Origin of the sequence: Methanogenium organophilum (assembly GCF_026684035.1) — an archaeon.
GTDB lineage: Archaea > Halobacteriota > Methanomicrobia > Methanomicrobiales > Methanomicrobiaceae > Methanogenium > Methanogenium organophilum.
The window spans coordinates 2534279-2591949 of record NZ_CP113361.1; the positions used below are offsets into that span (position 1 = coordinate 2534279).

Annotated in this window: 55 protein-coding genes and 2 tRNA genes (2 of these 57 running past the window's edge); 13 read left to right on the forward strand and 44 right to left on the reverse strand. The window is 40.1% G+C overall.

Annotation, left to right across the window (positions count from 1 at the left end; translation table 11 throughout):
* Both OU421_RS12395 and OU421_RS12400 read left to right on the forward strand, forming a co-directional pair.
* Positions 1-526, forward strand: the 3' portion of a protein-coding gene (locus OU421_RS12395) for an SDR family oxidoreductase (RefSeq protein WP_268186414.1). Its footprint begins 431 nt before the window's first position; 526 of the gene's 957 nt are visible here — the last part of the coding sequence; the start codon falls outside the window, past its left edge; its stop codon occupies positions 524-526.
* A gap of 16 nt (positions 527-542) precedes the next feature.
* Positions 543-1676: a glycosyltransferase family 4 protein gene (locus OU421_RS12400; RefSeq protein WP_268186415.1), complete on the forward strand. Its 1134-nt coding sequence runs from the start codon at positions 543-545 to the stop codon at positions 1674-1676.
* Positions 1677-1998: 322 nt separating this feature from the next.
* Here the strand turns inward: OU421_RS12400 and OU421_RS12405 are convergent, their stop codons facing one another.
* From OU421_RS12405 to rffA, 16 genes are all read right to left on the reverse strand, one after another.
* Complete coding sequence (locus OU421_RS12405; RefSeq protein ID WP_268186416.1) at positions 1999-2490, reverse strand: acyltransferase; 492 nt, start codon at positions 2488-2490, stop codon at positions 1999-2001.
* Positions 2463-3641, reverse strand: a complete 1179-nt coding sequence (locus OU421_RS12410) for a hypothetical protein (RefSeq protein WP_268186417.1) — start codon at positions 3639-3641, stop codon at positions 2463-2465. Before OU421_RS12410 ends, OU421_RS12405 begins: the two co-directional genes overlap by 28 nt.
* A gap of 35 nt (positions 3642-3676) precedes the next feature.
* On the reverse strand, positions 3677-4729 hold the full coding sequence (locus tag OU421_RS12415) for a polysaccharide deacetylase family protein (protein ID WP_268186418.1): 1053 nt from the start codon (positions 4727-4729) through the stop codon (positions 3677-3679).
* Positions 4730-4740: 11 nt separating this feature from the next.
* Positions 4741-5859, reverse strand: a complete 1119-nt coding sequence (gene wecB, locus OU421_RS12420; RefSeq protein WP_268186419.1) for a non-hydrolyzing UDP-N-acetylglucosamine 2-epimerase — start codon at positions 5857-5859, stop codon at positions 4741-4743.
* Between the two features lie 995 nt (positions 5860-6854).
* On the reverse strand, positions 6855-7211 hold the full coding sequence (locus OU421_RS12425; RefSeq protein WP_268186420.1) for a hypothetical protein: 357 nt from the start codon (positions 7209-7211) through the stop codon (positions 6855-6857).
* On the reverse strand, positions 7208-7615 hold the full coding sequence (locus OU421_RS12430) for a DMT family transporter (protein WP_268186421.1): 408 nt from the start codon (positions 7613-7615) through the stop codon (positions 7208-7210). The genes OU421_RS12425 and OU421_RS12430 overlap by 4 nt, the downstream gene beginning before the upstream one ends.
* A 1-nt stretch (position 7616) precedes the next feature.
* Positions 7617-8552 (reverse strand): glycosyltransferase family 2 protein, encoded by a 936-nt coding sequence (locus OU421_RS12435; protein ID WP_268186422.1) that lies wholly within the window; start codon positions 8550-8552, stop codon positions 7617-7619.
* Between the two features lie 156 nt (positions 8553-8708).
* Positions 8709-9455, reverse strand: a complete 747-nt coding sequence (locus tag OU421_RS12440) for a hypothetical protein (protein ID WP_268186423.1) — start codon at positions 9453-9455, stop codon at positions 8709-8711.
* 95 nt (positions 9456-9550) lie between these two features.
* Positions 9551-10564: a transketolase family protein gene (locus OU421_RS12445; RefSeq protein WP_268186424.1), complete on the reverse strand. Its 1014-nt coding sequence runs from the start codon at positions 10562-10564 to the stop codon at positions 9551-9553.
* Entirely contained in the window at positions 10557-11423 is an 867-nt protein-coding gene (locus tag OU421_RS12450; RefSeq protein WP_268186425.1) for a transketolase, read from the reverse strand. Before OU421_RS12450 ends, OU421_RS12445 begins: the two co-directional genes overlap by 8 nt.
* A 522-nt stretch (positions 11424-11945) precedes the next feature.
* A complete protein-coding gene (locus OU421_RS12455; protein WP_268186426.1) occupies positions 11946-13238 on the reverse strand; it encodes an acyl-CoA reductase in 1293 nt (430 codons plus the stop codon).
* Positions 13235-14338, reverse strand: coding sequence for a LuxE/PaaK family acyltransferase (locus tag OU421_RS12460; protein WP_268186427.1), 1104 nt, complete (start codon positions 14336-14338; stop codon positions 13235-13237). The genes OU421_RS12455 and OU421_RS12460 overlap by 4 nt, the downstream gene beginning before the upstream one ends.
* A gap of 4 nt (positions 14339-14342) precedes the next feature.
* Entirely contained in the window at positions 14343-15812 is a 1470-nt protein-coding gene (locus OU421_RS12465; RefSeq protein ID WP_268186428.1) for an AMP-binding protein, read from the reverse strand.
* 1 nt (position 15813) lies between these two features.
* On the reverse strand, positions 15814-16056 hold the full coding sequence (locus OU421_RS12470; RefSeq protein WP_268186429.1) for an acyl carrier protein: 243 nt from the start codon (positions 16054-16056) through the stop codon (positions 15814-15816).
* Entirely contained in the window at positions 16053-16433 is a 381-nt protein-coding gene (acpS, locus tag OU421_RS12475) for a holo-ACP synthase (RefSeq protein ID WP_268186430.1), read from the reverse strand. Before acpS ends, OU421_RS12470 begins: the two co-directional genes overlap by 4 nt.
* A 12-nt stretch (positions 16434-16445) precedes the next feature.
* The gene (rffA, locus tag OU421_RS12480) at positions 16446-17714 is read right to left on the reverse strand and encodes a dTDP-4-amino-4,6-dideoxygalactose transaminase (protein WP_268186431.1); all 1269 of its coding nucleotides are present in this window, start codon (positions 17712-17714) and stop codon (positions 16446-16448) included.
* An 827-nt stretch (positions 17715-18541) separates the two neighbouring features.
* Between rffA and OU421_RS12485 the strand changes: the two genes are divergently transcribed.
* Complete coding sequence (locus tag OU421_RS12485) at positions 18542-19480, forward strand: polysaccharide deacetylase family protein (RefSeq protein WP_268186432.1); 939 nt, start codon at positions 18542-18544, stop codon at positions 19478-19480.
* 57 nt (positions 19481-19537) lie between these two features.
* Here the strand turns inward: OU421_RS12485 and OU421_RS12490 are convergent, their stop codons facing one another.
* Positions 19538-20275, reverse strand: a complete 738-nt coding sequence (locus OU421_RS12490) for a hypothetical protein (RefSeq protein ID WP_268186433.1) — start codon at positions 20273-20275, stop codon at positions 19538-19540.
* Between the two features lie 1104 nt (positions 20276-21379).
* Here OU421_RS12490 and OU421_RS12495 point away from each other — a divergent pair.
* Positions 21380-22912 carry a sulfatase-like hydrolase/transferase gene (locus OU421_RS12495; RefSeq protein WP_268186434.1) on the forward strand — a complete coding sequence of 511 codons (1533 nt, stop codon included), beginning with the start codon at positions 21380-21382 and terminating at the stop codon, positions 22910-22912.
* Between the two features lie 171 nt (positions 22913-23083).
* On the opposite strand, the gene OU421_RS12500 is transcribed toward OU421_RS12495, so the two are convergent.
* From OU421_RS12500 to OU421_RS12565, 14 genes are all read right to left on the reverse strand, one after another.
* A complete protein-coding gene (locus OU421_RS12500; RefSeq protein WP_268186435.1) occupies positions 23084-23302 on the reverse strand; it encodes a hypothetical protein in 219 nt (72 codons plus the stop codon).
* A 50-nt stretch (positions 23303-23352) separates the two neighbouring features.
* Positions 23353-24066, reverse strand: coding sequence for a hypothetical protein (locus OU421_RS12505; RefSeq protein ID WP_268186436.1), 714 nt, complete (start codon positions 24064-24066; stop codon positions 23353-23355).
* Positions 24066-25319, reverse strand: coding sequence for a sulfate adenylyltransferase subunit 1 (locus tag OU421_RS12510; protein WP_268186437.1), 1254 nt, complete (start codon positions 25317-25319; stop codon positions 24066-24068). The genes OU421_RS12505 and OU421_RS12510 overlap by 1 nt, the downstream gene beginning before the upstream one ends.
* A gap of 13 nt (positions 25320-25332) precedes the next feature.
* The gene (cysD, locus tag OU421_RS12515; RefSeq protein ID WP_268186438.1) at positions 25333-26136 is read right to left on the reverse strand and encodes a sulfate adenylyltransferase subunit CysD; all 804 of its coding nucleotides are present in this window, start codon (positions 26134-26136) and stop codon (positions 25333-25335) included.
* Positions 26137-26367: a hypothetical protein gene (locus tag OU421_RS12520; protein ID WP_268186439.1), complete on the reverse strand. Its 231-nt coding sequence runs from the start codon at positions 26365-26367 to the stop codon at positions 26137-26139. It abuts the gene before it with no gap.
* A 237-nt stretch (positions 26368-26604) separates the two neighbouring features.
* Positions 26605-27357, reverse strand: a complete 753-nt coding sequence (locus OU421_RS12525; protein ID WP_268186440.1) for a phosphate ABC transporter ATP-binding protein — start codon at positions 27355-27357, stop codon at positions 26605-26607.
* A gap of 8 nt (positions 27358-27365) precedes the next feature.
* Complete coding sequence (pstA, locus tag OU421_RS12530) at positions 27366-28214, reverse strand: phosphate ABC transporter permease PstA (RefSeq protein WP_268186441.1); 849 nt, start codon at positions 28212-28214, stop codon at positions 27366-27368.
* Positions 28211-29122: a phosphate ABC transporter permease subunit PstC gene (gene pstC, locus OU421_RS12535; RefSeq protein WP_268186442.1), complete on the reverse strand. Its 912-nt coding sequence runs from the start codon at positions 29120-29122 to the stop codon at positions 28211-28213. The genes pstA and pstC overlap by 4 nt, the downstream gene beginning before the upstream one ends.
* The gene (locus OU421_RS12540) at positions 29112-30143 is read right to left on the reverse strand and encodes a PstS family phosphate ABC transporter substrate-binding protein (protein WP_268186443.1); all 1032 of its coding nucleotides are present in this window, start codon (positions 30141-30143) and stop codon (positions 29112-29114) included. Before OU421_RS12540 ends, pstC begins: the two co-directional genes overlap by 11 nt.
* 430 nt (positions 30144-30573) lie before the next feature.
* Positions 30574-30819 carry an AbrB/MazE/SpoVT family DNA-binding domain-containing protein gene (locus OU421_RS12545; RefSeq protein ID WP_268186444.1) on the reverse strand — a complete coding sequence of 82 codons (246 nt, stop codon included), beginning with the start codon at positions 30817-30819 and terminating at the stop codon, positions 30574-30576.
* 566 nt (positions 30820-31385) lie between these two features.
* Positions 31386-32567: an inorganic phosphate transporter gene (locus OU421_RS12550; protein WP_268186446.1), complete on the reverse strand. Its 1182-nt coding sequence runs from the start codon at positions 32565-32567 to the stop codon at positions 31386-31388.
* A gap of 9 nt (positions 32568-32576) precedes the next feature.
* Positions 32577-33206, reverse strand: a complete 630-nt coding sequence (locus OU421_RS12555; protein WP_268186447.1) for a DUF47 domain-containing protein — start codon at positions 33204-33206, stop codon at positions 32577-32579.
* Between the two features lie 1101 nt (positions 33207-34307).
* Positions 34308-34379 (reverse strand) — tRNA-Ala (locus OU421_RS12560).
* 38 nt (positions 34380-34417) lie between these two features.
* The gene (locus tag OU421_RS12565) at positions 34418-35551 is read right to left on the reverse strand and encodes a nicotinate phosphoribosyltransferase (protein WP_268186448.1); all 1134 of its coding nucleotides are present in this window, start codon (positions 35549-35551) and stop codon (positions 34418-34420) included.
* 140 nt (positions 35552-35691) lie between these two features.
* Between OU421_RS12565 and OU421_RS12570 the strand changes: the two genes are divergently transcribed.
* Complete coding sequence (locus OU421_RS12570; protein WP_268186449.1) at positions 35692-36363, forward strand: MTAP family purine nucleoside phosphorylase; 672 nt, start codon at positions 35692-35694, stop codon at positions 36361-36363.
* A 4-nt stretch (positions 36364-36367) separates the two neighbouring features.
* Entirely contained in the window at positions 36368-37690 is a 1323-nt protein-coding gene (locus OU421_RS12575; protein WP_268186450.1) for an amidohydrolase, read from the forward strand.
* 143 nt (positions 37691-37833) lie between these two features.
* Here OU421_RS12575 and OU421_RS12580 read toward each other — a convergent pair whose 3' ends face one another.
* Positions 37834-38922: an adenine nucleotide alpha hydrolase family protein gene (locus tag OU421_RS12580; RefSeq protein WP_268186451.1), complete on the reverse strand. Its 1089-nt coding sequence runs from the start codon at positions 38920-38922 to the stop codon at positions 37834-37836.
* Positions 38923-39490: 568 nt separating this feature from the next.
* Positions 39491-41191: an AMP-binding protein gene (locus OU421_RS12585; RefSeq protein WP_268186452.1), complete on the reverse strand. Its 1701-nt coding sequence runs from the start codon at positions 41189-41191 to the stop codon at positions 39491-39493.
* 95 nt (positions 41192-41286) lie between these two features.
* Here OU421_RS12585 and OU421_RS12590 point away from each other — a divergent pair.
* Both OU421_RS12590 and OU421_RS12595 read left to right on the forward strand, forming a co-directional pair.
* Positions 41287-41454 (forward strand) — tRNA-Trp (locus OU421_RS12590).
* A gap of 58 nt (positions 41455-41512) precedes the next feature.
* Positions 41513-42703, forward strand: coding sequence for a bifunctional 5,6,7,8-tetrahydromethanopterin hydro-lyase/3-hexulose-6-phosphate synthase (locus OU421_RS12595; RefSeq protein ID WP_268186453.1), 1191 nt, complete (start codon positions 41513-41515; stop codon positions 42701-42703).
* Between the two features lie 64 nt (positions 42704-42767).
* Here OU421_RS12595 and OU421_RS12600 read toward each other — a convergent pair whose 3' ends face one another.
* Positions 42768-43220 carry a hypothetical protein gene (locus tag OU421_RS12600; protein ID WP_268186455.1) on the reverse strand — a complete coding sequence of 151 codons (453 nt, stop codon included), beginning with the start codon at positions 43218-43220 and terminating at the stop codon, positions 42768-42770.
* Positions 43221-43340: 120 nt separating this feature from the next.
* Between OU421_RS12600 and OU421_RS12605 the strand changes: the two genes are divergently transcribed.
* Positions 43341-44210, forward strand: a complete 870-nt coding sequence (locus OU421_RS12605) for an AbiJ-NTD4 domain-containing protein (protein ID WP_268186456.1) — start codon at positions 43341-43343, stop codon at positions 44208-44210.
* Between the two features lie 72 nt (positions 44211-44282).
* Here OU421_RS12605 and OU421_RS12610 read toward each other — a convergent pair whose 3' ends face one another.
* From OU421_RS12610 to OU421_RS12635, 6 genes are all read right to left on the reverse strand, one after another.
* Positions 44283-44477 (reverse strand): hypothetical protein, encoded by a 195-nt coding sequence (locus tag OU421_RS12610; RefSeq protein WP_268186457.1) that lies wholly within the window; start codon positions 44475-44477, stop codon positions 44283-44285.
* Positions 44478-44532: 55 nt separating this feature from the next.
* Positions 44533-45609, reverse strand: a complete 1077-nt coding sequence (locus tag OU421_RS12615; protein WP_268186458.1) for a rolling circle replication-associated protein — start codon at positions 45607-45609, stop codon at positions 44533-44535.
* On the reverse strand, positions 45606-45791 hold the full coding sequence (locus tag OU421_RS12620; RefSeq protein ID WP_268186460.1) for a hypothetical protein: 186 nt from the start codon (positions 45789-45791) through the stop codon (positions 45606-45608). The genes OU421_RS12615 and OU421_RS12620 overlap by 4 nt, the downstream gene beginning before the upstream one ends.
* A 254-nt stretch (positions 45792-46045) precedes the next feature.
* Positions 46046-47176, reverse strand: coding sequence for a tyrosine-type recombinase/integrase (locus OU421_RS12625; protein ID WP_268186461.1), 1131 nt, complete (start codon positions 47174-47176; stop codon positions 46046-46048).
* 130 nt (positions 47177-47306) lie between these two features.
* Positions 47307-47963 (reverse strand): metal-dependent hydrolase, encoded by a 657-nt coding sequence (locus OU421_RS12630; RefSeq protein WP_268186462.1) that lies wholly within the window; start codon positions 47961-47963, stop codon positions 47307-47309.
* Between the two features lie 50 nt (positions 47964-48013).
* The gene (locus OU421_RS12635; RefSeq protein ID WP_407659767.1) at positions 48014-48649 is read right to left on the reverse strand and encodes a response regulator receiver protein; all 636 of its coding nucleotides are present in this window, start codon (positions 48647-48649) and stop codon (positions 48014-48016) included.
* 136 nt (positions 48650-48785) lie between these two features.
* Between OU421_RS12635 and glyS the strand changes: the two genes are divergently transcribed.
* Together glyS and OU421_RS12645 are read left to right on the forward strand one after the other, a co-directional pair.
* On the forward strand, positions 48786-50513 hold the full coding sequence (glyS, locus tag OU421_RS12640) for a glycine--tRNA ligase (protein WP_268186463.1): 1728 nt from the start codon (positions 48786-48788) through the stop codon (positions 50511-50513).
* Entirely contained in the window at positions 50510-52765 is a 2256-nt protein-coding gene (locus tag OU421_RS12645) for a DEAD/DEAH box helicase (RefSeq protein ID WP_268186464.1), read from the forward strand. Before glyS ends, OU421_RS12645 begins: the two co-directional genes overlap by 4 nt.
* A 7-nt stretch (positions 52766-52772) precedes the next feature.
* Here OU421_RS12645 and OU421_RS12650 read toward each other — a convergent pair whose 3' ends face one another.
* The gene (locus tag OU421_RS12650; RefSeq protein ID WP_268186465.1) at positions 52773-53141 is read right to left on the reverse strand and encodes an autoantigen p27 domain-containing protein; all 369 of its coding nucleotides are present in this window, start codon (positions 53139-53141) and stop codon (positions 52773-52775) included.
* Between the two features lie 69 nt (positions 53142-53210).
* On the opposite strand from OU421_RS12650, the gene OU421_RS12655 reads away from it, so the two are divergent.
* The gene (locus OU421_RS12655; RefSeq protein ID WP_268186466.1) at positions 53211-53474 is read left to right on the forward strand and encodes a UPF0147 family protein; all 264 of its coding nucleotides are present in this window, start codon (positions 53211-53213) and stop codon (positions 53472-53474) included.
* A 70-nt stretch (positions 53475-53544) separates the two neighbouring features.
* Here OU421_RS12655 and OU421_RS12660 read toward each other — a convergent pair whose 3' ends face one another.
* The gene (locus OU421_RS12660; RefSeq protein WP_268186468.1) at positions 53545-53961 is read right to left on the reverse strand and encodes a secondary thiamine-phosphate synthase enzyme YjbQ; all 417 of its coding nucleotides are present in this window, start codon (positions 53959-53961) and stop codon (positions 53545-53547) included.
* A gap of 93 nt (positions 53962-54054) precedes the next feature.
* On the opposite strand from OU421_RS12660, the gene OU421_RS12665 reads away from it, so the two are divergent.
* Complete coding sequence (locus OU421_RS12665; protein WP_268186469.1) at positions 54055-54894, forward strand: PEGA domain-containing protein; 840 nt, start codon at positions 54055-54057, stop codon at positions 54892-54894.
* Position 54895: 1 nt separating this feature from the next.
* Here OU421_RS12665 and gyrA read toward each other — a convergent pair whose 3' ends face one another.
* Together gyrA and gyrB are read right to left on the reverse strand one after the other, a co-directional pair.
* Positions 54896-57391, reverse strand: a complete 2496-nt coding sequence (gyrA, locus tag OU421_RS12670; protein WP_268186470.1) for a DNA gyrase subunit A — start codon at positions 57389-57391, stop codon at positions 54896-54898.
* Positions 57381-57671 carry the 3' portion of a DNA topoisomerase (ATP-hydrolyzing) subunit B gene (gene gyrB / locus OU421_RS12675; RefSeq protein ID WP_268186471.1) on the reverse strand. 1626 nt of this gene lie beyond the right edge of the window, so 291 of the gene's 1917 nt are visible here — the last part of the coding sequence; its start codon lies beyond the right edge, outside the window; its stop codon occupies positions 57381-57383. Before gyrB ends, gyrA begins: the two co-directional genes overlap by 11 nt.

The window sequence follows — 57671 nt, forward strand, 5'->3', positions numbered from 1 at the left end:
TCAGCCAGTCTCTCCTTATGGCGTGTCAAAGCTTGCAGCCGAGCACTACTGCAGAGTCTTTAATGAAGTATATGACCTCTCGACCGTGTCCCTTCGGTACTTCACTGTCTATGGTCCGAGGATGCGCCCAGACCTTGCAATCTCGATATTCACCGACAGGATGCTGAAAAATGAACCGATTACTATCTTTGGCAATGGAGAACAGACACGGGACTTCACCTACATCGATGATATTGTAAAGGCAAATCTGAACCTGCTAAAGAAGAGTAACGCCGATGGTTGTGCAATGAATATCGGCGGAGGAAACCGAATTACCGTAAATGAACTGTTGACCTATTTACGGAAGATTACAGGAAGTATGTCTGAGGTGATTTATTCAGATCAGCAAAAGGGTGATGCAGAGCATACCCTTGCGGATACGGGATTCGCAAGGGAACATATTGGATACGTGCCAGAGATAGACATAGAAAATGGTCTGAAGAAATTTGTAGAGTGGTATACAAAATCTCTACAGCACCTGTCCTAATGGATTACATATTTTCATGAAGTTATTGGTCTGCACATCAGAATATTTTCCTCAGGGCGCCGGTATCGCCAATGTTGTTTACAATGTCGTTGAGCAACTCAAAGAAATGGGTGTTGAGTGTACAGTATGTTCGCCAACAGGGCCAGACATCAAACTTGGAAGCCTTACTTTAATACAAAAGACCGGTATAATCGGGCTGATAAGCTACTGGAACCAGGTTTCGCACCATTTTAAGAATAATGACTATGATGCTGTATGGCTCCAAAATCCATTTATTATCTCAGGAAATCCTTTTGCAAACTGCCTTGTAACGATGCATTCAACATATTATGGATCGAGTACCCGCGGAGTTGGGAATCTTCCGTTTCATCTGTATAAGTCATTTGTTGCCCATATCGAACGATTCTGTCTCACTCGCATGCATCCGGATACGTACTTTACCGGAGTTGCTCAAACAGTCTGTGAGGAAATGGAGAAAATTGGGATTTCCAGAGATCAGATCACCTATATCCCAAATGGGGCAAACACCTCACAATTTTTTCCCTCAACAGAAAAAGAAATGCTACGGAAAATGCTTGGAATACCCGAAGGTGAGATTGTCCTTCTAAGCGTAGGTCGTTTAACCGCAGCCAAACAACCTTTTACCCTTATCAAGGTCTTTTCAAACCTTGAGAGTACGCTGAAAAATGTAACTCTCTATATCGCAGGTACAGGCGAACTCTTTGAGGAAACAAAAAACCTTGCACAGAAAATGGGGGTGAAAAAAGTTATTTTCCTTGGGTATGTGGATCACGATTGTGATCTTTCAGACTACTATGCCTGCTCTGATTACTACATTATGACTTCAAATTACGAAGGGCTACCTCTTACACTGTTGGAGGCTATGGCATCCGGATTGCCGTGCATTGTATCTGATATCCCAAACTTAAGGATTGTAAAGGATGCAAATTGTGGGATTGCTGTTGAATTTAGAAGCGTAGATAAATCAACCAATAAAATTATTGATTATCTTAATTGTGAACACAAGGATCATTCAATTAATGCCAGAAAATGTATAGAAAATAATTTTGACTGGAAAATCATTGCAGAAGAATATCAGAAGATATTTTATAAAACAAACCCCGAAAATGATGCCGATAACCATAATTGAGCCAATATTCATATTTATATTCGCCCTCCGATGGCCTCAGGAACACGGAACAGAATCTTTTCACTGAATTATTCAATCTGATACTCAGGATTTCATATTTTTGGTTTACCCGTTCAATTCCATCACCTGGAGAAAGACATATTTTCAATTAGCTAAAATAGGATCTACTTTCAGTTTTCTCTTTATTTTGTCGATACAAACCGTGCTCAGAACATATATATTGTTGTCAGCTAGCAAAGTCAGTTTCATAAAATATCCTTTTTTTAATCTGTTTGATATTTCATTTAAACTGCCAAAAAACAGAATTTAAATATTATTCAATCTACACCCTGTATTTTACCACCTTTGCAGGATTCCCGACAGCAATTCCATAATCCGGGATATCCTTTACCACGATGCTCCCGGCACCGACAACTGCACCTGTTCCAATAGTAACCCCCTTAAGAATTGTGACATTAGCTCCGATCCACACATCATCACCAATAAAAACAGGTTTTTTGTAATGTGGTTGTTCCCGGATAAGAAGATCTCGTTTTAAGCCATGATCCCTGGCCCAGATAATTGTTTTTGGGCCAATCTGAACATCATTGCCTATTGTAATCTCTCCAAGAAAATGGCATCCGGCATTCATATAAAAATTATCACCAATTGTGATAATCGGATCTCCCAAAAGTCTACAATATGGTTCGACTATTGCTTTTCCGTTAAAATTAACAGAAGAAAAAGTACAATTCTTATGTATTAAAACGCCATTACGTCTTAAATTAACTCTTTTAATATAATTGATCAAATAATTTTTAACGCCCTTAGACATACTTCCACCACACTCATGAAAATCGCTTTGCAATCTATCAGAAATGGCTTGATATCATGCAGATCATAAATCGCAAAATATGTTTTTTTTGATTTGAAAATATTGTAAACAAAAATTTTTCTGTAGTATTTCCTTCTTATCAGATTAAGAATCTCATGTTTCAGATAAACAAAATGTATTTCAATATCCTTTATCTGTGTTTGTTTCTCTATAATTTGTCCGATTGCATCGAGATATTGTGCATATTGAACAGTAACATTTGATAAATTTCCTACCCTATTCCACATCGTTGAACGGAGATTAATTTCCATTAATTTGAATTTACCATCCCGAGAATCATACTTAAATTCCGATTCGATAATTCCTTTGAGATCCATACCTTCAAAAAGAATTCGTCCCTGTTGCAAAACCTGGTTTGGCGCTTCATTTGAAGCACTGGAAAAAACCCCATAATCATCTGGAAACTGGGATAATTTTTTTCCGGTCCATTCACTAAGAATCTCTCCATCCTGACTCCGATATCCTACATATGCATAAATATTTGTACTATCTCCGGGGATTATTTCTGATGCCAAAAACGTTATCCCGGACCCAAGATAATCCTCAAGCAATTCCCGTTTTTCTTCCAGTTCGTTTTTGCTTTCCAGTTTAAGATTTTTAAAAACATTGATCTTCTGATCATCCCGTCTATTTGGTTTTATTAAAATGGGATATTGAATTGTATTAATAGAATTTAGCTGATCAATGTCATCCACCGGGATTGTCTTGGGATGAGGTAATCCTAATTTTTCACAGTATAAATATTGAGAATATTTATCAAAGCATTCCAAAAAATTATCATAATTATAGGGCAAAAAGCAGAATGAAGCAATATCCGGGTGTATTTTGTGAAGATTTTGCATTTGCAGTTCATCAGTTGGAAAAATAATAATCTGTTCATATTCCTTATGTAAACTGTTAAGTTTCTCATATAAGCACTCTGGCGATTTGTTAATAAGAACAAATTTTTTTATTTTATTACTATATGATGCAATTTTTCTGGAGGTATCAAAAAGGATGATATTTTCGACATTTTTTTCATAAAGTTCCTGAATAATTGAATAACCGTTTACATATCCTCCGAGAACTAAAGCACAATTATTTTTCTTCATTTATCGTACCAGACATTTTGGTAACAATAATTATGTCACCGATTTCTCATATACCTGAAATTGTGTTCAATTTCCTCTCCACTTGTAATCCATGCATTTTTCTCATAGCAGTATTCAAGAATCTTAATATACATCTTTTTCTCAGTTGTTCCATCCAGGAACATAGAATTATGCCACAAAAGCGTGAAAACTCCCCTGCATTCTTCAACTCTATCAATGAGACGTTTAACACAATCCAGAGCTACATCAGAGCTAAGTCTCATATAATCAGAAAATATCGTACCATCCATCACCACAAGTGGAATCTCAAGAATATCTATTATAGAACCAGAATTAAGGTTATATGGCATAAAGGGGTGGCACATTCCGTTCCTAAAACCGATACAATCTGCATACCCCAATGTTGTATCATAGAGAAATCCTGCATTGGCTATATGTTCCCATGTATCCGGGGTGCGGAAGCGGAGATAATGATTCCGGTAACCAACAATCGTTGTTCCAAGGACATTCTCCAGTCTCTTTTTTTCATCACTGATACGATCATAGGAATTATAAGCTTCATGCCCCCCATGAAGTCCCACCTCACACCCACGAGATCTGATTATTCTCAGATCATCTTTCAGATCCATAACATCGTATGAATAATCCAGATCTCCTGGTTGTAAAGCAAGGAAATAAAAACTTGATTTGGCATTATATTTTTCTTCCAAATCCATTATTTCTTCAAAATTACATAATGGGTATCGTTTATTGAGTGCACCTTTGATGGATACTGAAAGTCCATTTTTGTCCAGTCTACAGAGATTTTTTGCTACAAGATATCTTCTTTCGGGAATACTGCGGAAAACAATGTCGATATCATGTGTAAGGCAAACAGCAAATTTTTTACCATCCGGGTATTCTGGTTTATAGCCAGAATCCATCAGAAATTGGGATACATCCGGTTTAAAAATGTCTCTTGTTTTGCTGAGATAATATGAAAAACGATCGTGCTGATCTCGGAATTCGGGATTGTATTCTTCCTTTCGGGTAAAATTATCCCATAATTCCGCCTGATTTTGAATTCTTTCAAGATATTCCCTGTTCATGAATAATCCTTTTAATCATTAATTGAGGAGATTACTGAACAGATCTTTTCTGCAGCATCCCCTTTGCCAAATCTATCAAATGATTTTATTCGTTCAGATGGAACATCACGGACCGAATCAACAATTTTTTTAGAATCCGCCCCGACTAGCACATTCCACCCGTTTTCCAGTGTCTCCATCCACTCAGTATTTTCCCGTAGTGTGACACAGGGCACTTTAAGGATATACGCCTCTTTCTGTACCCCTCCAGAGTCAGTGAGAATCATCTTCGCATGTTTCATCAGATGGAGCATGTCTAGATACGAAAAGGGTTCAGTCAAACGAATATTCCCAGGGAGGTCACTATATATTCCATATTCTTTCAGGCATTTTACTGTCCGTGGGTGGGCAGGAAATATGATTGCCGAATTGAAGGAATTACCCGTTTTGCAGACATCACCCATACCATTTGATTCACTGATTACCCCAAATGCCTCCATAATATTTCTCAGGTTCTCTTCAGAATCAGTGTTTGAGGCCCGGTGGACGGTTGCAACATAATATTCACCCTCATAAATACCCAGGTCATCAAGAATTTTTGAGGACTGTTCTGCAATTTCGACATTATTGATAAGAGCGTCAACCATCACATCCCCTGTGAGATAAACTCCCTTTGTTATTCCTTCCGCAGCAAGATTCTCAACCGCTGTTTGTGTCGGGCAGAAGAGCAGATTTGAAACATGATCGGTTATAATTCGGTTAATTTCCTCTGGCATCGACCTGTCATAACTCCGCAGACCTGCTTCCACGTGGGCAACGGGAATATGCAGTTTCACAGCCGCAAGGGACCCCGCGAGTGTGGAATTGGTATCACCATAGACAAGTACCATATCCGGCTGCTCTTTTTGAAGAACGTTTTCAATCTCAGCAAGCATCTTCCCGGTCTGCCCACCCTGGGGGCCGGACCCAATACCCAGATTATAATCCGGTGCCGGTATTGCAAGTTCGGTAAAAAAGATATCCGACATATTGGCATCATAATGCTGCCCGGTATGGACGATTATTTCTTCATGCTCTTTTCTAATTGCCTGTGAGACAGGAGCACACTTAATAAACTGGGGACGGGCCCCAACTATGGTGACAATCTTCATCTGTTTAATACCCTCATTCTCAATTTAGCAGTATTTTTCTCATTTTCAAGTTATCTGTAGGTATTCAGACTGAATCTGAAATAATGAGGTTCCCAATCCATCACTCCAGCGAAATAATACCGGAATACCTATAATACAGACAAATACCGGGTCATGTTTTTAGCCTTAGAGTCAAATTCCAGTAGATTATACACTCCTGCAATCCAGGCATCAGACTTAGGCAATGTCTCTCCCCGTAACCGTTCATATTCAAGTTATAGTAATTGGCAATACATAAATAGTACATGCAATAATTTTATTTTTTGATATGCACGACAGTGCACATATTAAGATTAGTTATTCTGTAATTGGTTGAATCAGGATTGTCTGTCTTCATGGAAAAAGGTTTAAAGAGACCTTGCTGAAACGTATGGCGGACATTCAATTTTACTGAAAATATATATAGGATCTTCTGGTTCATTCATGTCCAGAGAGAGGTCTGTTATTTATCTGGTATGTGATCAAAGCCGTACTCATACATTCTCATTAATAATTCATTTCCATGGAGCAGAATACTGGTCCGGTCCATGTTGATATCTATCCCCTGTGTTTTCTTTTTCCAAAAAAATATCTCTGAAATTCAGTATTTCATACAACGAGGTTATCGAATCAGTCGTACCAATAGAAAATACCATATTTCAGCTCGATTACATGCGGTCATAATTTTGTCTGCATTTTGGTCAATTGAAATATTTCTATGAACAAACATAGTTCTTTTAAAATGGATAAAATTAGGCTAAAACAGATTATAATAAGATAATGGGCCTCAAAAACCAATGAAGATAAATCAAAATAGTATTTTATGAGGATACGTAATCCTAAGTAAAATACGTGCATTTCAAAGAAGGTTTGAAGAGAGAAATCATCATACCAACTCCTCCTTTTAGCATATAAAAAATGATGAAATATCCAAAAAAAAGAACTATTTATTTATGCCAAATAAAACGTGTTCAAAATCATATAAAATCTAAATTAAATATCGCCACTCCTAAAATAATTATCAAAACAGATCCGATTATCCTTGGATTTACCTCCTCTTTCAAAAAAACCGATGAGAAAATTACCACTACAACAAAATTTAATCCCGTAAGTGCATAAAATACTTTAAGGTCTATCTCACGGAGCGCTAACACGGTTGAAATTGTAACAAGCACAAAAATCGCATATGCACATACAATCGGTAATTTCAAATAATCACCAATAAATCCTCTGAATCTCCCATCACGCCCTGCTGCCCACTTTAAAATCGTCTGTGATATCCCAGTCAGAAGAATTGATAAAATTGCAAAAAAAAGACCTCCGGTTGGTATCATTGTACATCACTTTTCAGATCAGAATTGTCATCTAAAGTTTGCCTGTTTTTGAACTCCCGTGATAGCACTGCAATACCAATAGAGATCAATAAAAGACCGATGATATTTTCAACAGTAATTCCTTCGCTAAAAAGCACAGCTGAGGCAATAAGGATTACAAAATTAACAATACTCATAAAGGGATAAGCTAATGATAGAGGGTAATGTTTCAGGGCCTGCTGCCATACCAACGCCTGAAATACCATACATACGAGAGAGAATATATAGAACATATTTGTTAGGATATTTAACGGAAAAGATGACAGGATAGAGATGCTCATCGCTGCATATTTCCCGGTGATGCCCGCCATTGCCTGAAAGAGGATGGCAAGAATAATAAAGAGATAATTTGAATGTTCTTTCATTTTAAAGATATTTCTCCCCGATTACATACTGTTGTCCATACGATACTTCAACAAGAACTCTCCTTAAATATTCTCCAATAATGCCAAGAGACAGTAATATCATTCCTGATAAAAATGACACCGCAACCATAAGGGAACTCCATCCAATAATGCCAAAAGAAGGATCTGTCAGACTTCGTATAATCACTGATATTCCATATAAAATGCTAAGAATACTGGTAATAAATCCTAATGAACTAATCAGTGTCAATGGAAGAACAGAGTGATTAATAATTAAGTTTAATGAGAGTTTTATATACTTCAGAAATGAATAATTAGATTGTCCTTTTTTTCTTGGGTTATGAATAACTTCAACATCGGTAACATTGTCCATTGATGTACTTTCACTGATTACTGCTGCCAAAAAAATATATGAGCCTTTAAACGTACAGGCATTTTTTATTACATCTCTTGAAAAAATTGCAAAACTCGAAAGATAAACAGAATCAGGGATTTTTAAAATATTATGCATTAATTTTTCAAATATATGGCTGAAAAAATTTTCAGTCCTGCTATGTTGTTTTTGAATATATCTCCCATAAACGACATCATATCCTTCTTTTATCTTATTTAACAGCACAGGTATCTCTTCAGGAGGATGCTGAAGATCATCATCCATGATAACTATATAATCTCCTTTGGCAAAATGGAAGCCGCATAGCGTTGCATTATGCTGTCCAAAATTTCTCTGCAAATGGATAATTCGTATATTATTATTTTTCCGGCTAATTTTTTGTAATATGTCCCAACTATTATCAGAACTGCAGTCATCAATAAAGATGATTTCATAATCTTCAATTCCCTTTGAAAATACTGCAGCAAGCCTGTCAGTTAATTCAACTAACGTATTCTCGCTGTTATAAACAGGAATTACTACTGAAATTTTTTGATTTGCCATTTTCTGCCCCCCCTTCAGGATTATTTACACTCTTTTTAAATCCTCTTTTGATTCCTGTCCGACCCTCTACGCTACCTCATGTATCTTATGGGATACATCTGCGACTCAAACACATATGCATTTCAGGATACTCCATTGCATTTTAAGCAAAATATATTATTCATAGATTTTCCTCATAACAATTTTTTCATCAGTTAAATGAAAGCCAAAATGAATATATACATTAAATACATCCAGATTATGACTGGATATCGAAGTGGTGGCTACCTTAATTCCCTGCGAAAATGCAGAATTAAGACAATCAGTCAATAAACCAACAATGAATCCATACCCTTTGAATTTTTCTGAAACACCCCCTAACATAAAATGCATTTCATCAGATTCATTTTTGATCATTGAAAATCCAATAATATCCCTGTTTTTTTTTGAAAGATATACATATGTCAAATAATTCTCATCATCAAATGAATTTAAGAACCAGTTCTTATATCGCAACCCAGAATATTTTTGATCTAATTTTGGATCTAAAAAATAGCGATCCGTATCAAATGTCGTTGTAATAATCTTTGTTATTTCATGCACTGCTTTTTGATCAGAATAATCCAGTCTCTGCAAAAAGCAATGCTTTGAATAAAACGAATCAGGATATTTTATACTAATCTCTTTCTTTAATTCGTATAGTGACTCCATATAATTAAAGCCAAGTTCTTCCAGGTAGTGGATTTTCCTAAAATCTCTGCTATTTAATTTTATAAAACTCATAAACGCATTATCAATCGAACAACTCTCATCAATCTCTTTTAATTCAGGTTTGCTGAAATAATCAGTGTTCTGAATCTCAAACACGTTTTTATGAAATAATTTAGTGTCCCATTCAATCAAATCCTTTTTCATGCGAATCATTTAACCGTCATAAGCTATATCACAATATAAATATTTGCACAAAACGGCATGGCAATACAGAATAGAATATATTGGGTATAGAAAATTATATCCCATCAAACAGTGTCTGGACCATCTATTTCGTGCATATTTTTCCCATCATTAGAATATTCACTAATAATTCTATCTGCAATCTGAGGTCCGGTAAGATTATTCTCTTCCAGAAGATATTGATAGTCACCAACTCTTTGAAAAGCATCATGAATGCCAATTTTTACTTGTCGTGGTGTATTTGCAATTTCGCTCAGGCATTCTGCTACTGCTCCACCAAGACCTCCAATCACTGAATGTTCTTCAACAGTCACAATAAGGTTTGAGTGTAGACACACATCATTGATTATCGCAGTGTCAAGTGGTTTTATCGTATGCATGTTGATAACAGATGCCGACACCCCTTTTTCATGTAATATTTCAGCAGCTTTGAGGGATTCATAGACCATAGTGCCGGTTGCAATAATTGCTATGTCTCTTCCATTTTTGAGTTGTATTGCTTTACCAAATTCATATTCATAATCTTCATTATAGACTATCGGATTTTTCATTCCACCGCTTAGACGGACATACATTGGCCCCTGATAACGTGCTGCACTTTTAATGACTTTTACCGTTTCCAATCCATCAGCAGGCGAAACCACCATTACATTTGGGATGGCTCTCATGAGGGTAAGATCCTCTATACCATAATGGGTATTTCCGGACATCCCCATAGCAAGACCACTTCCCGTTCCGATGACTTTGACATTGGATTTCATATATCCAAGCTGGACACGAATTTGTTCATACGAACGCATTGCCAGGAAATTTGAATATGTCGTTACGAAAACATTCTTTCCCTCTTTTGCCATTCCGGCAGCGACACCCACCATATTCTGCTCTGCAATTCCGGTGTTAATTAATTTTTCAGGAAATTTTTCCTTAAATCGCGTAAGCCCTGTGAGGGTTGTTAAGTCTGCAGTTAGAACGACTATTTCATCATCCTGGGCAGCAATTTCCTCCATACTTATTGCAAATGCTCCACGTTGGCCAAGTTTTGAAATAAAACGGATATTTAATAGATTTGAATTAGTCATTATTTGCCCCCCGTATTTCTTCAATGGCCTGATCATATTGCTTCCGGGACAGAACAGAATGATGCCACGCTTTGTTGTTCTCCATAAATGAGACGCCTTTTCCTTTTATCGTACTTGCAATGATCACATGTGGTTTTACGATAGCAGATTGCGTACAGCATGAAAAGGCATGATATAAATCCCTAATATTATGACCGTCAACTTCTGTTACTTCCCAGCCAAAACTCTCCCACTTGGCCTTAAAATTATCCAGATTCATAACATCACAACACGGCCCGTCATATTGCAATTTGTTATGATCAACAATCACAATCAGATTTGACAGATGATAATGCGATGCAAACATGGCAGCTTCCCATATCGAACCTTCATCACATTCTCCATCCCCGACAAGAACATACGTAAGATAGGGCTTTTTTTCCATTTTTCCTGCCAGAGCAATTCCGGCTCCAAATGGCAATCCCATTCCAAGACTGCCAGTTGAACATTCAATGCCCTTCTCCATATTGAGAATTGGATGACCGGGTAAAAATTCCCCGCTGACTTCAAATTTTAGTAATTCATCTGTTGAAAAAAATCCTGCTTCGGCGAGTGCGGTATAATAAGCCAGAACACCGTGTCCTTTGCTAAGAATAAAACGGTCTCGATTATCCCATTCCGGATTATCCGGATCAAAACGAAGGATTCCCCCATAAAGGGTTGCCATAATTTCTATCATTGACAACCCTCCGCCAATATGTGAACCAATTGATCCAACTGAATAGGCCATTTTTAATGCTTGTTCCCGCATTCGCCCAGCCATTTTTTCAATAAAAGAAATTTTATTCTCTATTTCATCACTTTCAAATGTATACTCCATTTTTTACGCCCCCCACCCCGATAATCACCTCAAGCATATGATGAAAATATGCCAAAATAATGTGACAAGGGTATCCCGTTTGGTTCCCCGTAACCTACAGGACACACATTGATGCCAAAATCGTTTTGACTTTCTCACCCATGTTTTTTTATCATATTAATTTCTGTCATATCAGGCACCGGAATATCAATTTGTAATTGTTTCAGATGATATTCCTCTCATAGTATTATTACATCTCCAAAGACTTCCTAACAAGAGAAATTGTCTGGATTTTCGGGATATCATCAACACCTGCTATATCCGTCAGACATTTAATACTTTTTGGCAGAAGCCAAAATATTCGGTTGAATGTATTGAAGATTAACCATATGTTTATGGAAAAAACCGGTGGTTGGATATTTCTTAAATCCTGAGAATTGGGTTAAAATGAATATAAACGACGCTAATTAATTTTGGATGATGGAGAGTATCATAAAATGACATATGTGAAGTAACAGTTGCGTTTTGGAATATTTAAAACAATTATTTAAGTATTGTCCACCTCACAAGTCTGCTTAAAGGTAGAATTCCATCCCAGGGAAGATCATAATCATGAATTGTTCCGGGACTAACAATTCTGTCGACGCCACAATATGTTGCTTCAAGAGCAAAATTCTCTCTTTTTTCCGGATCTAATATTGAAACAGATAATGCCTGAATTTTTCGTGTAATTAGTTCAGTAACATTATCAACAGAATCAACTTCTTTCAGAAAAATGCATTTGCCATGAATCGGTTCTTCTAACCGAAGATCATTATCGATTAAAATTGTCCAGCTTAAATCATCAGAGGCAATGACTGACTTATCATCTGACAATAAATATTTTGCACGGATGTTGATGATATTTGCAAGTATTCCTGGATCCGTGGGCTGTATTCTCAAATCTTCCGGAAGATTTGCAAAATACCCGCCCAGTCGCTCCCCAATGTGCTGGAGCTGATATTTACTTTTTTCAAAGAATAGCACCTGAGGGGATGAACAAGCCATCTGGTTGAAAGATGCAATGTCTTTTGCAGTTTTTTCTAAAGAATTTTCGAAAAGATCACTCTCAATAAATGCATGGTCAAACACACAAAATGAATATTTTGGCCCATATACTATTGTTTCACAGTGGTCTTTTTGTGGCAATGCCAATATTGACTGTATTGCTTTTGAACCACCATATATCAATCTGCAATCAGCATTAATTGAAAAATCTGCACTTATTTCATGATTTCTTCCTTCAAAGGAGACGACTGAAATTGCTTTAACAATATCAATTGCAGAATAGTTTGTGTCATCATATGAAATTTCAACTGTTGCAAGTTCCTGTAGAAAATCAAGAAGAACATCTTTGTTCTCTTCAGGAACCTTGACAATACTTCCGTTCTTTGAAAGAATTGTCTGAATAATTGAGATAATTGCTAAGTTCGGGATATTCGCTGCAACCCAAAGGCAAACAACTCCTCTTGGCTGCGCAGTCAATTTGAAACGATTTTCTACTTTAGAAAAGGAATCCGGATAGGAAAGGTTTCCATAATTTATTCGGCAGATTTGTTCCAGATTTTTCTTTCTCAACCACAGGGACAAATATGTCATTCCCTGGATTTTGTTAAGATGTGGATTTTTTATGATTTTTTTCCCCATTGCGGATAACATCTCAATGATTATCGGCAATGGCAATTCATAGAGTGCCCTGCGATTGGCATTCACAATATGTGATATAGCGGCAAAATTATCCGGATTTTGCTCAGAAAATTTCCCATCAAGCAAATAACACTTAACCACAAAATTCACTCCTTAAACGTATCTCCACATCCACGAATCTCTGCTTTTTCAATGCGTGATGAGAATCTGAAATATGTTCCTTTTCGTCCGCACGGGCAGTCATCAATTCCCACTACATACCCTAGATCTTCAGTAAGGATCGCCTGAGAATAATAGCTATCTGACAATATGCTCAAAATTTCAATCATTCCAATTTCGCCTACTGCACAGGGCTGAAGGGAGTAGGGGTTTCTAACAATTACCTGTGATATATTTGGAACATGTTTATTTCCACACTCACAGTCTACAAATATAATACCTGTCTGTTCAGCCATGCCATAAAAATCCAGAATATTACCTGTATCAGTATTAAAAACTGAAGACAAAGCTTCTGAAAAGAATTCTTTTGAAACCTTTTCTTCTTTAAGCTTCTTCCACCCTCCGCTATGAAATAACAAAATGTCATTAAATGCAAAACTGATGTCTTTCTCAATTATTTGCTTATAAAATACCGACCAGATTATATAGGTGAAGCCAAATGCATACACATCTTTGCCAGAGTATTTTTCAATAACTTCCTTAATCACTGGCTCATTTAATGTCAGTTTCCCGTTTTCTTCCTTAAGAAGATAATATGTGTCCTTTGCATAGATGCTAAGCCCCCTTACACCAGCAGTTCGTGCGGAAAATTCAGAAACAGAATTATTGATACCTTCATGATCAATTACAAGGAATATTTTCCGTTTATTTCCCATATAATCCGAAAGAATTTGTTTTAATGATTTCATCTGCTTTAAAACAGTTTTCTTGTTTAACGGCACCATACTGGTATTGTCACTTGTTGTGCCACTTGAACGCAGAATTTTAACAATATTTCCGGAATCACAGGTTGATAAATTAAAATATTTAAACATCTGAACAGGAATTTGTGGAATCTCTTCTATTTTTGTAATTGAGGAAATATCTATGCCCTGTTTTGAAAACATGTTTTTTATGTGAGTGTTATTTTCAACGGCATTTTCAAGCTGAATTTTAAGTATTCCGGTTAAAATCTGATTTTTTTCCCGATCTTCTAAGATATACGGTGATTTCGTCAACAATTCATTGATCTCAGAATCGAGGTTTATCATAGAATCAGTCACTTAAAATCATCTCCATAATTTTATTCCGATCTACTTTGCCTGATGAATTCAATGGAAATTCTTTGAAGACAAATACTTTTTTTGGAACCTTATATGAAGGCAGATTTTTATTGCAACAGGAAAGAATAATATCGTCAATCTGATTTTTTTCATCAATTTTTGACCGGACTGCTGCAACAACCCCTTCACCCATTATATCATCTGGTATCCCGATTACCACACATTCAAATATGGAATCAAGACTGAGGATAACATCTTCAATTTCTTTTGGGGAAATTCTGTATCCCCCGGATTTTATAATGTTTTTTGAGCGACCGACGATGTAGATAAAACCATCAGAATCGATTGTTGCAAGATCACCGGTATATAGTCTCCCGTTTTTTAAAACTTTAGCTGTTTCCACAGGGTCTCCATAATATCCTTTCATAATATTGTTGCCACATGCTGTTATCTCACCAATCTCACCATGTTTGATTTTATTTCCATTCTTATCAAGGACTTCAAGTAATACCCCCGGGATTCCTTTTCCAATAGAACCCATTTTTTCCCTGATTAGATGCGGAGGCAAATAGGACAGTCTTGAAGTTGCCTCTGTGGCTCCATACATTAAATAAAATTCCTTATCGGGAAATGAATCCACAATTTTTTCTATGTATTTATTGGGAAGATGCCCCCCGGACTGTGCAAAATAACGTAAAGATGGATAATCTCCTTCTAATAGCGGTGATTTATTTATTAATATCTGATAGGTGCTGGGAACACCGGCAAACCCTGTACAATTGTGCTTATTTATATCCTTAATAACGGAACCCAGAAATGGTTTATTATGCAGATAAATGCTGCCGCCTGCACGAATATGTGTATGAAGTAGAGAAGCACCAAAACAATAGAAAAAGGGTAGTACAATATAAATTCGATCATTTTTTGTTAAATTCAAATATTCAACAATCGAATTCGTATTCTCACAGAGATTTCTGTGTGTCAGCATCACTCCCTTTTTTGTTCCGGTACTGCCGGAAGTAAAGATTATGACAGCGACATTATCGTCATAATTTTCCGGAGTGATTATTTTTTTTGTTTCATAGAATGATTCCTTTAGGAAAGATTCAGTGTATATATCATCACTGATTCCTGGAAATTTACATTGGTATTTTTCCTGAATGAAATATGCACCTAATGAACATGTATCAAGAACATCCTGAAGATCTTTATTACTAATCTGTGTTTCAATGAGTACAGCTATATTTCCACTTTTAATTATTGCCAAATAACTGATAATAAAAAAATCATTGTTATCAGAAAGGAGCAAAATTTTTTTTCCCGTGGAATATTTGGTTTGGATAAAATAAGCCAGATTAATTATTTTTTCATACATTTCATTATAACAAATTTCATCCTTACCTGCGAGTACAGGATTTGTGGATAATTTATTCTCTTCAAATAAATAATCTACAAAATTCATTTTACTCAGCCAAATATTTTGCAATAGTCTCTTTAATTAATCCAAAATTTTCCATTGCAATAATATCGTCCATTTGAAATTCCAGATCAAATTGATCTTCATATTCTGACACTAACTGAAGATGTTTTAAGGAATCCCACTTGTCGAAAGAATTATATGCAGTATCATCATTGACATAAGATTCTTCAACACCCATTACATTGCAGAATATCTTTTTAATCATGTATTCTGGTTCATTTGTCATTTTTCCAACACCCCATAAATAATTGCAAATGCGATTGCTTTATCTTCACAATGTGAAATACTGATTTCAGTCTTTAGTTTTTCATAACTTTTAACCTTTATCCATACCTTAGGCACTCCATTTTCATCATTCAGTATCTCAATTTTTTTGTAGGCTACCGGTTTTAATCCATATGCATAAAGGGCTTTAATTACAGCCTCTTTCCCTGCAAATCTACCTGCTAAATGAGAACATGCATTTTCCTTTGAAAAGCAATAATCAAGTTCATTGTCAGAGTAATTCTTTTGCAAAAAAGAGTATTCTTCATTATTTACAATATCATTAAAGCGACGAATGGTTACTATATCTGTTCCAATAGAGATTTGCATAAAATCCATCCTTTTTCTAATTTATATTACATTATACGAATATATCAATTTCAATAACACATTATCGATATATTTTTGTTCATTTAATCCAATACCTGCAAAAATAGGCAACCTCAGTAACCGCCCACTGATATCCTCTGTGATTGGAAGATCACCTTCAGCATATCCATATTGCCGTCCCATAGGAGCAGAATGTAATGGGACATAATGAAAAACAGCATAAATGCTTTGCCTTTTAAGTTTTTCAAGCATTTCATTGCGAACAGCCTCTGTTTCAAAAAGTATATAGAATAAATGGGCATTGTGTTCAGCATATTCAGGAATAACAGGAAGCCGAATCCACCCTCTCTGTTCGAATGGTTTTAACGTTTCATAATATGAATTCCAAACAGAAAGCCGCTTTTCTTGAATATCATCCAGATGCTCAAGTTGGGCATATAATAAAGCTACCAGAATATCACTGGGTAGATAACTTGAACCAATATCAACCCAAGTATATTTGTCTACTTCTCCACGGAAAAACTGGCTACGGTTAGTACCCTTCTCTCTTAAAATCTCTGCACGATCATTGATTTTGGGTTCATCTGTGTTGATGAGAAGAGCACCTCCTTCTCCGCAGACATAATTCTTTGTTTCATGGAAACTATAACACCCAAAATCTCCTATAGTTCCAAGATATTTCCCTTTGTACTTAGCATTCACTCCCTGAGCAGCGTCTTCCACTACTGAGAGACCATGAGTGTCCGCTATCTCCATAATTTCATCCATGGCACATGAAACGCCTCCATAATGAACAGGACATATAGCACGGGTATTTTTAGTGATCTTTTTCCTGATATCCTCAGGGTCAATGTTTAGGGTATCGCTGGAAATATCTGCAAAAACAGGCTTTCCTCCGGCCAAAATAATTGCATTCGCGGTCGAGGGAAATGTGTAAGATGGAAGAATTACTTCATCTCCAGGTTTGAGATTTAGCAAATAAAACGCAAGCTCAAGGGCGCTGGTACCTGATGTTGTTAAGAGAGCCTTGCGTGCACCAAAACGATTTTCAAAAAATTGCTGAACAAGCTTTGTATATTTACCATCACCACTGATATGGCCACCCGACTGAGATAACTGGATCGCATCTTCAATATATGACAGTTCATTTCCTGTCAGATAAGGACAGTTAAATGGAATCATTGGAATTTTATCCGAATGGATGAAATATTCAATAACTGAAGATTCACTCCCCTTCAAAATGGGATGTTTACGTGGAATCCTTGTTTTTTCCCTGACTGGATCAAACATTTATCCCAGCCCCATATCAGCAAAGACCACGCTCTTCCGTTCACCAGTACTAAAGGAACAGACAGCTGCATCCGCAATCGAATTTTTCAATACCATGATTGGCACTACGCCTATACACACCCTCAACATCCGCAAAATATGTACATTATTTCCCATATTTACCCCCCAGAGATTGTATCACAAAAGACGACGGACCCCCCAGCCAGTCATCAAATTCACGAGGGTCTATAACAATTTTCTGCATATAAATATTACGGCCACTGGAACCGACCAATAGTTGGGACGTTGCATTATGCTTCCCAGGATATTAGGACATTTACAACGCTCATTCCCTGAAAAAACTCCCAATAGCATTATAATTTTGAATACACAACAATAGCATTAACAAAAAAAATTAAAACCCCAATATTAGGCCAATATTCTATTTTACTCACATTTACGGATTCATTTCAGAGCAGATATCTGTAATTCGTGAATATCAGCAGATATAATACACCCACAAATAATAATGTTGCACTCAATTTAGTAAATTGATTGGAACATTTTGAACAAATGTATATAATGGCAACGTTTCACACGATATTTTTCTAATTTTGGTCTATTATATGGGTTTTTGGAATTTGCTAATATCATTTCCCTTTAAGAATCGAATATGGCATACAATTAATACTGAATAATCCAAAAGGGGCAACTAATCTAATTTAAGAGAATTACCCTATCAATGAAAATCAGGGGGGAAATAATCCAACAAAAATTAATAGATAAAATAACCTGGAACATGAATTGAGGAAAACAATACCCGGATCAAAATAGCGAGGAAATTTAAGATGGATATAATAATTGTTGTTCATACAGAGTTCGGTTTTGTACACAATCATGAAATAATCTACAATAAAATGGCAACAGAGGGTGTAAGCAAAGGTGTTCCAAATCTGGTAAAGATTGCAAATAAATACGAAGCAAAAATAACATTTGCTGTAATGCCTGAAGTCGCTAAATCATTCCCTAAAGATATTAATCACGAGATAGGTTTGCATATTCACGCAGGATGGGAGGAGTTCAGGAGTGGTGAATTTACATACCATGTTGGTGATAGATATTTACGTGATCATTGTAACCAGTCATCCTCATCAACGGTGCTGAGAGGATATCCATACAATGAACAACTAGACATGATACAGACTGGAATTGATTATTTATATGATATATTTGAGGAAAAGCCAACCACGTTTGTGGCAGGCAGATGGTCTATTGACAACAACACGGTAAAGGCTCTAACCAAAACAAGAATGGAAAGAGATTGCTCTGCACCGGCACATGCAAAATCATCTTATTATGATTGGTCTAAACTGCCCCGGATTTGTATGCCCTACCATCCGGATGAATATGATTATCAAAAGAGAGGGAATGATCCGCTCCTGATTATTCCAATATCGCAAATGTTTCCAAAAGGTATTGTCAGTCCGGAAATAGTACCTCTAGTTGGACTTTCCTGGATGAAGGCATGTTTTATCGAATATATAAATCAAAATATCCCAATATTTCACATTTGTTTACATTCTCCTTGTATGACTGATCCTTTTTTCATATCTGTTATGGATGAGTTTTTACATTTTATTTCAACCTATCATGACATACATTTTAAATTTGCATCTGAGATTCAGGAATATAATCCTGTTAATCCCTCAACATCATTTTCCCCATATGCTCCAAAAATATTCGAAACAGTGGCCCACATAATCCAAAAAAGCATATATGGTTGGTAAATTATTAATTGACCAAATCATCATGTGACATGCAACATATAATTCTGCCAATACTCATTAATTGAATGATTCATAGACTTTCTTAGCTAATGAAAATATTTTCGAGTAATCTTTTTGGTAATGATAATACGTAACCAAATCTCCACCAAACGATTTCTTGAATCTATTTATCCCCTCCATTTCTTCATCCGTTACTTTTTCAGTGGAATATCCTCCCATGTCAAAAAATCTCTTTCCACATGATTTTGCATGAAGCATTGCATTCCAGATTATCATTTTATTGGCATTTCCAATCAGATTCTTTTTTAGATTATAACAATCATCCAATCTTTTTGAGGCGCCCAATAAGCCCCGGAAATAGTCACGATCATTTAAGTACAACAGTCCCCCCAGGATATCACCTTCATATTCCGAAATAAATAGGGTACAGTAATTTTTCATGTATTCAATACTCAAATTATATCTGGGAAGACCCTTATATTTCCTAAAATTACTATTTAATGCGTAAAATTCTTCATATCCTTCATTAATTTTTATTGTTACACCAGAATTTCTTGCCTTATTTATAGCAGATCTACAAGAAGAACGACCCATATTTTTCCAGAGTTCATCCTCGTCCAATGTGAGGTCGATGACAATTGTTGAAAATTCCTGCTTTGAAAAACCATCTGCTTCAACATCTTGGGAACATTGGTAGAAATTGACTGAATCATACCCTTTTACATCATAAGGATGATCGTAAAACCATATTGTTTTCCATTTGAAGCCATATGCACTCTGATCAATCTCTAACATTTTACTTCCTTCTTAAAGTCTTGATACCAAAAGAGCGATAATTAAAGCAATATTATCTCAGGCTCTCTTGCCATTTATCCTGAATAATAATACTTATAATTTATGCAAGAAACAGAATATCATACCCTCATGCCAATCAAATATTACCATAATAAATGCAAAAATCAGAATCGATAATCCATAAAATTCCTTTTAAAAATTCCACGGTAACATTTTGTACAAACTCAGTAGCATAAATATCCAGAATTCTAAAAAACACTACCCTACATTGAATATAGAACAAATATACACAGAGAATGAGAGATAATTGTTCCTGCAGTCTTCCCCGCAAAAGGGAAACCAGAATGGTCGTGTCTCAGGAAATATGCAGATGGAATTTCGGAACTGAGAAAGAGAAATCGATATTTATGTATGCAATTATCAACCTACTACTCGGGAATATCGGAATCATATTGCAGCAAACATACTTCTCTCCGGTGAAGAGAGGGCCGATAACAGCTGAAAATATATGGTCTGGAAAAATATCAGAACAGTGTTGAAACGGTCACAGAAATCTCCGTTTTGCAGTTCCCGGGTTAAAATATTAGGGTGGCGAAAGGATTTTTAGATTATCTAATGGGGATATATTTAAGAAGTATTGAAATTGGATAATGTATCAGAGAACCTCAAGAATTGTATAAAAATATTCAATATATGATATTTATGAATAAATGATCCCATGGGCATTACCACAAACGAAAATGTAAACATGATGATTTTTCGATATTCAAATGGCCCGATTTAGATTTAGTCTGAATAGACTTTTCTGGAATTGTGATGAAATTGTTTCGCGTCAATCAGTTTTTAACTTCCCTGGTTGATCGCCCAATTCGGCAATGTTCTTAGAATCTGTTTAACAACAATTATTGTAAAAATTGGTCATAGATCACTGATATATTTATACTATAAAAATAATTGGTAAAGAGAATTTGATTGTTTCATCTATGATGGAAAATTGATAGTTTAAAGAGCAATTGCCAGATAAATTATTTATAAAATCTTCTGATTCCAGAAATAATTAAATAGTATATGATTAATTGTTCCATAAAATGGGGCATTCATTTCATGACAAAAATAAATACCAAACCAAATGTATTTCTTATTACACTTGATGCTTTTAGCTATAGAATTTTCAAAGAACATCTAGATAGATTTCCATACATAAAGCATTTGGAAGAAGAGTCCGTTGTATTTGAAAATGCATTCTCAATAGGCCCCAACACTTTTTTTTCTTTTCCAGGAATAATTGGAGGAATATATCCCTACCACTTCGGAGTAGGTATCCCGGAAAATGTTACGACACTGTATGGCTATTTAAAGAAATTTGGATATGATACTGCATTAATAAATGAGTCAAATGCATTATTAACTCCACTATTTGGTTATGGAAATGGTCTGGATTTTCAAAACCATTTTCTTGAATACTCTCACTGTGAATCGGACCGAAAAAACCAAACCAAGTTCTTAAAAACTAAAACCAGTAAACAGACAGACCAACGCAATGTATCGTTAAAAGACAGGATATTAAAAATATATAACTTGTTTGATAACAAGTTGATCAAAGATGCTGGAAGGATTTTTGCATGCTCACTCGTCTATGCACAGATGCGAATAAATGGTACAACTGAAAGTTATCCTGAAAGATTACATTTATATAACCAATTTCACCACGGGATACTCGACTACATCGAAAATATCGCATTGGAACCTAATCAACCACACTTTGTATGGATACATACAATCGTTAACCACCTGCCTTATTTGCCAAAAGATAATGCATCAAGATTCTCAGTTAAAGAAATTAATAAACTGAATTATTATGGAATTTCTCAATTTTATACAAAAAAGCGCTCTGCTAAATTAAAAGACCTATATATCGAATCATTAGAGAAAACTGAAGAATTATTAGAGAGCGTAATTCATCATATCAGGGAAAAAGGATTACTTGAGAATAGTATTGTCATAATCACTGCAGATCATGGCGAAGAATTTCTTGAAGATGGGTATTTTGGGCACACGCCGGTGTCTAGCTCCGATAATCTTCTAAATGTACCACTAATGATATATGCGCCCGGAATACTACCAAGCACAAAAATTGACTGTCCGGTTTCAACAATCGATATTTTTCCAACGATAATCGATCTAATCGGTATCGGGGAAAATGAAAATAATAGAGGTATTTCACTGAAGGATTTGATCTTTGCTACTCAAGATACACAAATCACAAAATACCGGAACAGAACGTTTTTTTCTGAAAGCTGGAGTATAGAAGGATTAACAGATAGAAAACCAGGATATGGGAGAGAGAAGAAATTTTTCACAGTCAGAACAGGTGAATATAAGTTAAAGATCATTAAAGAGAGAAAATCCACTAATAGAACCATAGAAAATTATGAACTTTATCGGTGGACAATGAGAACCCCACTTTCGATATCAGACAATATTGAAATATTTGAGGGACTTAGAAATCAACTCTCTGCCCATTTATATGAGGAGGGCAAATATGCCCAAATGGTCAGGAACGTGCAGAAAACACCAGTTAATACCGAAAAACAAAAATTGATAAATGCCGCAAAAAAAATAAAATTAAAAATGTAATACCTCTCTGACCACTAAACGGTGCAAATAGCAAAAGAAAAAAAAAGAACACATTCACAATCTTCAATGTATGGACCTATTCTAAATTTATGCAGAAAATACATTCACGAATCCGAAAAAACATCTAAAAGGAAAATGAAATGAAATAATAATAACTGTTTATAATATGATTTAATCCATATACCCAAGAGCTCGAAGTCTCTCTTTTACCATTTCTTCATCTTCTTCTGAATAATCAATCTCGTCATCAGATATTAATTCGTTCATTACTTCGGAAAGAACGAAGTTAACATAATCATCAACAGAGTCATATTCTAAATCAACAATATAATTGTTGATTAAATCATAATTCTCTTTTGAAATAGATACAGTAACATTTTTTTCATCCATACCAAACACCTCATTTAATCATTTTTCAGATTATTACTCACATCCATAAATTAAACCAAATAATTATTTATGTACGTTATTCTTGGATACGGAGAAATATTCATGCTTTCCCCGCAACTCCAAAATCCATAATTTGAGTGGTCCCCAAAAATTCCAACAGCCTCCATTCCATGATCAGACAAAACCATGAATGGATGCTCAATAGATCCTGCAATTTCATCCATATCATTATATAGCATCTTCATTATCATCATATTACCAAAGTTTAGATGCCCAATCACATCAATAGCTGAGAAATATCCCAGCACAAAGTCAAAGTCACCATTAAGAGCCTCTGTGAACTCTTCCTTAATTGCCCGATGGTGAGCAAATGCATCCTGATTGTACTCATTTCGTATCGACGTTTTCTCTTTGGAATCAGATGAATTAAAAAAAGCCGCCAATAACTCGCGGGATCTTGCATGAACCTGACTATTATAGTTATACCCCGGAAGATCAATCACTTTCGGATTTTCAAACTTTGAGAAAAATGTATTTTCATGAGGAATACAAAGGTTCCACATATCTTTATCACCAAGGGCTAACACCTCTTCCTCCTTATTCTCACCGGTCATGAATGAAGACCAAAGAACCATTGTCCTTGGCTGGGAAAATTCAGAGATGTCTGTCTTCCCATAATTTGACTGCATTAGGTTTTTGCAACCAAATTTTTCAACCAGAGTGAATTCAAGGGCATCAATTGCAAGTAATACAATCATACTCATTACAACTCCGTGATTATCCCACCCGCACAGGTATCATCATACCCAAGAACAAATCTTCCAAGTGTCTGTATTTCATTAAAATTATCTACAGCAATGGGTTTTGTTGTTTTAATGGTAACTTCTGCAACCTCACGGTTTTTTATGACTGCCTGTTCCCCTTCATTAAAAATTACAGGTTCGAGAGTAGAGGAATTCATAACAGAATTTATTTCAACAGAACACGTCACTTCCTGAGTAGCACACCGGAAATAAATACTATCTCCAGATGTAAAGGGAGTCTTATCCATCCAGAAGATACGTGCCTTAATTGTATCCGTCACAACAGGCAGTTGATCCGGTGCAGATTGCATACATACAACATTTCCTCTATCAAAAAATAGCTTATCCCGGGTGGTAATGCCGGTAGCACGTCCAGTTTCTGCCTCAGTCGGTTCAGCCAAAAATTCTTCTATCGATGCAACAACGGTTTCTTCACCTGAAGGTAATACTATGATATTATCTCCTTTGTGAATAATTCCAGACTCAACACGCCCGACAATAATTCTCTTGGTAAAGTTGTACACATCCTGGACAACAAATCTCATTGGACTTTCATTTGCAGATGGTGTCACCTCAAAGGTATCAAGAGCCTGTAAAACTGTCATGCCTTTATACCAATTCATCTCTTCGGATCTTTTTGCGACATTGTCTCCTTTACTTGCAGAGATTGGGAGCACATATGAGGGCTCTATACCTATGTTCTCAAGGAAGTGAATGAGTTCTTTTTTAACTTCAATAAATCTCTCTTCACTAAAATCAACAAGATCCATTTTGTTTATAACCACAATCACTTGTTCAAGTCCAAGCATAGAGAGGATATAGGCATGACGTTTCGTTTGCTCTTTCACTCCTTCGTCAGCATCAACAATGAGTATTGCAGCCTCCGCCTGAGATGCACCTGTAATCATATTTTTTACAAATTCCACATGTCCGGGAGCATCAATGATAACATAATTTCTCTTATCCGTATTGAACCAGACCTGGGCAGTATCAATTGTTATTCCCTGATCTCTTTCCTCCTCAAGATGATCCATGACATACCCAAATTCCATGTCTTTACCAAGCATCTCGCATACTAAACGAATTTCCTCAACTTTTTCCTCAGGAAGAGAATCCGTATCGTACAGTAGGCGGCCAATTAACGTACTTTTTCCATGGTCAACGTGACCGACAATCACAAATTTTAGATATTCTTCATTTGAATTTTTTGCCAATTTAACCCCCCCCTTACATATATCCTAGTGCACGAAGCTTTTGCATCATATATGCACGCTCCTTATCCTGTGCCCGGCCACTCCTCTCTGTAACCTCAGTAGTTCTCAACTCTTCAACAATTTCATCGACAGTATCTGCATCTGAATCAACTGGATTGCAACAGGTTTCACATCCAATACTTCGATATCTCTTTCCGTCTTTTGCAAAATATAAGTCAACAATTGGGAGGTTTTCACGCTGGACATATCGCCATATGTCGAGTTCGGTCCAATGAAGAATTGGGTGTACTCGAATGTGCTCCTCTCCTGCCTGTTTATTTTTGAATTGATCCCATAATTCAGGTGGTTGATCTTTATAATTCCACTGAAAATCCCTATTTCTCGGAGAAAAAACTCTTTCCTTTGCTCTAATGCCATGTTCATCACGGCGGATCCCAAGAAGTAATGCTTTGAATTTTTTCTCTGCAATACAGTCTTTAAGACCCTGTGTTTTCAGGGCTGTACAACATGCTAATTTATCACTATTATCCGGACCCATACCAGCATCCAGTGCAGCCTGATTGCATGCAACTACAAGATCAATACCCCAATTATTACTCCACTGGTCTCTGAAATCATAAATTTCTTTAAATTTATATCCAGTGTCAATATGAAGTGCCGGAAAGGGCACATTGCCATAAAATGCCTTTCTTACCAGATGAAGAAGTGTTGTCGAATCTTTTCCAATACTCCAAAGGACGGCAACATCCTTGAACTGTTTATATGCTTCACGAATAATGTAGATGCTCTGACTCTCAAGTTTGTCAAGATGATCCATTCATTTACCCCCCGATAAATATCCTAATTTTTCTAGTCGTTCACGAACAGCATTTATCTCTGTGCCGGTAAGTCCTTCAATATCATTTATGCTGCCTTCTCCTTTTGTTGCAATTGAACGAAGAACGAAAACAGAAAATTCCGTAACACTTGAAAATCCGGTGCCACTAATCATTTCACTCAAAGTCTGATACAGGTCACGAGGAATTTTTAGCGTTACTTTGTCAGACATGACACTCCATTAAGAGTGTTTGTTTTTATATTTATTATTTATCCAGTAATTGGACTTATTTGAATTAATAATTAATAACAGAACAATTATTGTACATTATAATAGTAGTAAACAATAATTTTACACTATCAATAACGCATCAAAAATTATGATAGTAATAATTAGATTGTGAAATCATACGATAATTCCACCAAATCATCCGGTATGAATCAGACCTTACTGCTGCATTCCACCCACCTATATCGAACCTTCAAGATATTGTTTCATACGTGGATCAGAAGGATTGCCAAATATTTTTTCAGCGGGTCCATGTTCAACAATCTCACCAAAATAAATAAATACTACATAATCAGCAATTCTTCTTGCCTGACGTAGAATATGAGTCACAAAAAGTATAGTATAATCTTTTTTTAGCTCGAGTAATTCAGTTTCAATTTTCTTTGCAGAGGTAGGATCAAGGGCCGATGTTGTTTCATCACAAAGAAGTATATTTGGATCATTTGCAATCGTCCTTGCAAGGCAAAGTCGTTGCTGTTGACCAATAGACAACTTATTTGCCGGTGCATCCAAACGTGTCGAAACCTCCTCCCAAAGACCCACACGTTCAAGTGAATTTTTTACAATCTCGTCCTTTTTGACTTTATCTTTAAGGCCATGAATTCTGGGACCATAAATCACATTTTCATAGATCGACATTGGAAGGGGATTTGGTGTTTGTGCTATCATCCCAATTTTCCTTCGAATTTCTGTCACATCAGTATTGGGAGATAGAATATTATCCCCATCGACAGTGATCGATCCTGTATACTCAAGTCCTTCAATCAGATCATTCATTCGGTTAATACTCCTGAGGAGTGTGGATTTACCACAACCGGAGGGTCCGATAATTGCAATTATCTGATTTTTAGGCAATTCAAGATTGATATCAGTTAATATCTTCGTTCCCTCAATTGACAAATTAAATTTTTTTATCACAATTGCTGAATTCAATTTACCACCTACCGGATAACATATTTCATGAGTCTTTTGGACACAATTCTTGAAATTACAATTAACAGTAAAACAATAATTATTAAAATGATCCCCGATGCATATGCCCTCCCCTGAACTTCAGGATATGGTGAACTAATTTGAAAAAATATTGCCAATGGCAAAGTAGCAACAGGATCAAATAGCGAATTGGGGATATTGTCTGTATATCCAGCGGTAAATAACACAGCAGCGGCATCACCAATGCCCCTTCCAAATGCAAGTATTATCGCACCGACAATCCCTGGCATTGCCTGACGTGTGATTACATTTTTTAATGTTTCAAATTCGGTTGCTCCAAGGCTATATGATGCTTCTTTTAAATCCCTATTTACTGTTTGCATAATCTCATCCATTGCCCGAACAAGAATTGGGATGATAAATATTGCAACCGTCACAATTCCCCAGATTAATGCAGCTCTTTGGTGAAATGAAACCAGAAACAGGAATACAAATGCCCCATAAATTAGAGACGGGATTCCACAGGAGACATCAAGGGACAATCTAACAAATTCAGTGAATTTCGATTTTTTGTTACTTTGGTTCAGATACCATGATATTGGAATACTAACGATGGTGGCCAGAATTATTGCTCCACCCGCTAAATATAGAGAACCAACAATTGCATTGAGAATACCCCCGCCTTTTCCAAGATAATATCCACCATCCGGTACTTTAGTGATCATATCAAAATTCAGGAAATCAATTCCTTTGAGTATCACCATCGAAAAAACCAAAAGCAGGGACCCAAGTACTATGGCAATAGAGAGATACATAATAATTTTTACTATCTTTTCTTCCATTATCCGGACATTCATGATCCCAACCTCGCCTTTATTCGGATAAGCATGTACTTTGAAAGAACAGTAAAGGCAATGACAACAATTAGGAGAATAAATGCTGCAAACATCAACGCAGAATCGTACATGGGAATTGACATCATTTCTCCATAATTGTTCGCAATGAGTGCCGGTATTGGGTATGCTGGATCAAAAACTGATTGCGGTATGATAGGCACGTTTCCAACAACCATTAAAACGGCCATTGTTTCCCCGAATGCACGACTAAATCCAAGAATTAATGCTGCGATGAGACCCGGATATCCTGCTGTTATAACAACATGTTTTACCATCTCCCAGTTTGTCGCTCCACAGGACAGGGAAGCCTCCCTCATATCAAATGGAACAGCCTGAAATACTTCAAATGATACGGATATCAAAATTGGAAATACCATAATTGCAAGTACAATGCCCCCTGAAAGAACAGTATATCCACTGCTGGTAATATTGAAAAATGGGGCAATTGAATCACGAATCAGGGGTACAATAAGAATTATCCCAAATAACCCATAAACAACAGACGGTATGCCGGCAAGTAAATCAATGAAAGGTTGAATGGTAATCTGAACTCTCTTTGGTGCATATTCTGAGAGGTATAAAGCACAAAATAGAGAAATCGGGATACAAATGATCATTGAAAGAATTGTGACCCACAGGGTGCCCATAATAAATGGTAAAAATCCAAAATCTCCTGACATTGGCTTCCATATAGAAGAAAATAATAGATCGGTAATGGGATACATTGAAAGGATCGGGATTGATTTAACCAGAAGAACAACAGCAATTGCAATAAAAATTAATGCAGACAAAAATGTGGGGACAAACAACCCTTTTCGAACTAGTGAATTGATATTTTGTCGGGAAAAAAAAATATTTTTAAATTCCACTTTCCATCACCGTATTCAATTCACTCGTTAATACTTCTTCAGGAAGGGGAATATAGCCGTTCTCAGTAACATATTGCTGACCTTCTGTCAGAATCCATTCAACAAAATCTTTGGTTGGTCCGGTAAATTCATTTTTAGTTACAAGATTTAAATCACGGGACGGAGGTGAAGGATAAATGCCCTTTGCAATAGCTTCCATAATTTCTGCACGCGTTGAATAGAAAGATTCATTGGAGTCAATCTTTCCATTTTCATTTAAATCGAGTGGGAGTATTAACAATCCTTCAATGGGCAATTCAGTTGTCGGATCATATGCATAATTAATATTGTTGAATCCTATTCCAAAGGTATCTGCCCGAACTGCTTCCGCAAGTCCTGGATCACCAGATACAGCGATACCCCCTATATTTTCCTGATGATAATCACCAATGTATTTTGCCCAGATGGAGGCAGCACCGCATGCATCTGCCCGTGAATATTGATTGATTCTGACATCGACTCCTTCCATGCCATCGAGTTGACCCCAATTTGTCACACTGTTGTTGACAAATATTTTCTCCAGATCAGATTTTGTAGCACCACGTGATAGGATCTTTTCTGCAGCAGGGTTATTACTGTTAATCGTTCCAACAACTGCATCCTTTGTGACAGCAACCCAGCATGCACCCTGACTTTGTTCTTCGGGATATATTTCTCTGGAAACCATCCCTATATCAACCATGCCCGACAATGCATCCGTCATTCCTTTTCCAGCTCCGCCTCCGGAGATCTCAAATTGTATTTCTGGATGAATTTTCTGATATTCTTCTGACCATGTTATCATCATTGGATAAAGGGCAAAAGCGCCAGATATGAATATCTTGCTCTCAGCACTGTCTCCATCAGCGGAAGCATTTGTGCAACCACATGTGCTGACTACTGCTATTAGAACCAGTATTATCACTGTTGCGGATACCAATTTCATGATGGCCCTTATACCACCATATATCATATATATGTATTGGTAGATTGTTGGTATCATACCAAAATATATCATTGGTTACAAAATACCTATAAATACATTATGACATAAATTTCGGGAACAATTTTGATTATTACCATTTTGTTAGAAAAATCCATTCACGTGGACTGATTAGACATGCATAGTTCATTTTCTAATTTTGGCAAAAATATAGATGCAAATTCTCTCTTTGCGTAATCACAAAATTAACCGATATTTCTAACCTGAGATACAATCAGATGATTTGATACCATTCATACCATTTAACAGTTTTATGAAAAATAATTAAATTAACCACGAAAAAATCCGGATAATCTGTGTATATATAAAGGGTTAAAGGAGAGCCAACATAGCATGTACAATATATTTTGCATACGCACCATGGTGCAAAATTTTACCTCTGCAGTTATTTATTGCGATTTTTGTATACCTAATTTTTGGATGAAATAATTTATTCAGTTTCTGGCACATTTATTTCATTATTTTGTTTAATTTTTGTAAGATACACCGTTCCATCCTTCAAGGCAACCCATCGAAGTGAATCGCCGGGCCCTATTTCCAATAACTTATATATTTTTGATGGAACGGTTGTTCTCCTTCGATAAGATCTAACAGTTATTGCAGTTTCTTCTACGCATATGATATCATTAGAATTTATTAATGACAAATCAACACCACACCTTTCACCTGTTGGCATAATACCTAATAAAGATAGTAACATACCGTTCTCACATTTTATTTTAATATGAGAGAGATCATTATGAATATTTTAAAGATATATGTAACTATTCCCCCCATAACCATTTTTAGCGACAGTAAACTATTTTGATCAAAAAATATTTCTACACATTAATTTCCAATGAATGTGCATCATAATCGGGAACAGATATCCCATCTGTTTTGACGGATCCATAAATCACAATGGGTATTATCTTTCATCTGTATCTCACCGTTCTGAAAAAATTGAGACGAACGCTGAACGTGAATTTCGGATTGAGGATTTAAAGGCACAATTAAAACAAATAGTCATAACAGCACTCATCTCCCCCTCAAACGTTCTCACCAAACCAAAACCCAAGAGTCCAAAATAAACATAAAAGGGAAAACCTTTGCAATGAGAGAAAATCCCGATGAGATCATTTCACAGACCGTCTCAACACATGAATGCGGTCATTCACTCCATACATACCAAAGTACCAAAAAAATCTTGAGAAGGCAGGTCATTATAATAGCAAAAAATGGTAGAATCGAAGTTCCCTTCTATTAAAGGAAAGTTGCGGCATAAAGGACATACACCACCCAGGAAACAACTGCAGTTGCCGGGATAGTGATAATCCATGCCACCACGATTTCACGAACAATGCCCCATCTCACCGCAGACGAATAACCACGTGTTGCACCTGCCCCCATGATTGCACCACTCATCGCATGCGTCGTTGAAACGGGCACACCCAGGGATGTCATCAGGGAAAGAACGGCACCGCCTGCCATGGAAGCGGAAAAACCCTGATATGGCCGAATTTTTGTTATTTTATTGGCCATTTTATCAACTACTCTCCACCCACCAAGAAGAGTACCCATTGAAATTGCACCACATGATGCCAGAATTACCCAGAGAGGTACAGAAAACTCAGTGAGAATTCCTCCGGCAACAAGCATAGCAGTAATAATACCCATAGCATTCTGAGCATCATTTGCACCATGCCCAATCGCCTGGAATGAACCGGCGGCAATCGTGAGGGGCCTGAACATATTGTTGAGACGGGAGGGATTCTCCTTCCTGCCCAAATGCATAATAATGACACCCAACAGGAAGGAAGAAATCAGACCAAGCATCGGCGATATTACAATAAATATTACAACCGCAAGAATGCCTGAAACCTTTAAATAGCCACCAATGATGAGTGCCGGAATAATGATTGTGACGCCCACCAGAAAGGCCAAAGGTGCTTTGCCCTTCCAGTCACCCTTGCGCAGAACTGCTATTGCAATATAAAGGAACATACTAAAGAGTCCACCGGCAACCATTGCGAAAACAACAGTTTTCACGAGATCCCAGTCCGGCCAGAGTATCGCACCAACACCGGCACCCGCAATACCCGCTCCAAGAAGACCTCCTATAAGTGCATGTGAACTTGATACGGGAATTCCCAGCATTGATGTGGTAAATACCCAGATAACAGCACCAAACATAGCTGCAAGAAGAATATGAGTCGTCAGAAATCCGGAGTCAACAATTCCTTTACCAATAGTTGCCGCAATTGCTGTTGTAAAGATGAGAGGTCCCAGAAGATTGAAGAACGTGGCCAGTGCCACTGCTTTAACCGGGGACAAGGACTTTGTTGCAATGATCGTTGCAATTGAATTTGCTGCATCATTCAGCCCATTTGCAAAATTAAATGCCAGCGCCAGAAAAATTCCCAGTCCTATTATCAGAGTATCCATAATTTATCTTCAGGAATGGCGAATAGCAATATCACTCAGGACATTTGCAGCATTTTCACATCGGTCAGTTGCACTTTCCAGCTTTTCATAAATATCTTTGTACTTTATCAGACTAATAGCGTCAGGACACCGGAATATTTCCTGAATTGCCTCACCCAGAAGATCATCACCCAGATTTTCAAGGCGGTTGATTTCAATGCATCGTTCCTCAATTCCATTTGGATGTTTCAAATCCCGTATTCCTTTGACCGCGTGTAGAAGCTCTTCAGCCGAAACCAAAATCAGTTTCGATAATTCAACCATAAATCGGTCAGTCTCAGGGATGCCATAGAGGTACATCATGCGCGTTGCTCCATCGATATAGTCCAGAATGTCATCCAGGGATGAAGCAAGGCGTGATATTTCATCCGGCTCAATTGGTGTGATAAATGTTGTATTAAGCAGCTGGTAGATCTTGTGAGTTATTTCATCCCCTTTATGCTCAATAGCCTTCATTTTATGACATTTGTTCTTCAGGTCCTCAAAATTTTCAACCGTATAAACGAGAAATTCAGCTCCATCTCTTACATTTTCAGCTGATTCCTCTAAAAGGTCAAAAAATTGTTTGTCCTGTGGAATAATCCAGTCTTTCATCCCCATGCAGATACCTGCAAATTAATTCACCGGAACCCGTAAAAGTCTTTGGAAAGAGGCGAGAAAACGATTGGATGAATCGTTGATATTACCATATTATTAAGGAATAAACAAAAATACGGGCTGCCATTCATCATTTTATCTGAAATTTTTTGTTTTGGAAATCAATATGTCCAGAACAGTCAATTGACGTTGAAATAACCAAGTTAAGTCAATTCTTTTCAATTGAAAAAACCGGTTATAACCTCAGTATGAAAGTGAAAACTCAGAATATTTTCCATACTACATTTTGGAGGAAAAATCTGAAAAATGTCCTGGCATCCCGTGGAGAGCAGAATCAGAAGAAAACATGCAGAATTGTGCAGACAGGCAGTATAAATGAGAGAAACGGGACCCGGACCTTCTTCGAGTGTTTGTACACCTTATTCACCCTGCTATGAACCCATTTTAGATGAATCGGGTGACAAAATGGACGTATTTTCCGCCCAATTTTTTTCAATAAAATATACGGACATAATGGCATTTATTTGCCAAAAATACAGATTATTGCGGACTATTAAGCGGTTGCTATTGACAGATTATTTGAGAAGACGTATTGATTGTCTCCCGTTGAGATTGGCCCACACAAGGCTTCTGTGTGGATCTGTTTTCCAAAGGGGTAGCCCATTTCAGGGCATATTTAAGCTTTCCTTAACAAAACATCAGATTTTCGCCAAATAAACCGAATTTTTTCATCACACCCTGCTGAAGCTAAAAATAATCTGTCCAGTGACTATCGCCCTGAAAAGGAAACTATATCCCGGTGATTTGAGAAACAGAAGATTTGAACAGCCAATACAGCAGCAGAAATGAAATCGCCATTTTGCCGGGGCATGCGAATTTACACCGACCACATATCATTTTTTCCCAATCTCATGGGATTTTCACAAGACCAGTTCTGTATATTCGGTAAAAAAGGTGATCTGTGTTTTTCCGAATCATTCCATGCACTGAATCATAATTTGAGAATAGAAATATCTGATGGAATGAAAAACCATAGCATCAGTCAGACATCACCTTCAAAAAATTCAAAATGACAACAATACGCAAGGCGTACCTAAATTCAGATGGACCGAGCGGGAATTGAACCCGCGGCCTCTACCATGCCAAGGTAGCGATCTTCCCCTGATCTATCGGCCCACTGTGCATATTAACTTCGTATTCATAGGATAAAATGATTATTTATTCTTCCTTGTCTGAAGGACAAGAAATTGCTGAAGACGGGCCCTGGCTTCATTAAGTTTATCTTGAGTTACACGGTTCCCATCCTTCAGCATGGGCACGATAAGCGCCGTCCCCCCGGATAATTTCCCGGACGACTCCGGAAGTAACATCCTCTCTCCCCCTTCTTTCAGGTAGACTTGTTTCACTCCGCCTTTTTTGCCCCGCTTTGAAACAGATTCCTCATCCCGTTCTACAATATCCATGGAATAATCAATCACCGGGGCGTTCGCAATTGAGCCACCAACGCCAAATGCATCCACAATATCACCATACGCAACAATATCTGATTTCGTCACCCCTCCACTTAGGAATATTTTAACATCAGTAAATCCATGAAGATCCAATTCCCACCTGACTTCCTCAAGAATGGCCCGCATATCCCCCCTGCGTGAACGGGGCGTATCCAGCCGTACTGCCTGTGCGCCCGCTCTGGCTGCCGCAAGTGCCTCACATTTCTCGTCACAGAAGGTATCACAGAGATATATCCGGGGAATATTCTGTGGTGCATAGTGGTCAAATGCATTCCATGCATCCTCTGCAGATCCCAGACACATAATGAGCGCATGCGGCATTGTCCCCGCAAGTGGTATTCCTGTCGGTGCACAGGTATTACTTACACCGGCAACACCACCAACCCACGCCGCCCGTTCAATCATAGCGGCAATTGCGGGATGCTGTCTTCGTGAACCGAATGAATACAGGGGTTTTTCCCCCGCAATAAGGGTGAGATGCGCTGATGCACTCGCAACACCTGACGCATGACAGAGAAAACCAAGTATTGCAGTCTCATATGTACAAAAATCAAGATATTTTCCTGATATTCTGAGAACAGGTTCTCCAGGATAAAATATTGTACCCTCCTGCATTGCAGATACATCCAGCGGCAGACCTTCCAGAAGAGAAAGGACATCCTCAATACCACAGACAACACCCCACTCATCAGGAAGCGATGAAGCTGTTATTTCCATGGTTACGAAAGGATTACACCCTTTCCCACGCAGGACTTCATCAGTGTGGATAAAATAAACATCTGTACATTTACCAGACCCAATCTCTGAATCACTGACAATGCCAAACCTGCTCGTCATAACCAGTGAGATTGGATATCATTTAATATGAATATGATACTCTCTGGCATACCGTTGCGTTTATGACTGAATCATACAGATAGTAAAACAGAGAATGCCTGACATCCTATTTCTTTCAAGGCATCACGGAGCAAATAAAAATGCTAGGAATAATTGGTGGTACCAGTCTTCTTTTTGCTGAATTACCTGACCTGAAAAAAACAGAAATTGCTACCCCCTATGGAACGGCAGAACTATATCTGGGGGATATCGCCCTCCTCTTAAGACATCAGCACGAAATGCCCCCCCACCAGATTAATTTCCCTGCCTGCATTTCCGCTCTTGCCATCGCCGGAGTGGATAGAGCAGTGGCATTCGGTTCAGTTGGTTCCCTGAATAAATCGATCCGGCCGGGCTCGATAATCATCCCGGATGATTATTTAAGTATGGCACCAGTGCCAACAATCCACAACCATACACAGGAACATATAATGCCAGCAATAGATGCCGGACTCAGTAGAGAAATATCTTCCTGTATCCCGGAATCAGAGATTGGTGGCACATATGTGCAGACGGGTGGCCCCAGAATTGAGACAAAAGCAGAAGTCAGAGCCCTTTCGGAAATCGGTGACCTCGTTGGAATGACCATCGCATCAGAGGCCACGCTCTGTAATGAACTGGATATCGCATTTTCCGCGATATGCATGGTGGATAACTATGCCCATGGAATTGGCGAAGATGAACTTTCATATGAACAGATTCTCAATTTTGCACGGGCAAACACAAAAAAGACAGAAATGATACTTGAACGAATAATTACCAGGATAGGATGAGAATATGACAGAAAATACCGATAGTTACGAACAAAACAGAACAAAATTCATTCAAAATGCACTTATCGATGGAAAAAAGCAAAACATCTATATTGATGAATCCGGCATTATCCGGTCTGTTGGCACAGATATCGGGAAGGAATTCCGCAGCGAGGCAGAATGCATCATCGATGCCTCCGGCATGGTTGCAATCCCGGGGCTCGTAAATACCCACACCCATGCAGCAATGAGCCTTCTGCGCGGATATGCAGACGATATGCACCTTCAGGAGTGGCTATCAGAGAAGATCTGGCCGCTTGAAGCGCATCTGACCGGAGAAGACGTCTACTGGGGAACAAAACTTGCATCCCTTGAGATGATTCGTTCCGGTACCACTTCGTTCAATGACATGTACTTCTTCATGAAAGATGCAGCACGTGCCGTAGATGAATCAGGAATCCGCGCAACATTCTGTCATGGGTTTATCGATTTTGACAGCCCGGAAAAACGCGAGAATGAGATCGCCGCAACCAAAGACCTCGTCAGCCATATCAAGTCTCTTCAAAACCCACGCCTAAAGGCTGCCGTCGGCCCACACGCACCATATACTGTATCGCGTGAAGGCCTTGAGTGGTGCGCTGAATTTTCGGAAACAGAGGATATCATGCTCCACATTCACCTCAGTGAAACAGAAGGTGAAGTTGAAGGCTGCATAGAAAAACATGGAATGCGTCCAGCTGCCTTCCTTGATTCATGCGGATGTCTCTCAGAGCACACACTTGCGGCGCATTGCTGCTGGCTTGACGATGATGAGTGCAGACTGCTTGGCAGCCGGAATGTGAGTGTTTCACACAATCCGTCCTCAAATATGAAACTGGCGGTAAAGAGAGCACTCCCGTATCAGGCGCTCAAGGACGCAGGAGTAAATATCACCCTCGGGACAGACGGATGTTCTTCTAACAACAATCTGGACATGTTCGAAGAGATGAAATTCGCAGCACTGCTTCAGAAATTTTTCTGGAACAGCGACACCCTGCTTCCGGCAGATGAAGCATTCTCAATGGCTACATCAAACGGTGCAAAAGCTTTGGGCGTATCAACCGGGACTATTCAGGAAGGGCTTCCCGCTGACATTGTGCTTATTGACACTGCAACACCTTCGATGGTTCCTATGCACAACTGTGTCTCAAACATCGTGTATTCCTGCAGTGGCGGAGCGGTTGATACGGTCATCTGTGACGGCAGAATATTGATGTCCGATAAAACTATCCCCGGAGAGGCAGAGATTCTTGGAAAAGCTCAGGAAATCGCGTCACAACTGGTTGAGCGTGCAAATAATCCACAATAAATATCCAATCCATGAAATACCCATTATCCTTTTTGCTGCATACAAAAACATAGAAATTATTATTCTGCCCCGGCATTTCATCGATCAGGTAAATCACACAAATGCATAGAAATCATGAAACCAGCCATTTGATCTAAAATATGTTATGTATTAAAATACGATTCGACATTTTCTGCCATTTGGGTTATAATTGATTTATCGCTGATACCAACCATATCAAAGATCTCCTCAATTTCATCGAAGTATATTTTATTTTCATTTTCCAGCCATTTTAGACCATCATCACGAGAAATTAGTCCTTCACGAATCATTTGAGAATACAAATCATCACGTTCAGTCATCTTCAGTGTATATAAATACATCAAATCTTTAAGATGTGCAACCTTACAATCAAACCGCCAGGTTGAATTCAATTTTTCTGGATGCTTCCAATTAATCTCCGAACGGATTCTCGATAATACTTCTTCCTCATTCCATTCAATATAGGAAAACATATCAATTCGGGATATATTTTTTCCATATATTCTTGAACCAATAGCATGAGGGTGACCAAATAGATACCCAACTATCATAGGATGAATGCATTGTGGATGGTAATAACCCAAATTTGAAGCAGATTTTGTCAAAACACCAGAAATACATTTCATAAACTGATTCTCTAACTTATCATCAGTTATATTCAACAATTCATTCTTAAATTCGGTATTTTCCAAAGGATTTCCTCCCGTTATTATACATGGAACATCATACTTTCTGGCAGATTGAAGAATATATTTGTAAAAAACCTTACACCCAACACAAACGATAGGAATTAACGCAGGATCTGGTTTTTTGAACCAGGTTAAAAAATTATTTTTAAATGTTTTTTCATGTACTTGGTTGCTTAATTTGAATCGTACAATATCAACGCCCAATATATCTATTGCATTATCTATATTTTCTTTCGCCTGCTTATCAGTGAAAGGGTTCTCATAATTTACGGCAAGAACCTTCATATCATAATCTTTTACCATTTTTAATAAGGTAAAAGAACTGTCCCTTCCTCCACTTAACCCAATAACACAGTCATATGGCTTCCCTTTCCCTCGATAATTTGCCAATAATTCTTTTAATTTTTCTTCCCCCAAATATTCAATCTTTTTGTGATTGTGACAATAATTACAAATCCCTTCACTATCAAATGAAATATTCGGATTCGTTTCAGGTAAAAGACAATTAGAACACCTTATCATATGTGGCCTCCCCCAAACCAGTAACATCCGCTATAACCTATTTAGTAGAATATAAAATTATTGGCAAAATACCGAAAATACTATCACTAAAGGATCAATTTACATCATCAAATCATATCATTCGAATCCCACCGCATATGCCACAGACAAAAAGATAAATATTTTCCGCATAATCCTTAGGGGATTCAGAATGAATTCCATAATAATACCCATAATATTCCAATAGATATGCAGACATTTCCGCACAAACACACCAGGAATACATGACAGATCCATTTAGATATCTGAGTGTGAACAACACAACACCCAAAATATCATTATGATTTTGGTAATAATTCGAAATATTTCAGTACGGAAAATAATTCCAGTTTCGAGCATTACGGATGTACAAATGCACAATAATAGATGGGACGCCTTTATTTCCGGCCGAAAATCGACTCAAATAACATCTGCCAATAAATTTGATATTTTCACTGTTACGAACAGACATTCTCAATATCATTTATGTACGAATTCATAGAAATCCACACAAATCTACAGACAAAAATTCGACATTAAAATAAAAAATTTATGCAGTCTCAATCCGCGCCTCATCTTCAAGACCAAGTTCACGAATAGAGATCTCACGCATCTCACCCTTTCGAATTTTCCCGGTGACTGTCGCGGGGAAGCCTGATACAAACTTCACATAGCGAGGAGTCTTATACCGTGCAATCCGGCCGTCACAGTATGCCTTAACTTCCTCTTCTGTCATCTCAAACCCTTCGTGCAGTTTAACCCATGCCATCAGCTCTTCCCCGTACTTCTCATCCGGGACTCCGATGATATACACATCCTCAATCTTTGGATTCGTGTGGAAGAATTCCTCAATCTCACGCGGATAGATATTTTCGCCGCCACGGATTACCATCTCCTTGATCCTGCCGACAATACGCACATACCCCTCTTCATCCATGACACCCAGATCACCGGTATGGTTCCAGCGGTCCGCATCAATCGTTGAACGTGTCGCACTGGGATTGTTGTAGTAACACTTCATCACCACATACCCACGCGCACAGATCTCACCCGTCATGCCACGCGGAACAATCTTCTGCGTCTGCGGATCAACGAGTTTTAGCTCCACATGCGGGAATGCCTTCCCGACGGTCGACACACGCCGTTCAATCGGGTCCTCTGTCGTCGTCATGGTCACCCCGGGAGACGTCTCCGTCTGACCATAGACAATGACGACATCGGTCATGTTCATCTTTTCTGATATGGCCTTCATATACTCTGTCGGACAGGGGGAACCCGCCATGATCCCGGTCCTGAGCGTATCATATTTATATTTGGTAAAATTCGGGTGCTTGAGTTCTGCTATAAACATTGTGGGAACGCCGTGCAGTGCCGTGCACTTCTCGTCCTGCACCGTTTTCAGCACCGTTTCAGCGTCAAATGCGGCAGACGGCAGCACCATCGTCGTACCATGGGTGACGCAGGCCATGTTCGAGAGCACCATCCCAAAACAGTGATAGAACGGCACAGGGATACAGAGGCGGTCATTCTCGGTAAACGCCATGCCTTCTCCGATGGTAAACCCGTTATTCAGCACACTATGGTGAGTCAGCACCACTCCCTTCGGATATCCCGTCGTACCTGAGGTATACTGAATATTGATGGGATCATCGAATGAGAGAGACTCCGTACGCTCACGGAGTTCTTCAGGACTGATATTTCTCCCCTTTTCCAGAATCTCATCCCAGGTGAACATGCCATTATAGGGAATATCACCCATGAACACCACATTCCGGAGGAACGGGAACTTTTCACTTGAGATCTTTCCCGGTCTGTTCTCAATCGCCTCCGGGCATGCCTCGTAGAACATGCCGACATAATCAGATGTCTTGAAGCGTCCCTGAAGAATCAGCGTATGAACTTCAGCCTGTTTCAGGGCATACTCCAGTTCAAATGTGCGGTACGCCGGATTGATATTGACCATAATCGCGCCGATCTTGGCGGTAGCAAACTGCACAAGAATCCATTCGGCATAATTCATTGCCCAGATCGCGACGCGGTCTCCTTTTTTAACCCCAATTGCCATCAGACTGCGGCCAAGACGTTCCGCACGCTCTTTAAACTCTGCATATGTCCAGCGAATATTCTGTTCAACTGAGACTATTGCCTCATTTTCCGGATATTTTTCGGCTATTGAGTCAAGCATATCCCCAATTGTCATCCCCATCAGAGGGACATTAGAGATGCCACTGGAGTAGCTGTCCTGAATCATTGTACTAATATCTATTTCTCAGCCTACTTATGAATCGCGATTCCAATCACAATTCTTATTATACAGGCCATCGATGTTGTTATGCAATTCTGCACGGGGTCGTGGCCTAGTCCGGCATGGCGACGGGCTCCAGCGGTCTTTGCGTATGATGAACAATGGGTCTCCTGAACAACTGATGATGACCCGTTGGAGCACTGATGCGAGTCGTGCTCACGCATGTCGGAGAGACCCGTCGATCGTGAGTTCAAATCTCACCGACCCCACTTTTTGAGAGCTTTTTTAATAGCCTGTGTCAAATAGATACTGGATTAGGAGATACTCATGTACTTAATAGGAGAATCACTCGAGGGCGAAGGCACCGAACTTGCCCATATCGATCTTATGATCGGAGATAAAAACGGACCGGTTGGTACAGCATTTGCCAATGGGATGTCACAGTTATCTGCGGGACATACGCCCCTTTTAGCTGTCGTCCGCCCCAATCTGCTTACAAAACCAGCAACACTTATTATACCAAAAGTAACTCTGAAAAAGGGTTCGCAGGTTAACGCGATTTTTGGCGCGGTTCAGGCTGCTGTTGCGAAGGCTGTTGCAGACAGTGTTGAAGAAGGTGTTTTCGATGACGCTGACATTGACGATATCGTCATTCTCGCAAGTGTCTACCTGCACCCCGATGCAGCGGACTATAACCGGATTTACCGCTACAACTACGGCGCGACGAAGCAGGCCATTGAGCGTGCATTTGCACAGTTCCCCAGCAAAGAAGTTCTCATGAAAGAGAAGGACCGTGCAGGACACGCAGTCATGGGATTCAAAGTTCACCGCCTCTGGGACCCTCCATACCTCCAGGTAGCCATGGACCTTGTTGACATGAAGTCTGTCGAACGTGTCCTGACCGAAGTGCCGAAAAACGACCATGTGCTCATTGAAGCAGGCACACCGCTTATCAAACAGTTCGGACTTAACGTGATCTCTGAGATCCGCAAAATCCGCCCGGACGCATTCATCATTGCCGACCTCAAGACCCTTGATACCGGCAACCTTGAAGCACGGATGGCAGCTAACGCATCAGCTGACGCAGTTGTTGTTTCCGGTCTTGCACCCGTCTCAACAATCGAGAAGTTTATCCTCGAAGCCAAGAAGACCGGCATCTACTCCGTTATTGACATGCTCAATGTCACAGATCCTGTCGCACTCATTGAAGATCTGGCATCACGTGGCGCAGCCCCAAGTATCGTTGAACTGCACCGTGCAATCGACGACGAAGGTAGTGAATACAACTGGGGCAACATCGCAGCAATCAAGGAAGCAGCCGGTGGAAACCTACTCGTTGCAACCGCTGGCGGCATCCGTCAGCACGTTGTGAAAACAGCGCTGAAATCCGGTGCAGACATCCTTGTTGTGGGCCGTGCTATCACCGCGAGCAAGAACATCAAGAATGCAGCTGAACAGTTCCTCGAAGAACTCAACAGCACAGAGATTGATCAGTTCAGAATTATGACTGATTTTTAATCTGTCATTATGTATATTTCTTTTTTTTGAGATAAATGCTAATGCAATTATTATATCTTAACAACTACATCAACAAATAATGAAAGCCCACAAAAACTGACACACCTAATATTGAAGCATAAAATATCATTGCATATATTAAATGGAACCAAGTCAATTTTATATTCGTTAATTTCGTAGTAATTTGCAATTTTCCCTTAAATTGAGGCAAATTTTCAATCCATTTTGAATGATCCACGGAACCTAATAATAGCACAAAGTGAACAAAATCCATGCCCATCAATCCAATAATATAGAATGAAACTGCGAAAAACGGAATACAAGCAGCATTTCCAAATACTGGTACTTCATTTATTTGTAATATCGGAATTAAATAATATCCGATAGAGAATAACGCTAGTGCTATTGGAATTCCTTCAAGTCGAATTTTCAAAATTATATCATCAAAATGCCTTATTCTGTCTTTGGTTACTTTCCAATCCTCAATATACAGATAATTTGAATTTTCATCAACCATACTTCCTAAATCCCTCAATAATAACTACATCAATTACAAATATATATAATTATTGATTTATTCAAAAATAAACTATTGAAATTTCGAAAGTAATATCATTAAATTATCCAATCCTGTTATATGGATCTATTCTCATACAGGAATGGAATTACTAAATACCCTGATTCTTTTCAAACAGATTCTGTTTCTCAAGGACTCAAAAACAGACTTTGGTCCTGTTTGAATCGTTCTTATTTTAAAGACATATACTATCCAGATATATATGGTGAACTACAGAATAAAAACCACTTTATTCTCTGTAGATTAATTTACGACCGTCTTTTAAAATTACCTCTTGACAGTTTACCAAGGGAAGGAAAAAAGGCACATTTAGCAATTCGCAATTATTACTTAAATGATACCAAAAGATTTGAAATCTATGATTTGATTGAATTTTGCATAAAACATGGATTTAAGCCATATTCCAAGGGTTTTACTGAATGCGCAAATAAAATTTTAACTGAAGAATTTTCAGGGTTTAGAATAGTTGGAGGACAAGTTACCTACCTTACCAATGAACAAGAAATTAGCGCCATCGAAAATGCACTTACGTCCAATAACGAAATATCTGAACATCTAAATACTGCATTGCAACATCTATCGGATAAGAACAAGCCTGACTATCCTAATTCAATTAAAGAATCAATTAGTGCCGTAGAATCAATGTGCAGAAAAATCTTAGATGATCCTAATGTAACTCTGGGGGCCGCATTAAAGGAAATTGAGAAAAGTGGTAAAATTACATTCCATGGTGCAGAAAAACAGGCTTTTAGTAATTTATTTGGCTGGGCTTCTGTATTTGGTGGAATTCGGCATGGTAAGATGAATTCTGAAGAAATTTACCCTGAAGAAATTTACCAGGAAGATGCACGATTTATGTTAGTTACCTGTTCTGCCTTTACCAACTTGTTACGGGTTAAGGCAGACAAAGCAGGGATCAAAATAAAATAATTATATTGTATTTTATCCAAACGGGTGACAATCATCCCGGATTTTAAATTCGTCATGAGCCGTTTCTTCGATTCAATCCATCCTATTTTCAATTACTAGTCCATCTGTTGAATATGAGAGATGCCCACATTTCATGCACCTGAATATTGTTTTATCCCGCGTATCCTGAACAATTACGGTATCTCCGCTTTCGCAATACGGACACAGCAAGCCTTCAAGTAAGCCATGTTTTGAATCTTCAATTACAAATTTTTTTACAGGTTCCATATATCATCACCATTTTTCATTTTTATAATATTTTCGCGTGCTCCGTGAGAGTGAATTACCTAAATGGGAGCCAGTCCGGGATATAGAACCGCTCCCACATGAGATACCTGACGCGTTCATCTGTTCCGGGTTCTTCAAATTCTGATTCTCCCTGGAACCACCAGACTGCATCGTTCTCCTTCTTTTCCTTCTTCATGACGGTCTGTAATGCCCGTGAGGGCTGGAAGGTTCTGCACTTCTTTTTCCAGATGATGGCGTTATACACCAGCTCTTCTTTGGTCCAGGGTGTTTCGGTGAATTTTGACCCCGTTGAGATGAATCCCTTTGCGATGTATTTCATCAGGTAGTTGCGGAGGCATTCGATGTCCTCGTCCGGCGTCCGGGTCGTGAAATCCACACCGTGATCCAGTGACCCTGCGCAGTATTTCTCCGCCCAGAGACGCTTGATCTTGTCCTGGAGATCCGGCGGGACCTCGGTAAAGAGGATAACGTGCCGGTGAGGGTATCCGGTCTTGTGCGGTTCGACCACCCAGATATACGGGACTTCGGGGAGGTATTTTCTGAGGATCTTCGAGAGCTTGTCCCATCCGTCCCTGAGGATCTCAAAACTTTCCTCGATGGATACTGCCTCCCCCTTCATGGACCGGGAGTATTCTCCGTCCTGGTAGGTGGTGAGGGTGAGCATGGTCACGGGTCCTTTGTTCTCCTTCCACCAGTCATCGAGCTTGTAGAGTCGGGCTAATTGCCGCTTGCGGTAGACCTCGGTCCACCGGTGTATATATTGCCCAACGGCTGTTGCACTCCGGTTTTCCTGGAGATCATAACCTGAGATGATGAAGCAGGCCTTCTCTATTTGCTTGAGATAGGTCACATACTGCCAGGTGATCTGTGCGTATTTCCGAAGGGTGCGATCCCTCTGTACCTGTCTGTGCAGGGAGAGCAAAGAGGGACCTTTCTCATCTTCTGTGTGGGTTAGTCTATATGAGCCAAGGGGACACCGGCCAGAGGCCAGATGAAGGGAGGGGACCCACCCTGCTTCGCAGGGTCGGCGCGACGCCTCGCCGGGTCGCGCCTGGGCATACTCCTTATCCGCATCCGCCGTACCCGGAGCGGGTGCCGTGGCGCCTTTCACGGCCGCGCCCCCCGCGAATCCTGCTCACTGTCTTCGACGATCTGTACCATCCCGCATTGTTCAAGCGCACGAGCTGCAAGCTGGTCCCAGGGATTGAGGGCGGTAAATACCATGCGGGATATGATGTAAGGCTGTGACGAGCGCTTGTCCTGGTTAAGTTCTGCACTAACCATTTGGATCATTCCTTCTGAACAGCCATATCGAGAGATAATCCTCAACTGCCGTTCTTTTGGTGGTATTCGCCCGTTTGTCCTTCTTAAAACAGATACAACAATTACTGACTTACTTTCTTAATATCCGCCCTGATTGGACGGATTTATCCATTACCTTACATTCCATAACTTAACTTACATTACTTACTTGAAATGAGGCTAAATACCAATTTCATCATAGTCACAGAGAGAATAAAAAGATTTCCCCGGAATTATTTTGGGGACTACACATTTTGAATATTCAGTTCTTTGAGAAGTTGCATGAAGACGGCCTGCGCCTGGGGATTTTCAACCAGGAGCTGACGGATCTGGTCTCCGGTGTTTACCACTTCCTGCTGGGCATCATTGGTAAGAGGGTGGCGACACTCTGCGCAGTATTTTGATCCCAGGAGGTTGACCTTATGACAGATGGGACAGACGGGAGGTTCAAGGCGATAGACCTGCTGTTCCTTGAATTCTAAGGTGCGTTCCATTCCGGCATTGCGTAATGCGACTTCGTCCAGGTAGTTTGCATCGAGGTTGGTATAGACATCTATCATCTTGGTGGTGAGAGTTCCCCAGTTCTTCTTCATTATATAGGGGAGTTCCACACCGGAGGCAACATCATGGGTAATCCGTGAGGACCTGAATATTGAGGCCTTCAGTTTGTGAATGCCAGTCTTATTTTTGATGAGCTTGAGCATTCGCTGAACATTGTCAATTGTCATCGGACGGATACCCTTCTCGGTTGCGTTGATGTTGCAGAAGATATACTGGTCCGGTGAGGGGTCGGGGTGTTCTGCACGCCATTGGTCGATATAGGGGATACTTGCAGTGGTCAAACGTATCCGCCGTTCTTTCCTTGTCTTCGCATCAGTGATGAAGTAATACCCATGACTGTCTGCTATGAGGTCCTTCCATTGTAATCTCAGAATTTCTATGGGTCGGTTGCTTCCATCATAGAGCATTGCGATAATTGCCTTGTCACGGCTGTTTCGTGCCGCCTGGATAACACGCTGGACTTCTTCGACTGTCAGCATGTCTTCAGGTTTTTTTGTCTTCCATTGCGCTTGGGGGAGCTTGACCTGGTCGATTTCTAATGAGTCAATATTCGGATTTTTCTTTCCAAGCCATTTTGCATATGACTTTGCAGAGCTTACGATCTGTCTCTTGTAATTCGGCTTGTATTCTTTTGACTGCCGAATTTCTTTGAACGCCTGTAACACATTATCGGTGGAGCATTCGAGAGGGGGAGCTGGTAAAAATGTGGTGAAGCGATAAAGGAGATTCTTGGTATTCTTTTCCCACTCTGGAGATATGCTGACCATCCCATTTTTCCAGTTAAGGTATTCGTCAATGAGATCCGCATTTTCCATGAGGATAGATTGCCGCAGTAGATTATATAATCTCCTGCATAATGATGGATCTTTTGTAGTTTACTTCAGAATTATGACTGATTTCTAAAACGAATATCTAAAAAAATGTAAAAGCGGGAATTCCCGCTTATCATATTTCTATTGTTTCACCCGGTGTGAGCACCTTCACACGGATATCTGTTGTTCGTTCAAGAGTCTTCTTAAACCGGTTCACATCCTGTTCAATAACCGGGAATGTATTGTAATGCATCGGGATTACAATATCCGGACCGATAAATTCCGCCGCCATCAGTGCCTCATCAGGGCCCATCGTATACCTTCCGCCAATGGGCACCAATGCGATTTTCGGATGGTATAACTCACGAATAAGTTTCATATCAGAAAAAAGCCCGGTATCACCGGCATGATAGATGACATGATCATCCATCCGTATCACAAATCCTGCAGCAACGCCCCCATAAAACCCGTGTTGCCCTGCGGCCTCAAGCCAGGATGAATGAAGCGCGGGTGTCATCGTAAACCGCACACCTTCAACTTCTACAGTCCCTCCGATATTCATTCCCACTGCATCCTTCTCCTGATCCTGCAGCCATCGTGCAATCTCATTGATTGCAACGACAGGTGCCGAAAAGGACAGCGTCTCCCCAAAATGATCCCCATGCCCGTGGGTAACGGCAACAATATCAACATCCCTGGGAACGCTCCCTTCAGGAATGAAAGGATCAATGATGACTCTTTTCGAACCTTCCAAGAGAAAGCATGAATGACCCAACCATGTAATCTTCATGGCATAGTGATTATTCTGAACTTATACTAAAGATTTAAGATAAAAATTGGTTAGCTGATATCAGCCAATTCAGCTTCTGTTATATCAATTGCTTCTGCAAGCCCGTCATTTGCCAGTCCACCGGTCATAGACTCAGTAAGGTCACGATCCTCCATAACATCCCGAATTCGTTCAAGATATGGGTCCAGAGTTGGATCACGCTCCTGCTCAATGACATGACGATACTCACGCAACGTTGAAGGACTAATTCCAAGTTCTTCACTAATTTCCTTCATCGTCTTTCCTGAATCAAGTAGTTCCTCCATACGGGCACGTTCAAAGGGCATCTTGAAATCGAGTTCCCGAAACAGCTTCAACCGAACACGAGCACGCGCAACTGTTTTAGAGAGCTTCTCATCTCCAAGCACGCGGGCAATTTCTGTATCATTCTTCCCGTCATAATATGCACACACAAGCTGAGCAAGTTGTCGGGGGGGGAGTTTTGTTTTGAAATGCCCCTGGTCCAGAATCTCCCGCATAATCAATGCGACTTCACGTTCAATGGCTTCCTTGTCACGGAGTGTTCCATGGATCTTTCTCATCGGTTCAACAATGGTTGTCTTGTTGGTAATGTCTGTGAAAAGGGTAAGGAGTTCCTTTTTTCTCTGGTTCATCCTCACCTTTTTCTTACTCTTGCTTTCCCGCATACACAATCTCCGGAATCTGCTTTATAATGTGTATGATACATTATAAGACTTTTCTTCCATGCAATCGAAAATGTAACGCTCGTTAAAATATGTTTTATAATCACGCGTAGAATATAGAGGAAAGCAGTGATCCAGAATGGGCGATATCTACGATAATGTAATGGAACTTGCACGAAGGCGTGGCTTTGTATGGCCCTCTTCAGAGTGTTACGGAGCAGTAGCCGGATTTATTGATTATGGTCCTCTCGGGGCAATGTTAAAACGTAAAATCGAAAATCTCTGGCGTGAATTCTATATCATCCGGGAAGGATATTACGAAATCGAAGCACCTACTGTGGGTGTTGAATCGATTTACGTTGCATCAGGCCATGTAAAAGGATTTGCAGACAAGATGTGGCAATGTCCTTCCTGCCGCGAGTACCACCGGGCAGATCATATCGCTGAAGAGCACGGCACAGTGAATGCCGATTCGTTAAGCCCTGAAGCGCTTGCAGAGATTATTAACGGCCTTCCATGCCCCTCATGTGATGAAACTATTGAAAATGCTGATGTATTCTATTTTAACCTGATGTTTCAGACCACCATAGGCCCTGGATCACAGCGAACAGGATACCTCCGCCCGGAAACAGCACAGGGAATATTTACTGATTTCAACCGTCTGTCACGATTTTACCGGGAAAAATTGCCATTTGGTGCAGTCCAGGTAGGCAAATCCTACCGGAATGAAATATCTCCGCGACAGGGAATGATCCGACTTCGTGAATTTACTCAGGCAGAAGCTGAGATCTTTATTCACCCGGACCATAAGGACCATCCCGACTTCAGCAGGTACGCAGACTATTCCATTCCCCTATGGGGACAGACACAGCAGATGCAGGACATCCAACCCATCACCGTCTCAATGCGTGAAGCGGTTGACTCCGGCCTCGTTGCAAATGAATATGTAGCCTATTACATTGCTCTTACGCATGAATTTTTGACAAAGACCGGGATCAATGCAAATAAACTTCGTTTCAGGCAGCACCTGCCAACAGAATGTGCGCATTATGCGCTGGACTGCTGGGATGCGGAAATCTTTTCGGAACGATTTGGCTGGGTAGAGGCAGTTGGCATTGCCGACCGTACGGATTATGACCTGAAAGCCCATGCAAAGGAAAGCGGAGACAGCTTTACCGTATTTATTCCATATGATGAAGTCAGGCAGGAAAACCGCAGGACAATCGTGCCGGACATGGGTGCACTTGGACCCCTATACCGTGGAAAAGCAAAGGCAGTCGCAGATGCGCTGAAAGAATCCACACCCGGCCCTGACGGTGCGACCGTTAGCGTTGACGGAGAAGAACTCTTTATCCCGGCAGACCTGTATAAAATCCGTGAAGAGACTGTTGAAGTCCGCGGTGAAGAAGTCATGCCGCACGTAGTCGAACCTTCATATGGAATTGATCGAATTCTCTACTGTACACTTGAACACGCATATGAAGAAGAAAACGTGGAGGGGGAAATCAGAAAAGTCCTCCATCTGAACCCAGGCGTTGCACCGGTACAGGCCGCAGTATTTCCGTTGATGAACAAAGACGGGCTTGACACCATCGCACTGGACATCACATCCAGTCTTCAGAAACATGGCATTCTCGCCCAATACGACGATAACGGAGCAATTGGGAGAAGATACCGGCGGCAGGATGAAATCGGCACTCCATACGAAATAACCGTCGATTATGATTCACTCGAAGACAATACCGTCACCCTGCGTGAAAGAGACAGTATGCAGCAGGTCCGTCTTCCAATCATAGAAGTGCCAGAAACACTCACCAGCCTGATTCGTGGAACCCTGCCGTTCTCAGAAGCGGGCAGGATAATATGAATTACCTATCCCATCCTTTTATAAAACCGGAATCCATTGAAACACGTGATTATCAGCTGTCAATCGCAGCGTCAGTCCTCCAGGAGAATTCAATGGTCGTCCTGCCTACCGGGCTCGGAAAGACAGCAATCGCACTTATTGCAACGGCTTCAAGACTGCTGAATGCAGGTGGCAAGGTTCTCATGATGGCTCCGACAAAACCACTCGTCGAGCAGCATTATCGGTTCTTTTCAACATACCTGCAGATTGGTGAAACTGAAGAGTCAGAACCGGCTTCTGATACCTTTACCATGTTCACGGGAGAAACACCCAACAAAAAACGGGTTGAACAGTGGGAAACCGCCACATGCATTTTTGCGACCCCCCAGGTCATAAAAAACGACTGTCTTGCCGGCAGATACAGTCTCAATGATGTCACCCTCTTAATTGTGGATGAATGTCACCGTGCGGTGGGAAATTATGCGTATGTATTCATCGCACAGGAATACTTCAGACAGGCAAAAAACCCTCTGCTTCTTGCGATGACCGCCTCACCCGGGAGTACCCGCCAAAAAGTTCAGGAGATCTGTGAAAACCTGATGGTGGGGAGAGTTGAAAGCCGTACAGAAACAGATTCTGATGTTGCGCCCTATATACACGAACGGGAAATCAGCTATCTTACAGTCCCACAACCAAAAGAACTGGAGAATGCAATAAAAATTTTAAACCAGTTAGTTGCGTCCCGCCTCTCAATACTTTCAGGCCTTGGATTTACGGTCCCATCTCCCGATAAATTATCGATGAAGGCAATGAACGGCATATCCGCACAGATGCAGGCCCGCATAAAGAAACAGGATTCATCCGGGTTTGTTGCAGCATCCATTCATGCAGAGATTATGAAACTTCGCCACGCAATCTCTCTTGCAGAAACGCAGGGAAGTGAGGCTTTCAAACAATATCTCTTCAAACTTCAGATCGAGGCGACAGAACCAAAGGCTTCCAAAGCAAGTATTCGCCTATCACAGGACGCACGAATCCAGGAATTGGCCGCTCAGGCAAAGGGATGGCAGGAAGAATTACTTCAAAAGCCGGAATATATCACAAAAATTGTCCAAAAACAGTTGTCAGAATTTCCGGACAGCAGAATAATTATCTTTGCAACATTTCGAGACACGGTTAACCTTATCGTAAAAAAACTCACGAGTGCTGGTATTGAAAGTCACCGATTTGTAGGCCAGGCAACCCGTGATACCGAAAAAGGACTTTCACAAAAAGAGCAACTGGCAACCCTTGCTCAATTCCGTGAAGGGACATTTAAAGTCCTTGTTGCGACATCAGTTGGTGAAGAAGGACTGGATGTACCATCGACCGATCTCGTAATTTTCTATGAGACCGTCCCATCAGAAATCCGTAGCATACAACGAAAAGGGAGAACAGGCAGACATGGTGCAGGTTCCATCATTGTTCTTGTCACCAAAGGTACCGCAGATGAAACGTACCGCTGGATTAGCTATTCCCGCGAAAAATCCATGCAAAAAGGCATCTCGTCACTGAAAAAAAATCCCTCTCAGAACGCTGCAAACCCGGAAGAAACCAAACACCAGATGAGCATCAGTGATTTTGATTGCGAACCTGACAAAATAATCATCGCCGATGACCGTGAAACATCCTCTGCTGTAGTGGAATGCCTCCATAAGAAAAACGGCATCGGTCTTGAAATCAGACGCCTTGAATCCGGGGATTATGCCATTGGAAACCAGATGCTTGTTGAAAGAAAAACCACACGGGACTTTGTTGACACACTTGTCGAACGTGACCTCCTCGGACAGATCAGACAGATTGCCGATTCATGCGAACATCCTGTACTGATCATTGAAGGAACAGACCTTTACGCACAGAGAAACATTGCACCAAACGCCATTCGCGGTGCACTCGCAGCGATCAGTATCCAGCTTGGTGTCTCCGTTTTTATGGTCACAAATCCCGAAGAGACAGCTGAAATGCTCTACGTTCTTATGAACCGGGAACTGGGAGAAACATCCGGACGACCATCACTCCACCATCATAAGTCATACCGTTCTGAACATGAGCAGCTGGAATATATTCTCTCATCATTTCCCGGAATCGGCCCGCACCAGGCCCGTAGTCTACTCAAACACTTTGGCTCACTCTCCGCAGTGATCAAAGCATCAGAGGAAGAGCTCAGAGCAGTCGATGGAATCGGACAAAAAATATCGGGAGTGATAACCAACCTTTCCACAAAAAAATACTGAAAAATCCTTATTTTAGTACCCGAAGAGCTTCTGTTCCCGCGCGCACCGCATCCATATACAATTTGGCATCTTCAGACCGGGACGCCTCTATTGCCTTTTTACAGAGGGCACATATTGCCAGCTCCAGATTTTGCATCACGGATTCATGTACTGTTGTCTCCTGCCCCTGAACAGGACGTGTTTCAACAATAGATTTTACCGGCAAATTCTGCTTAATTTCTTCAGAATCGTCAGGTTTACCTAATTCCTTACAAACCACACAGCATTGTTTCCCTTCTACCTCAAACAATGGCGCTCCACAGTCTTCACATGTCACAGAAAGCATCTTCCCACCGGTCAGCAGAACTGATGCCATAACTTCATCTTCAGTTTTCATTTCTCACTCCGGTTTCTCAAATATCTTATATATGCTAATACAAAAAATGTATACTGCGAAGGTGGAATAATGGCTGACCCAGAAGTAACAATAAATAACTGTGTAATGATGCTGCAACATATGATGGAAGATAGTACAATTCCCCGCAACATCAGAAGAGTGGCAGATGATACCCGTAAAGTGCTCATGGATGAATCCCAGACACTGGGGTTGCGTGCTGCAACCGCGATATCCATGATTGATGAAATCAGCAATGATCCGAATATGCCAGTTCACGCCCGCACACGGATATGGGAACTGGTCTCCCAGTTAGAGACAATCCCCCTGGACTGAAAATAATTCATTTTATTTTTTGCACACAACCGCAATTGCAGTGATTCGTTCTTTTCTGCCAATATTACGTTTAGGTGCCGCTAACGGTACATACAATCGTCCGTTCTCGCGAATCCCGTATATCAAGTTCAACCAATACCGGCTGCTGCCATCTCCCGGTCCTCAATGCACCATGAGAAACAGGGATCACCAATGAAGGACCAATAAGGGACGCACGAACATGTGAGCGTCCGTTTCCATCTCCCCATGCTCGGTCGTGGGCATACTCCTTTTCACGTGAAGCAACAATTTTCAGGGAATCCAGCAGATCGCTAAGCACGCCGGGTTCATACTCAATTGTTGTCAAAGCAGCAGTTGACCCGTACACATAAAGAGAAATAATCCCATCAGAAATACCTGATCTCTGAATTACCTGTAAAATATCTTCAGACAGGTTCAGGATATCACCTTCACCATTTGTACGGCATACAAGATCTTCCTGGTACATATCCACCGTATGCACATGAGAGCTCCTGTAATACGTAATTTTTGGTCACCTGATTACCAAGGTCTTATATGACAATCCAACATAGCAACAAACATGAAACATCTACATTTACATAACGGATGGAAACTGCTCTGCATCCTTGTTGCACTATATTTTATCGTAGGATTTGTGGCTGCCGGACCACCGACTATTGTAATTACATCATCTCCCAGCGGTGCAGACGTATATATCGGAGGTGCATACAAGGGCACCACTCCACTTGACCTGACAGGACGCTATTCAGCCGGATCATATGCCCTTGAAATAAGGAAAGATGGTTATGTTTCATGGCTTGGATCAATGGTGGTTAAAACGAGTGAAACAACATCTATCTCTGCCACACTCATACCCTATAAAGGAAACGTATATGTTTCATCCGAACCCGGCGAAGCAACCATTTATCTGGATGGGAATTATGTTGGTATATCCCCTAAAACTATCAGCGACATTCCAACAGGAACTCATTCCCTCACCCTGAAAAAAGATGGATATTATGACTGGGACAGCGAAATTGAAATTGTCAAAGGGAGAACCGTCTCAGTCAACGCCATGATGGAAACACGGGAAATTCCATATGACGGTTCAATAAACATTCAGTCAACACCATCAAATGCAGAAGTATACCTCAATGATGAATTCAAAGGATATACCCCTATTATTGTTCGTGAACTGGGTCCAAGCAATTACCACATTACCCTGAAACTGGCAGGATACCAGGACTGGGATGGAAGTGTTGATGTAAGCGAAAACGAACAGGAAAAAATCAGTGCCAATCTCTATCCGTTAACAACTACTGAACCATCTGAAACAACGATTCCCCTATCCCTGTTTACAGTAGCTTCAGCAATTGGGATTTCCGGTCTTGCGATACGTGCGATACCAAAAAAAGAATAGATTATTGATCAACACTTTCTTTTTCAGTGCTGCTATCTTCCTGTTCAGTCTCACCCTCTTCGTCCTCAACAACAGTATTTTCCTGCTCGGCCTTTACAATCGTAAACCCAACCAGGCTATCTCCATTATCGAGTTTCATAATCCTGACACCACGTGTTCCACGCTTCTGAATGGATATCTCTGATGCTGGTGTCCGCATCACAATACCCGAACTGCTCATCAGGAGAACCTCATCATCACAAGAAATTGCTTTGGAAGAAACAACCCCGGCAGAATAATCGGTCTGAATATTTCTGACTCCCATTGTGGCTCGCCCATGCCCCATGAACTCATCAAATTCAGTTCTTTTTCCATATCCACGTTCGGTAATCGTCAACAGATGATCCTTTTCAATAACCGTGACATCCTGCAGAAGGTCACCATACCGGAGTTTGATACCAATAACACCAAGTGCATTCCTGTGCCGCAGAGGGATGGTCTCAATATTAAACCGAAGACTCTGTCCATGACGGGTTGTAAGTATCAGATCACTGGTTGCATCGATACTCTTGACATGAACAAGTTCATCCGTCTCACGGAGGGTAATTGCATTAATACCATTGGCACGGGGACGGGAAAATTCCGCCTGCGGTATTTTCACAACCATTCCATCTTTTGTTGCAAAGAGGAAGAACTTCTCATCACTGAATTCTGAAACAGGAATAATCGCCGTGACCCGTTCTTCATTGAGGTTCAGCAGATTAACAATCGCTTTACCACGGCTGGTTCGGCCTGCTTCCGGTATATCATACACCTTCAGCCAGTAAACCCTGCCTGCAGAGGTGAAGCAGAGCAGATAGTCATGAGTACTTGCGGTGAAAACGGTGCGCACAACATCATTTTCCTTTGTTGCCATTCCAATTATGCCCCGTCCTCCACGGTGCTGACCACGATAGGTCTCAAGAGGCATCGATTTGATATAATTATCACCAGTCAGGGAAATTACCACATCCCGTTTTTCAATGAGATCTTCTTTGTCAATCTCACCTTCATACGGCGTAATTTTCGTCCTTCGGTCATTCGCGTATTTTTCACCAAGAACGGTTATTTCTCCTTTAATCACCGCAAGGATATTTTTCTCATCGGCAAGAATGGTGGACAGCCGTTCAATTTCACGAAGCAGCACATCACGTTCATCCAGAATTTTCTGATGTTCAAGAGCTGCCAGACGGCGAAGCTGCATCTTCAGAATTGCATCCGCCTGCACTGCATCAAGACCAAACTGTTCAATCAATGCTGTTGAAGCCTCTTCAGAAGTCTTTGACGCACGGATCGTTGCAATTACCTCATCAATCCTGTCAAGGGCAAGCAATAATCCTTTCAGGATATGCATGCGGTCTTCTGCTTTTCTCAGGTCAAACTCCGTACGGCGTCGTACGACTTCGCGACGGTGACGGAGATATTCATCAATAATGGGACGCAGACCCAGAACCTTTGGCTGACCGTCAACAATAGACAGATTGATGATACCAAAGGTATTTTCAAGAGCGGTATGCTTATAGAGCTGATTTAGGATGGTCAGAGGCTGTGACGCACGTTTCAGCTCAATGACAACCCGTATTCCGTCTTTATCGGATTCATCACGGATATCTGAAATACCATCGATCTTTTTATCCCGGACAAGACCCGCCATCTGCTCAATCATGCGGGCCTTGTTCACCTGAAACGGAATCTCCGAGATGATGATGCGGGACTTTTTTCCTTCTTCATCAATTTCTGCAACACCCCGGATACGAACCTTACCTCTTCCGTCGCGATAGGCATTTTTGATACCTGCGGTGCCAAGAATAACACCACCGGTAGGGAAATCAGGTCCGGGGATAATATTCATCAGTTCATCGGTTGTTATTTCAGGATTGTCAATGACCGCTGCAATTGCCTGTGACACCTCTCCCAGATTGTGGGGGGGCATATTGGTTGCCATTCCAACCGCGATTCCTGTGGTTCCGTTTACCAGAAGATTCGGGAATTTTCCGGGAAGAACGGACGGTTCCTGCAGTGATTCATCAAAATTCGGTACGAAATCGACAGTCTCTTTTTTAATATCTTCCAACAGTTCTTCTGCAACCGGGTCCAGACGGGCTTCGGTATAACGCATTGCCGCAGCAGAATCCCCGTCAATAGAACCAAAGTTACCCTGACCTTCAACGAGCGTGTGGCGATAGGCAAATGGCTGTGCCATCTTTACAACAGTATCATAGATGGATGCATCACCATGCGGGTGATACTTACCCATGACGTCTCCAACCACACGGGCACTCTTTTTGAACGGCTTATCATGGGTATTCCCCATCTCACCCATTGCAAAAAGGGAACGACGATGCACCGGTTTAAGTCCATCACGCACATCAGGGATAGCACGTCCGATGATAACACTCATTGCATAATCAATATATGAGGATTTCATCTCCTCTTCAATATTGACTGGAATAATACGGCCTTCCTCTTCAGATGTCAAGGTTTGTCACCTCCTTTGCATGGCGCCGGATAAAATCACGGCGGGCAGCGACGTCGTCACCCATGAGTTTCTCAAATATGGCATTGGCATAACTTGCATCCTCAATATGTACCTGTTTCAGGACACGGGACGCAGGCGCCATTGTGGTATCCCACAACTGCTGTGCGTTCATCTCACCCAGACCCTTGTAGCGTTGGATATGAGTGCCCTTCTCTCCCAGTTCTGCAGCGTACTTCCGCATCTCCTCTTCGGTATAGGCATAATATTCTGTTTTTCCGCG

Excerpts from the sequence above, each read along its gene's own strand:
- OU421_RS12610 (WP_268186457.1), bottom strand. The coding sequence starts at position 44,477 with ATGGAACCTGTAAAAAAATTTGTAATTGAAGATTCAAAACATGGCTTA.
- OU421_RS12540 (WP_268186443.1), bottom strand. The coding sequence starts at position 30,143 with ATGATACCAACAATCTACCAATACATATATATGATATATGGTGGTATA.
- OU421_RS12555 (WP_268186447.1), bottom strand. The coding sequence starts at position 33,206 with ATGGGGATGAAAGACTGGATTATTCCACAGGACAAACAATTTTTTGAC.
- OU421_RS12655 (WP_268186466.1), top strand. The coding sequence starts at position 53,211 with ATGGCTGACCCAGAAGTAACAATAAATAACTGTGTAATGATGCTGCAA.
- OU421_RS12490 (WP_268186433.1), bottom strand. The coding sequence starts at position 20,275 with ATGTTAGAGATTGATCAGAGTGCATATGGCTTCAAATGGAAAACAATA.
- OU421_RS12595 (WP_268186453.1), top strand. The coding sequence starts at position 41,513 with ATGTACTTAATAGGAGAATCACTCGAGGGCGAAGGCACCGAACTTGCC.
- OU421_RS12650 (WP_268186465.1), bottom strand. The coding sequence starts at position 53,141 with ATGAAAACTGAAGATGAAGTTATGGCATCAGTTCTGCTGACCGGTGGG.
- glyS (WP_268186463.1), top strand. The coding sequence starts at position 48,786 with ATGGGCGATATCTACGATAATGTAATGGAACTTGCACGAAGGCGTGGC.
- acpS (WP_268186430.1), bottom strand. The coding sequence starts at position 16,433 with ATGGATTTTATGCAAATCTCTATTGGAACAGATATAGTAACCATTCGT.
- cysD (WP_268186438.1), bottom strand. The coding sequence starts at position 26,136 with ATGGATCATCTTGACAAACTTGAGAGTCAGAGCATCTACATTATTCGT.
- OU421_RS12400 (WP_268186415.1), top strand. The coding sequence starts at position 543 with ATGAAGTTATTGGTCTGCACATCAGAATATTTTCCTCAGGGCGCCGGT.
- wecB (WP_268186419.1), bottom strand. The coding sequence starts at position 5,859 with ATGAAGATTGTCACCATAGTTGGGGCCCGTCCCCAGTTTATTAAGTGT.
- OU421_RS12465 (WP_268186428.1), bottom strand. The coding sequence starts at position 15,812 with ATGAATTTTGTAGATTATTTATTTGAAGAGAATAAATTATCCACAAAT.
- OU421_RS12665 (WP_268186469.1), top strand. The coding sequence starts at position 54,055 with ATGAAACATCTACATTTACATAACGGATGGAAACTGCTCTGCATCCTT.
- OU421_RS12570 (WP_268186449.1), top strand. The coding sequence starts at position 35,692 with ATGCTAGGAATAATTGGTGGTACCAGTCTTCTTTTTGCTGAATTACCT.
- OU421_RS12645 (WP_268186464.1), top strand. The coding sequence starts at position 50,510 with ATGAATTACCTATCCCATCCTTTTATAAAACCGGAATCCATTGAAACA.
- OU421_RS12470 (WP_268186429.1), bottom strand. The coding sequence starts at position 16,056 with ATGACAAATGAACCAGAATACATGATTAAAAAGATATTCTGCAATGTA.
- OU421_RS12495 (WP_268186434.1), top strand. The coding sequence starts at position 21,380 with ATGACAAAAATAAATACCAAACCAAATGTATTTCTTATTACACTTGAT.
- OU421_RS12425 (WP_268186420.1), bottom strand. The coding sequence starts at position 7,211 with ATGATACCAACCGGAGGTCTTTTTTTTGCAATTTTATCAATTCTTCTG.
- OU421_RS12445 (WP_268186424.1), bottom strand. The coding sequence starts at position 10,564 with ATGACTAATTCAAATCTATTAAATATCCGTTTTATTTCAAAACTTGGC.
- OU421_RS12585 (WP_268186452.1), bottom strand. The coding sequence starts at position 41,191 with ATGATTCAGGACAGCTACTCCAGTGGCATCTCTAATGTCCCTCTGATG.
- OU421_RS12460 (WP_268186427.1), bottom strand. The coding sequence starts at position 14,338 with ATGATAAACCTCGATTCTGAGATCAATGAATTGTTGACGAAATCACCG.
- OU421_RS12430 (WP_268186421.1), bottom strand. The coding sequence starts at position 7,615 with ATGAAAGAACATTCAAATTATCTCTTTATTATTCTTGCCATCCTCTTT.
- OU421_RS12505 (WP_268186436.1), bottom strand. The coding sequence starts at position 24,066 with ATGAGTATGATTGTATTACTTGCAATTGATGCCCTTGAATTCACTCTG.
- OU421_RS12565 (WP_268186448.1), bottom strand. The coding sequence starts at position 35,551 with ATGACGAGCAGGTTTGGCATTGTCAGTGATTCAGAGATTGGGTCTGGT.
- OU421_RS12625 (WP_268186461.1), bottom strand. The coding sequence starts at position 47,176 with ATGGAAAATGCGGATCTCATTGACGAATACCTTAACTGGAAAAATGGG.
- OU421_RS12410 (WP_268186417.1), bottom strand. The coding sequence starts at position 3,641 with ATGAAGAAAAATAATTGTGCTTTAGTTCTCGGAGGATATGTAAACGGT.
- OU421_RS12660 (WP_268186468.1), bottom strand. The coding sequence starts at position 53,961 with ATGTACCAGGAAGATCTTGTATGCCGTACAAATGGTGAAGGTGATATC.
- OU421_RS12635 (WP_407659767.1), bottom strand. The coding sequence starts at position 48,649 with ATGCGGGAAAGCAAGAGTAAGAAAAAGGTGAGGATGAACCAGAGAAAA.
- OU421_RS12550 (WP_268186446.1), bottom strand. The coding sequence starts at position 32,567 with ATGGATACTCTGATAATAGGACTGGGAATTTTTCTGGCGCTGGCATTT.
- OU421_RS12415 (WP_268186418.1), bottom strand. The coding sequence starts at position 4,729 with ATGAACAGGGAATATCTTGAAAGAATTCAAAATCAGGCGGAATTATGG.
- OU421_RS12605 (WP_268186456.1), top strand. The coding sequence starts at position 43,341 with ATGGATCTATTCTCATACAGGAATGGAATTACTAAATACCCTGATTCT.
- OU421_RS12620 (WP_268186460.1), bottom strand. The coding sequence starts at position 45,791 with ATGATCCAAATGGTTAGTGCAGAACTTAACCAGGACAAGCGCTCGTCA.
- OU421_RS12435 (WP_268186422.1), bottom strand. The coding sequence starts at position 8,552 with ATGGCAAATCAAAAAATTTCAGTAGTAATTCCTGTTTATAACAGCGAG.
- OU421_RS12450 (WP_268186425.1), bottom strand. The coding sequence starts at position 11,423 with ATGGAGTATACATTTGAAAGTGATGAAATAGAGAATAAAATTTCTTTT.
- OU421_RS12500 (WP_268186435.1), bottom strand. The coding sequence starts at position 23,302 with ATGGATGAAAAAAATGTTACTGTATCTATTTCAAAAGAGAATTATGAT.
- OU421_RS12575 (WP_268186450.1), top strand. The coding sequence starts at position 36,368 with ATGACAGAAAATACCGATAGTTACGAACAAAACAGAACAAAATTCATT.
- OU421_RS12600 (WP_268186455.1), bottom strand. The coding sequence starts at position 43,220 with ATGGTTGATGAAAATTCAAATTATCTGTATATTGAGGATTGGAAAGTA.
- rffA (WP_268186431.1), bottom strand. The coding sequence starts at position 17,714 with ATGTTTGATCCAGTCAGGGAAAAAACAAGGATTCCACGTAAACATCCC.
- OU421_RS12485 (WP_268186432.1), top strand. The coding sequence starts at position 18,542 with ATGGATATAATAATTGTTGTTCATACAGAGTTCGGTTTTGTACACAAT.
- OU421_RS12520 (WP_268186439.1), bottom strand. The coding sequence starts at position 26,367 with ATGTCTGACAAAGTAACGCTAAAAATTCCTCGTGACCTGTATCAGACT.
- OU421_RS12545 (WP_268186444.1), bottom strand. The coding sequence starts at position 30,819 with ATGCCAACAGGTGAAAGGTGTGGTGTTGATTTGTCATTAATAAATTCT.
- OU421_RS12405 (WP_268186416.1), bottom strand. The coding sequence starts at position 2,490 with ATGTCTAAGGGCGTTAAAAATTATTTGATCAATTATATTAAAAGAGTT.
- OU421_RS12580 (WP_268186451.1), bottom strand. The coding sequence starts at position 38,922 with ATGATAAGGTGTTCTAATTGTCTTTTACCTGAAACGAATCCGAATATT.
- OU421_RS12630 (WP_268186462.1), bottom strand. The coding sequence starts at position 47,963 with ATGAAGATTACATGGTTGGGTCATTCATGCTTTCTCTTGGAAGGTTCG.
- OU421_RS12440 (WP_268186423.1), bottom strand. The coding sequence starts at position 9,455 with ATGATTCGCATGAAAAAGGATTTGATTGAATGGGACACTAAATTATTT.
- pstA (WP_268186441.1), bottom strand. The coding sequence starts at position 28,214 with ATGAATGTCCGGATAATGGAAGAAAAGATAGTAAAAATTATTATGTAT.